Consider the following 56463-nt stretch of genomic DNA (forward strand, 5'->3'; position numbering starts at 1 on the left):
AAACGCCCGGTTACATTCCGAACCCGGAAGCTAAGCCTCACAGCGCCGATGGTACTGCAGGGGGGACCCTGTGGGAGAGTAGGACGCCGCCGAACAATTTTTGGAGGACCCTTGGTCCCAGCGTCCACGCTGGGACCAAGGGTTCTTTTGTTTTTGTCGAAGCGCGCCGGCCTGCAGGCTGCGCGAGAATGACTGCGGTACCGAAGACTAGGAGTCACCGATGTCCCCCAACTCTCCCGATGAGCGACCGGAGCGCGACCAGCGCAGCCGGGACGGTGGTGACCGGGGCGGATACCGCGGGGCTCCCCGACGCGACAACGACCGCAACGATCGCGGTGACCGTGGCGGCTTCCGTCGTGACGACAACCGTGGTGGCGGCGGTGGCGGTGGTTTCCGCGGGCGCGATGACCGTCGGGACGACCGGCGCGACGGTAACCGGGACCGCGGTGGGCGTCCCCCGTTCCGGCGTGATGACCGGCCCAGCGGCCCGCGTCGTGACGACCGTGACCGTGGTGGGTTCCGACGTGATGACCGGTCCGTCTCCGGTGCTCCGCGTCGTGACGACCGTCGTGACAACGACCGCAGTGACCGTGGCGGCTTCCGTCGCGACGACAACCGTGGCGACAGTGGTCGTCCTCCCTTCCGGCGTGATGACCGCCGTGACAATGACCGCGGTGACCGTGGTGGGTTCCGTCGTGACGACAACCGTGGCGGCGGCGGTGGCGGTGGTTTCCGCGGGCGCGACGACCGTCGGGATGACCGGCGTGATGGTGACCGTGGTGGGTTCCGGCGCGATGACCGGTCCGTATCCGGTGCTCCGCGTCGTGACGACCGTCGTGACAACGACCGCGGCGACCGTGGCGGCTTCCGTCGCGACGACCGTGGCGACAGCAGCCGTCCCCCCTTCCGCCGCGATGACCGCCGCGATGACCGGCGTGACAATGACCGCGGTGACCGTGGTGGGTTCCGTCGTGACGACAACCGTGGCGGCGGCGGTGGCGGTGGTTTCCGCGGGCGCGATGACCGTCGGGATGACCGGCGTGATGGTGACCGTGGTGGGTTCCGGCGCGATGACCGGTCCGTATCCGGTGCTCCGCGTCGCGATGACCGCCGTGACAACGACCGCGGCGACCGTGGCGGCTTCCGTCGCGACGACCGTGGCGACAGCGGCCGTCCCCCCTTCCGCCGCGATGACCGGCGTGACGACCGCCGTGACGACCGTCGCGACGGGGACCGTCCCGCTTTCCGTCGTGATGACCGCCGTGACGACCGGCGTGACAATGACCGCGGTGATCGTGGTGGGTTCCGTCGTGACGACAACCGTGGCGGCGGTGGCGGTGGCTACCGCGGGCGCGACGACCGGGGGCCGCGTGGAGACGACCGTGGGCGCGCGCCGCGTCGTGACGACCGGGGCGGGCGTCCCGGTGGGTTCCGTGGGCGTGACGACCGGCGAGATGACCGGCGCGACGACCGGCGTGACGGCGACCGCGGTGGGTACCGCGGGCGTGACGACCGTGACCGCGAGCCCATCAGGCGGCTGCCGATCCCGGACGACGTCACGGGGCACGAGATCGACAAGGACGTACAGCAGGAGCTGCAGAGCCTTCCCAAGGGACTGGCCGAGGACGTCGCCAGGAACCTGGTGATGGTCGCCAAGCTCATCGACGAGGAGCCCGAGGAGGCCTACGCGTACTCGCGGATCGCCCTGCGGCTGGCTTCCAGGGTCGCCGCCGTACGTGAGGCCGCAGGCTTCGCCGCGTACGCGACCCAGAAGTACAGCGAGGCGCTCGCCGAGTTCCGGGCCGCTCGCCGGATGACCGGCACCGTCGATCTGTGGCCCGTCATGGCGGACTGCGAGCGCGGTCTCAACCGGCCCGAGAAGGCGCTGGAGATGGCCGGTGCCCCCGAGGTGCACAAGCTCGACAAGGCGGGGCAGGTCGAGATGCGGCTCGTCGCCGCCGGGGCGCGCCGCGACATGGACCAGATCGACGCCGCCATCGTGACCCTGCAGAGCCCCGAGCTCGCGTCGAACTCCGTGCAGCCCTGGACGGCGCGGCTGCGGTACGCGTACGCCGACGCGCTGCTCGCGGCGGGCCGCGAGGACGAGGCGCGCGAGTGGTTCGCGAAGGTTGTCGAGTCCGACAAGGACGGCAGCACCGACGCCTCGGACCGGCTTGCGGAGCTGGACGGCGTCGCGTTCGTGGACGCCCTGGTGGAGGACGAGGAGCCGGACGAGGTCGCCGTTCGTGGCGAGGCCGCCGGTGACTCGGCGGTCTCGGTGGACTCCGACGACTCGGATGACGACCTCGACGACTCCGACGACGGCGACGACTCCGCGGACGTCGTGGAGCCGGTTCGTCGGGACTCCGACGAGGGCTGACCTGCTGGATCAGCGGTGTGAAGGATGAAGGGCGGGCTCCCGAGGGGGCCCGCCCTTCGCGTTTCGTGACCTCGTCGAGAAAAAGTTCGGGGGCCATGTCGAGAAACCCCGACCGGCTCCGTCCCCGTAGTGAAGGTGACCAGAATGGGTCGCACAACATCGAGGAGAAGCACGATGGCCAAGTACCTGCTGCTCAAGCACTACCGTGGCGCCCCGGCTCCGGCCAACGACGTGCCGATGGACCAGTGGACGCCGGAGGAGATCTCGGCGCACGTGCAGTACATGCGGGACTTCGCGGACCGGCTCGAGAAGAGCGGCGAGTTCGTCGACGGTCAGGCGCTGGCGCCCGAGGGGACGTTCGTGCGGTACGACGGCGAGGGGCGCCCGCCGGTCACCGACGGTCCGTTCGCCGAGACCAAGGACCTCATCGCCGGATGGATGGTGATCGACGTCGACAGCTACGAGCGCGCCGTGGAGCTGGCCGGTGAGCTGTCCGCCGCTCCCGGGGCGGGCGGGGAACCGATCCACGAGTGGCTGGAGCTGCGGCCGTTCCTGAGCGAGCCGCCGACCATCTCGGAGTGAGCCCGACAGTGAGTACGACCATGAACGAGGCCCTGCTCAGGAGCCTCACGCCGGGTGTCCTCGGCGTCCTCGTCCGCCGCGGAGCCGACTTCGCGGCGGCCGAGGACGCCGTGCAGGACGCGCTGATCGAGGCGCTCCGCGTCTGGCCTGCCGACCGGCCCGACGACCCGAAGGGCTGGCTGATCACCGTGGCCTGGCGGCGGTTCCTCGACGCGGCCCGGGCGGACACCGCCCGCCGACGGCGTGAGGACGTCGTCGAGGAGGAGCCGGCACCGGGGCCCGCGCCCGGCGTGGACGACACCCTCCAGCTCTACTTCCTGTGCGCCCACCCGTCGCTGACGCCGTCGTCCGCGGTGGCGCTCACGCTGCGCGCCGTCGGCGGGCTCACCACCCGCCAGATCGCCCAGGCCTACCTGGTGCCCGAGGCGACCATGGCGCAGCGCATCAGCCGGGCCAAGCGGACCGTGTCCGCCGTACGGTTCGACAGGCCGGGGGACGTCGCGACCGTGCTGCGCGTCCTCTACCTGGTCTTCAACGAGGGCTACTCCGGGGACGTCGACCTCGCCGCCGAGGCCGTCCGGCTGACCCGGCAGCTCGCTGCCGCGATCGACCACCCCGAGGTGGCGGGGCTCCTCGCGCTCATGCTGCTCCACCATGCCCGGCGGGCCGCACGGACCGCGCCCGACGGCAGCCTGGTGCCGCTCGCCGAGCAGGACCGGCGCCGGTGGGACACCCAGGTGATCGCCGAGGGGGTGGGGATCCTGCAGGCGGCCCTGGCCCGCGACCGGCTCGGGGAGTTCCAGGCGCAGGCCGCCGTCGCGGCGCTGCACGCCGACGCGCCCACCGCCGGGGAGACCGACTGGGTGCAGATCGTGGAGTGGTACGACGAGCTCGTGCGGTTGACCGACAGTCCGGTCGTCCGGCTCAACAGGGCGGTGGCCGTCGGGGAGGCCGACGGGCCGCGCGCGGGCCTGGCGGCGCTCTCCGTACTCGACGAGGCGCTGCCCCGGTACACCGCGGTGGCGGCCTATCTGCACGAGCGCGACGGCGATCCGGCGACGGCGGCACGGCTGTACGCAGAGGCCGCCCGGAAGGCGTCCGACCTCGCCGAGCGCGATCACCTGACGCGGCAGGCCGCCCGGCTCAACGCCCGGCGCCGGGCCTGACGCCGTCGGGCCGGATACCGCTCGGCCGGATACTGCTTGGTCTGCTGCTTCCGGTGGCGTTCAGAAGGCCAGGTCGCGCAGTACCAGGCCGGTGGCCGGTTTGGGGCCGAAGGACGTCGACTTGCGGGGCATCGTGACGCCCTGCCGGGCGAGTTCGCGCACGACCTCCTCGCGGACCGGGTGCATCAGGACCGCCGTGCCGCCGTCGCGCTCCGCCTTCTCGACCGTCGCCGCGGTGTCGTGGATGTACGCGATCTGTTCGGGGGTGTCGGGGATGCGCCACACGTGGTCGAGGAGGGTGGCGTGCAGGACCGTCGCGTCCAGGGTGCGCCAGGCCTCGGGCAGGTCGCCCGGGATCGTACGGGCGAGGAGGCCGGGCGACGGGCGGTCGATGAGGTGGAAGGCGCCGTCGCCCGCGAGGACGAAGGCGTTGCTGTCGGCGGCGGCCTCGGCCAGGGCGGCGACGGCGTTGTCGAGGGGGCCCTCGACGCTACGTATGCGGAAGGAGCCGCCGAGGGCCTGGAGGGCGGCGGCCACCGGGAGGCGGTGGAGGTAGCGGTGGATGGCGCGGACGCGCAGCGGGTAGCGGGCGGTGTCCACCAGGAGCACCAGGCCGTAGTCCCAGGCGCTCGGGGAGGGGTGTTCGGCGCGCAGGCGCAGGTTGGTCGCCCAGCGGTGGTGGCCGTCCGCGATCAGCGCCTGGTGGTGGGAGAGATCCGACTGGATCTCGGCGATCTCGGCCGGGTCCGTGACGGACCACAGGCGGTGGTGGAACCCGTCCTCCGTGGTCGTGGAGAGGAGGGGCTCGCGCCGGGCGGTGCGTTCGATGACGGCCGTCGCGCCCTTGGGGTCGTCCTCGCCGTCGCTGCGGTAGGTCAGGAGCAGCGGTTCCAGATTGGCCGAGGTGGCCCGCATGAGGGCCGCGCGGTCCTCGACGACGTGGGTCATGACGCCCTCGTGGGGCAGGACGATGCCGTCCTCGGTCTCCGAGAGGCGCAGGGCACCGATGATGCCGCGCTGCAGCATGTCGTCGTCGCGCTGTTCGTAGACGTACAGGCTGGGCTCGGTGTCGGGGGCGAGGATGCCCTCGGCGAGCCAGGTGTGGAGGGTGTCCGCGGCCTGCCGGTTGCGGGCGGCCGGGGTGGTGGCCTGCGGGAGGATCAGCCGGACGATGTTGTGCGGGTCGGCGGATTCCAGGTGGAGCAGGCCGTCCGGCCGTACGACCACGTCGTACGGGGGTGAGGTCACCGCGGCCAGACTGCCGACCCGTTCGGGGACGTAGCGCACGCCCCGGAAAGGGATCAGGTCGAGGCCGCTGTCGTCGGTGTGACCCGCTGTGTTCATTAGGGCATCGTATGTGTGTCAGTGGCATGAGCGATGATCGGGGGAGTGGGATCGAGCGAGGAGCGATGTGCAATGAGCCAGACCGCGGACCGAAGCGCGCGGCGGGACGTCAGGACGCGGCCCGCGGGCAGCGAGCGGGCGTTGAGCGAGGTCTATGACACGGCTCTGCTCGACCTGGACGGCGTGGTGTACACGGGCGGGCAGGCCATCGCGCACGCGGTCGATTCGCTCGGCACCGCACGTGAGGGCGGCATGCACCTGGCGTACGTCACGAACAACGCGCTGCGCACGCCGGACGCGGTGGCGGAGCATCTGACGGAGCTGGGCATCGCGACCGAGGGGCCCGACGTCATCACGTCGGCTCAGGCGGTGGCCCGCCTGGTGAGTGAGCAAGTGCCCCGCGGGGCGCGGGTGTTGGTGATCGGCGGCGAGGGGCTGCGGGTCGCGCTGCGCGAGCGGGGCCTGGAGCCGGTGGAATCGGCCGACGACGATCCGGTGGCGGTCGCGCAGGGGTACGGGGGGCCGGACCTGGCGTGGGGCCGGTTCGCCGAGGCCTGTTACGCGATCGCGCGCGGGCTCCCGTGGTTCGCGTCCAACACGGACCTGACGATCCCGAGCGCCCGCGGCATCGCGCCGGGCAACGGCGCGGCCGTCGAGGTCGTACGGATCGCGACGGGCGCCGAGCCGCAGGTGGCGGGCAAGCCGCTGCCGCCCATGCACCGGGAGACGATCCTGCGGACGGGTGCGGAGCGGCCCTTGGTGGTGGGCGACCGTCTCGATACGGACATCGAGGGCGCGTTCAACGGAGAGGTGGACTCGCTGCTCGTGCTGACCGGCGTCACGGACGGCGCGCAGCTGCTCGCGGCCCGGCCCGAGCACCGGCCGACGTACGTGGCCGCGGACCTGCGCGGCATGCTCACCGGCCAGCCCGAGGTCGCCCCGGCGGAGGGCGGTTTCGGCTGTGGCGGGTGGACGGCCTCGGTGCGGGACGGTGAGCTCGTGCTGGACGGCGAGGGCGAGGCCCTGGACGGGCTGCGGGCGCTCTGCGCGGCGGCCTGGACGGCGGCGGGGGACGGCACGTGCGACCTGGACGCGGAGAAGGTGCTGGCCCGGCTGGGGGTGTGAGGCGGGCGCTCGCGGTGTGAGGCGGGCGGAGGGGCGCAGGGTTCTCGGCGGGGCTGCCGCGGGGAGCGTCCCCAGTCGCCTTTCCGGCTCCTCCGTGTCCCGGACTGCCCCGGTTTTCCCGCGTTCTCGCCTCGGTGGGAGGGTAGGCTAACCTAACCGGGTGTTGGTCGACAGTCCCCCAGAAGCCCGCGCGGAGGCCGCCTCCGCGCCTCCGAAGCGCCGTGCGGTACGCGGTGCCGGATTGCTCGTATCGGCGGCCGTCCTGCTCCTCGTGTTCTTCGCGAGCATCGCGGTCGGCGCCAAATCGATGTCCATGGACCAGGTCTGGCACGGGCTGTTCCAGGACACCGGGACGTACGGGGACGTCGTCGTCGGTGAACGGCTCGCGCGCAGCCTGCTCGGGCTGCTCGCCGGAACGGCCCTCGGCCTCTCCGGGGCCGTCCTCCAGGCGCTCACCCGCAATCCGCTGGCCGACCCCGGGCTCCTCGGCATCAACCTCGGGGCCTCCGCCGCGGTCGTCAGCGCGATCAGCTTCTTCGGCGTCACCTCGCTGAGCGGCTACGTCTGGTTCGCCTTCGTCGGCGCCATGGCCGTGGGCGTGCTGCTCTACGTCCTCGGCGGCGCGCGCGGCGCGACCCCCGTACGCCTCGCCCTCGCCGGCACCGCGATCAGCGCGACGCTCTACGGCTATCTGCAGGCCGTCATGATCATGGACGGCGCCGCACTGAACAAGATGCGCTTCTGGACGGTCGGCTCGCTGGCCTCCGCCAACATGGACACCATCAAGCAGGTGCTGCCGTTCCTCGCGGTCGGCGCCGTGCTCGCCCTCTCCCTGGCCAGGCCGCTCAACGCGATGGCCATGGGCGACGACACCGCCCGAGCCCTCGGCGCCCACCTCAACCGCACGCGCGCGCTGTCCATGGCCGCGGCGACCCTGCTGTGCGGGGCCGCGACCGCGGCGTGCGGCCCGATCGTGTTCATCGGCCTGATGGTGCCGCACATCGTGCGCTCCTTCACCGGCCCTGACCTGCGCTGGATCCTGCCGTACGCGGCCCTCCTCTCGCCCGTGCTGCTGCTCGGCGCGGACGTCGTCGGGCGCGTCGTGGCGCGCCCCGCGGAGCTCCAGGTGGGCATCGTGACGGCGGTCATCGGCGCGCCGGTCTTCGTCTTTCTCGTACGTCGGCGGAAGTTGGCCCAGCTGTGAAGGCAGTACGCACCCGGGGCGGCCTCTCCCTCCGGCTCGACGTCCGTACGACCGCGGTCGTCGTCCTGCTCGCCGTCGCCGCGCTCGCCGCGAGCGTCGTCCTGATCGGCACCGGCGACTTCGACATCCCGGCCGCCGATGTCGTCCGCACCCTGCTCGGCAACGGCGACGCCGGGCAGGAGCTCATCATCACCGACCTGCGCCTGCCGCGGGTCCTGGTGGGCCTCCTGGTGGGCGCGGCCCTCGGCCTCGGCGGCGCGCTCTTCCAGTCGATCGCCCGCAATCCGCTCGGCAGCCCGGACGTGCTCGGCCTCGGGCAGGGGGCGACCGCCGGGGCGCTCACCGTGATCGTCGTGTTCCACGGCGGCGCGGCCCAGGTCGCCGGGGGCGCGCTGGCCGGCGGTCTGGTCACCGGCTTCGCCATCTACCTGCTCGCCTGGAAGCGCGGCGTGCACGGCTACCGGCTGGTCCTGGTCGGCATCGGCGTCTCCGCGTTCATCACGGCCGTCAACGGCTATCTGCTCACCAAGGCGGACTTCGTCGACGCCGCCCGCTCCGTGGTCTGGATGACCGGCTCCCTCAACGGCCGTGACTGGGAGCAGGTCTGGCCGCTGCTCGCGCTGTGCGCCGTCCTCGTACCGCTGGTGCTCGTGTACGGGCGGCCGCTGCGGATGCTGGAGATGGGCGACGACGTCGCGAGCGCGGTCGGCGTGCCGGTCGAACGCACCCGCTTCGTCCTGCTCACCGCCTCCGTGCTGCTCACCGCGGCCGCCACCGCCGCCGCGGGCCCCGTCAGCTTCGTCGCGCTCACCGCGCCGCAGCTGGCGCGCCGCCTCACGCGCTCGCCGGGACCGAACCTGATGCCCTCGATGTTCATGGGCGCCACGCTCCTGATCGTCGCGGACTGGGCTTCGCAGCGGGCCTTCGGCGCGGACCAGCTGCCCGTCGGTGTCGTCACCGGCGTGCTCGGCGGCGTCTATCTGCTGTGGCTGCTCGTCAGCCAGCGCAAGGCGGGCCGGATATGAACGAGAACCAACTCCAGGACCAGGAGCGTGCTGCTGTGAACCGGCTCGTCGCCGATGACGTCACCCTCGGCTATGACCAGCGCGTCATCGCGGAGAAGCTGTCCGTCGAGATCCCCGACAACTCCTTCACCGTGATCGTGGGCCCCAACGCCTGCGGCAAGTCCACGCTGCTGCGGGCCCTGTCCCGGATGCTCAAGCCGTCCGCGGGGCGGGTGCTGCTCGACGGGCACGTCATCCAGTCGACGCCGGCGAAGAAGGTCGCAAGGACGCTCGGCCTGCTGCCCCAGTCGTCCATCGCCCCCGACGGCATCACCGTCGGCGACCTGGTCGCCCGCGGCCGCTACCCCCACCAGGGCCTGCTGCGGCAGTGGTCGCGGGAGGACGAGCGGATCGTGAACGAGTCCATGGAGTCGACCGGGGTGCGCGAGCTCGCCGAGCGCTATGTCGACGAGCTCTCCGGCGGCCAGCGCCAGCGCGTCTGGATCGCCATGGCCCTCGCCCAGCAGACCCCGCTGCTGCTCCTCGACGAGCCGACGACCTTCCTCGACATCCAGCACCAGCTCGACGTCCTGGACCTCTGCGCCGAACTCCACGAGGAGCAGGGGCGCACGCTCGTCGCCGTCCTGCACGACCTGAACCACGCCGCCCGCTACGCCACGCACCTCATCGCCCTGCGCGACGGCGCGGTGCTCGCCGAGGGCCCGCCGTCGCAGATCGTCACGGCGGAGCTGGTGAAGGAGGCCTTCGGCATCGACTGCCGGATCATCGAGGACCCGGAGAGCGGGACCCCGCTGGTGGTCCCGGCGGCCCGCGCGGGCCGCCGGAGCCCGGTCAGAGCAGCGACCTGAGCCGCAGCAGGTCCCGGAAGCCCGCCTCCAGCCTGACCCGGCCCGCGGCCCAGGCCTTGGCGAAGCCGAGCTCGCCGTCCACCATCGCGAGCAGGTCGTCCCCGGTCATCGCGAGACGGATCTCCGCCTTGTCGCGCGGCGGGCCCGGGTGGCTGTCGAGCACCGTGATCCGGCCGTTCTCGAGGCGGCCGGTGAAGGTCACGTCGAGATCGGTGACGCGGCAGCTGAGCGAGCGGTTCAGGGCAGCGGCGCCGCGCACGTCGCCGTCGGCCGACGCGAGATTGTCGCTGAGTCTGTCGAGTGCCGTACGGCACTCCGCCATGGTCGCCATCGTGATCGACCGTACCCCAGGCCTTCGGGGTAGCGTCGTGCCATGAGCGACTCTTACGCGGTCCCCGAGGAGCACGAAGGGGAGTCGGCGGCGCCGGAGCCGCGGACCCCGGACGAGCCGTCGTACGACCCCGCCGTCCCCGCGCCCCTCGGCGTCGGACGCACCCCCACCGGCGACGCCGACGTGGACGCCGCGCTCGACCGGCTCGGCGACGCCGACCACCTCGCCACGGACGGCCACACCGAGGTGTACGAGGATGTACACCGGGGCCTGCGCGACGCGCTGACCGCGCTCGACGCGCGCCCCGGCCCGCCGGCTCCCACCGGCGCGCCGTCATCCTCGTACGACAGGAACGACAGGAGCTGAACCGAACGTGGCAGGAGTGGCACGACGCCGCCTCGACGCCGAGCTCGTCCGCAGGAAGCTCGCGCGCTCGCGCGAGCACGCGAGCCAGCTGATCGCCGCCGGCCGGGTCGCGGTCGGCAAGACCGTCGCGACGAAGGCCGCGACGCAGGTGGAGACGGCCGCCGCGATCGTGGTCTCGCAGGACGACGACGATCCCGACTACGTCTCGCGCGGCGGGCACAAACTCGCGGGCGCCCTCGCCGCCTTCGGGCCGCGGGGGCTGGTCGTCGAGGGCCGCAGGGCGCTGGACGCGGGCGCGTCCACGGGCGGCTTCACCGATGTGCTGCTGCGCGCGGGCGTCGCGCACGTCGTCGCCGTCGACGTGGGCTACGGGCAGCTCGCCTGGTCCTTGCAGAGCGACGAGCGGGTTACCGTGAAGGACCGTACGAACGTACGTGAGTTGACGTTGGAGGCGATCGACGGGATTCCCGTCGACGTGGTCGTCGGAGACCTCTCCTTCATCCCGCTGGGCCTGGTGCTGCCCGCCCTGGCGCGGTGCGCGGCGCCCGACGCGGACCTCGTCCTCATGGTCAAGCCGCAGTTCGAGGTCGGCAAGGAGCGGCTCGGCAGCGGCGGTGTGGTGCGCAGCGCCGAACTGCGCGCCGACGCGGTGCGCGGGGTGGCGCGGCAGGCGTGGGGGCTCGGCCTCGGCGTGCGCGGAGTGACCGCGAGCCCGCTGCCGGGGCCCTCCGGGAATGTCGAGTACTTTCTGTGGCTGCGCGCCGGGGCCGACGAGCTGGACCCGGCGGACGTCGACCGTGCCGTGGCGGAGGGGCCCCGTTGAACCGGATCCGAGAGACCGAGACGAGAGAGAGCCGGACGGAAGGGAGCCGGACGGGAGAGGCCCGGACGGTCTTCCTGCTCGCGCACACCGGCCGCCCCGCGGCCATCCGCAGCGCCGAACTCGTGGTCCAGGGGCTGCTGCGCAGCGGCATCGGCGTGCGGGTCCTGGACGCGGAGGCGGTGGACCTGCCGCTGCCGCCCGAGGTCCAGACGGTCAAGGAGGCCACGGCCGACTGCATCGACGACTGCGAGCTGATCGTCGTCCTCGGCGGTGACGGGACGCTGCTGCGCGGCGCCGAGTTCGCCCGCGCCTCCGGAGTGCCGATGCTCGGGGTGAACCTCGGGCGCGTGGGCTTCCTCGCGGAGGCCGAGCGGGACGACCTCGACAAGGTCGTCGACCGCGTGGTCACCAAGGCGTACGAGGTCGAGGAGCGCATGACGATCGACGTCGTCGTGCGCCGCAACGGCGACGTCGTGCACCGGGACTGGGCCATGAACGAGGCCGCCGTGCAGAAGGTGTCTCCGGAGCGGATGCTCGAGGTCGTCCTGGAGATCGACGGGCGGCCCGTCACCGGCTTCGGCTGCGACGGCATCGTCTGCGCGACACCGACGGGTTCGACGGCGTACGCGTTCTCGGCGGGCGGGCCCGTGGTGTGGCCGGAGGTGGAGGCGCTCCTCATGGTGCCGATCAGCGCGCACGCCCTCTTCGCCAAGCCGCTGGTGACGTCACCGGACTCGGTGCTCGCCGTCGAGGTCCAGCCGCACACGCCGCACGGGGTGCTGTGGTGCGACGGACGGCGGACCGTGGAACTGCCGTCGGGGGCGCGGGTGGAGGTGCGCAGGGGCGAGGTGCCGGTGCGGCTCGCCCGGCTGCACCACGCGTCGTTCACGGACCGGCTCGTCGCCAAGTTCGCGCTGCCGGTGTCGGGGTGGCGGGGCGCGCCGCAGTAGCGCTCCGCTGGGTTTGGCGGTGAGGCTCCGTGGGGGAGCTCCGGGCGGGGTGCGCGGTGCGGGTCGTGTGGGGCTTGTCGCGCGGTTCCCCGCGCCCCTTGAGGGAGCGTCCCTTGGTGGTTCGGTGCGGGGTGGGTGTGGTTTTCCGCGCGGTGCCCCGCGCCCCTTACGGGGCGGGCTACGTCGTGGTGAGTACGGGGGTCGGGCCGCGGCGCATCGTCGTGTGGACCGGGAGGCCCGTCGCGAGCAGGGTGAGCAGCAGGGTGCCCGCCGCCACCCCGGCCGGCACGGGCCACGGCAGGTACGGCAGCGCGCTGCCGAAGGCGGTCCGGAGGATCGGCGCCAGCGTGGCAAGGGCGATCGCGCCGCCGAGCAGCAGCGCGGTCCCCGCGACGACCACGGCCTCCCAGGCGGCCATGGTCCGCACCTGCGCCCGCTGACCGCCGATGACCCGCAGCAGCGCGACGTCGCGGCGGCGCTCGAACGAGATCATGGCGAGGGTGTTCGCCGCGGCGATGGCGGCGAAGCCCGCGTACAGCCCCGTGCCCACGTAGTCGAGCCAGACCTCCCCCTTGCTGCCCGCGGAGCCCGTGTGGTGCCGGGCCGTCGTGTGCATGCCGATCTTGGTGAGGCCGAAGCCCACGACGAGGACGAGGGGGACGACCGCGGCGGAGAAGCGGCGGGGCTGGGAGCGGACGTTGAGCATCGCCAGGCGTGCGCTGGGGCCGAACCGGCCCACGGCGGCGGAGACCAGCCAGGCGGCGGGGCCGATGAGGCGCGGGCCCAGCAGCCCGGCGCCCACGCAGAAGAGGATCAGGACGAGGAAGGCCCCTTCGCTCGCCTCGTCCGCGGGCTGCCGGGACAGGAGTACGGCGACCGCGCACGCTCCCGCCATGGCGAGCACGCCCAGCGGCGCCCGCAGGACCCCCAGACCGCGCCGTCCGGTCGCCGCCTCGGAGAGGGCACGGGCCGGGCGCAGGAGCGAGAACCGCAGCGCGGCGAGGAGTGCGGCGAGGGTCGTCGTCACCACGGCCACGCCGACGCAGACCGGCAGGGCGAGCCAGCTGAACCGGAAGGTGGCCTCGGCGGGCAGCAGCCCGTGGTCGACCATGCCCGCGTGCCACCAGCGGGCGCCGAAGCCGCCGAGCACGAAGCCGCCGAGCGCGGCGGGCACCGACGCGGCGAGGGCCTGGACGGCCACCGCCCGGCGGATCTGGCGGGGCCTGGCGCCGATGGAGCGGACCATCGCCAGTTCGCGGTGCTGCTGCGCGACGGCCGTCCCCATGGTCGAGACGACCACGAATATCGACATGTAGATGGAACCGATCAGGAGGACGACCGCCATGTCGCCCACGCCGTTCTCCCTGATCTGCTCGCGCGCGGCCGCGGAGAGCCCGCCGCGGATGTCGGAGCGGTCGGTGCTCGTCGTACCGAGCATCATCGTCGACGCGCTCACCACGCTCGCCGCGAAGAAAGCGGCCACCGCCGTGCCCACGAATGCCGGGCGGTGCGCGCGCAGCGCCGCCTGTGCCAGTCCTGTCGCCATGTGGATCATGGTCGTGCCGGGGCGGGGGAGGTGCCATGCGGCGGGCCGGTGGATCGTGCTGGGGTTAACCCCACCCCGCCGCCCGCGAGGAGCGTCCCGGGTCCCCTCGGAGAGTGACACCGCTTCTTCCGGCCGGTCGCCAACCTGCGCGTTCACGCACCGACACAGGGGCGACGTCGCGGGGCACCGGGGAAACCTCGTATGGTCAGGTGCGTGTTGGAGGAGATGCGGATACGGTCGCTCGGAGTCATCGACGACGCTGTCGTCGAGCTCTCGCCAGGCTTCACCGCCGTGACGGGTGAGACCGGCGCGGGCAAGACGATGGTGGTCACCAGCCTTGGCCTGCTGCTCGGCGGACGCGCGGATCCCGCCCTGGTGCGGATCGGCGCCAAGTCGGCGGTGGTGGAGGGGCGCATTGCGGTGCCCGCGGGCGCCGCCGCGGTCCTGCGCGCGGAGGAGGCCGGGGCCGAACTGGACGACGGGGCGCTGCTCATCAGCCGTACCGTCTCGGCGGAGGGGCGCTCACGCGCCCACCTCGGGGGGCGCTCCGTCCCGGTGGGGCTGCTGTCCGAACTCGCCGACGACCTGGTCGCCGTGCACGGTCAGACCGACCAGCAGGGGCTGCTCAAGCCCGCCCGGCAGCGCGCCGCCCTCGACCGGTACGCGGGCGACGCGGTCGCCGTGCCGCTCACCAAGTACACCGCCGCGTACCGCAGGCTGCGGGCCGTCACCGCCGAGGTCGAGGAGATCACCACGCGCGCCCGTGAGCGGGCGCAGGAGGCGGATCTGCTGCGCTTCGGCCTCGATGAGATCGCGGGCGTCGAGCCGCGCGCGGGCGAGGACACCGAGCTCGCCGCCGAGGCCGAGCGGCTCGGCCACGCCGAGGCCCTCGCCTCCGCCGCGACGTCCGCGCACGCCGCCCTCGCGGGCAACCCCGAGGACCCGGAGGGCATCGACGCCTCGGCCCTGGTGGCGGGCGCCTCCCGGGCCCTGGAGACCGTGCGGTCCCACGACCCCGCCCTCTCCGCCCTCGCCGACCGGCTCGGTGAGATCGGGATCCTCCTCGGCGACGTGGCGGGGGAGCTCGCCGGGTACGCCGACGACCTGGACGCCGACCCGCTGCGGCTCGCCGCGGTCGAGGAGCGCAGGGCCGCGCTGACGCAGCTCACCCGGAAGTACGGCGCGGACATCGACGCCGTCCTCGCCTGGGCGGAGGACGGCGCCGCGCGCCTCTCCGAACTGGAGGGTGACGACGACCGGTTGGGCGACCTGATCGCCGAGCGGGACGCGCTGCGCGCCGAACTCGCCGGGCTCGCCCAGTCGTTGACCGACGCGCGGCAGGAGGCGGCCTCGCGGTTCGCCGCCGCCGTCACCGAGGAGCTCGCCTCGCTGGCCATGCCCCACGCGCGCGTGTCGATCGACATCAGCAACACGGAGGTTCCGGAGGGCGCCGACGGAGTGGAGGTCGGGGGCCGCACGGTCGCGTACGGGCCCGCGGGCGTCGACGAGGTCGAACTGCTCCTCGCCCCGCACCCCGGCGCCCCGCCCCGGCCCATCGCCAAGGGCGCCTCGGGCGGTGAGCTGTCCCGCGTGATGCTCGCCGTCGAGGTGGTCTTCGCGGGCACGGACCCGGTGCCCACCTACCTCTTCGACGAGGTCGACGCGGGCGTCGGCGGCAAGGCGGCGGTCGAGATCGGGCGCCGACTCGCACGCCTCGCCAAGTCGGCGCAGGTCGTGGTCGTCACCCACCTTCCGCAGGTCGCCGCCTTCGCCGACCGCCAACTGCTCGTCGAGAAGACGAACGACGGAATGGTGACGCGGTCCGGCGTCCAGGTCCTGGAGGGCGAGGACCGGGTGCGGGAGCTGTCGCGCATGCTGGCGGGCCAGGAGGACTCGGAGACGGCCCGGGCCCACGCCGAGGAACTGCTCGCCACGGCCCGGGGGGACGGGTAGGGGCCCGTCCGTGCGACGGCTGCCCGTGCGTAGGGTGATCGGCATGGTCGCACGCACAACCGGGCGTCGGTTCGGCGCCCTGCTCACCGCCGCCGCCCTCACCCGCGCGGCCACCGCCGCGCTCCGGGCACATTCGCCCGGCGGGCCCGAGCGGTGGACGCGGACCAACTACGCGGGACGGACCGTCGAGTTGTACGCGGGTCCCGCCGCCGCCCTCGGTGCCGCGGCAGGCGTCGCCGCGCTGCCCGCCCGGCCCCGGGCGGCCGCCGCACTGGCCGTGCTCGCCGCCGGTGCCTGCGGGGTGTACGACGACATGGCGGGGCAGGGCGATCCCCGGCGCGGCTTCCGCGCGCACCTCGGCGCGCTGCGGGAGGGCGAGGTCACCAGCGGCGCCGTGAAGCTGTTCGGCATCTCGGCGGCGGGGCTCGTGGCGGGATCGCTGCTCAAGGAACGGGCTGCGGACAAGGTCCTCGCGGGCGTGGTGATCGCGGGGACCGCCCACCTCGTCAACCTCGTGGACGTCCGTCCGGGCAGGGCGGGCGCCCTCGTACTCGCGCTGGGGGCGCCGGGGCTGCTGCGCAAGGGGCCCGGCGCGGTCGTCGCCGCCGCCTCCCTGGGCGCCGCGGCCGCCGTGCTCCCCGACGACCTCGGTGAGCGCGCCATGGCCGGCGACGCGGGAGCCCACGCCCTGGGCGCGGCCCTCGGCAGCGCCATCGCCGCGGGAAACGGCCGGGTGGGTCTGGCCGCACACGCGGCGGCGCTGGTGGCCGCGGCCGTGTACGGGGAAGAGGTCAGCTCGGTCGCGGCGTACGGCGGATAGGTCCCGCCGCACGGCAGGGGCAGGGCGGGAGGCGTGCGGCGTGCGGGGCGGGGCAGGAGGCGTGCGGTGCGGGGCTCGGGGCGCTGGTCAGTACGGCGTCGTAGAGCCCCCCGCGTACAAACCCTCGCAACCCTCACCCGTGTGGGTGATCCCGCCCACGGAGTTGCCCGGCCACATACGGAAGTGACCTTTCGGCAGTGCCGGAACGGCCGTGCGGGCTGGCATCCTTGGCGCAGCATCTGCCCGAGTACCAGTCCGAGCACCGACCGACGCAGACCCAGGAGCCCCGGCCACGTGAGCCACGTGAGCAGCCACTCGCCGCACGGACAGACGCCGCTGCACACCGTCCAGGTCCTCGGCGGTGGCAGTGCGGGCAGCAGCGCGCACGTCAGATCGCTGGCCACGGGCCTCGCCGCCCGGGGCGTGCGGGTCACCGTGTGCGCTCCCGAGGAGGCCGCGCGCCTCTACGATTTCGCCGGCGCCGGTGCCCGGCACGTCGCCGTGCCCCGCAGCGGCGACCCCGCCTCCGTGGCCGCCCTCCGCGCGGCCTGCGCCGACGCCGACCTCGTCCACGCCCACGGGCTGCACGCCGCCCTGCGCGCCACCGTCGCCCTGACCGGGCGGCGGACCCCGCTCGTCGTCACCTGGCACACCCGCGCGCCCGTGGAGGGCGCCCGCGCCCGCGTACTGCGCCTCCTCGAACGGCGCGTCGCCCGGGCCGCGGCCGTCGTCCTCGCCACCTCGTCCGACCTCGTCGACCGGGCCCGCGGCAGGGGCGCGCGCGACGCCCGCCTCGCGGCCGTCGCCCTGCCCGCGCCGCGCCGACCGGACACCGCCGAGGAGCCGGACTGCCTCCTGCACAAGGCGCGGGCCGAAATCGGCGCCGTGGACCGCCCGTTGATCCTGGCCGTCGGCGCCCTGGAGCGGAACCGCGGCTACGACGTCCTCCTGGACGCCACCCGCACCTGGCGGCACCTGGACCCGCTGCCGCTCCTCGTCGTCGCGGGGGAGGGCCCCGAACGGGCCGTCCTGCAGCGGCGCATCGAGGACGAGCAGCTCCCCGCCCGGCTCGTCGGGCGCCGTGACGACGTCCCCGAACTCCTCGCGGCCACCGATGTCGCGGTGCTGCCCAGCAGCTGGGAGTCCCGCTCGGTCCTCGCCCAGGAGGCCCTGCACGCGCGCGTGCCGCTCGTGGCGACCGCGGTCGGCGGCATCCCCGAACTGGTCGGCGACGCGGCCGAGCTGGTCCCGTACGGCGATGCGGAGGCCCTCGCCACCGCCGTCGTACGCCTGCTCGCCGACCCGGTCCGCCGCGCCGAACTCACGCACAAGGGCGCGGTCCAGGCCGCCACCTGGCCGACCGAGGACGAAACGGTCACCCAAGTCCTGAGCGTCTACGACGAGTTGACGCAGCCCCTGCCGTACAGCTGACGCCTACGCGACGTGCCTGCGCGCCCGCAGCGCCAGGCTCAGGGCGAGGACCGTCTGCGGGTCGTCGAGGTCGGTGCCCAGCAACTCGCTGATGCGGGCGAGGCGGTTGTACAGGGTCTGCCGGTTGAGGTGCAGTTCGCGCGCCGTCTCCGCCTTGCGGCCCGCGTGCGCCAGGTACGTCTGCAGGGTGGGCAGCAGCGGCGGCTTCGAGCGCTGGTCGTGGGCGCGCAGCGGGCCGATCGCACGGTCCACGAAGGCCGCGAGGACACCGTCCTCGTCGTGCCGGTGCAGCCGCCAGAGCAGCAGGTCGATGTCGAGCCGCCGCGCGTCGTACCAGGGGCGATCGGAGAGGCCCTGCGCGGCCGCCGCCGTCTCCGCCGCGTGCCGCAGGCCCGACGCGGCCGCCGCCCAGCCGCCCGCGACCCCGACCACCACGACGGGCGGCTGCGCCCCGGGCCGCCGCATCCCGGCCCGTTCGACGCCGGCCCGCAGCGCGGCGGCGACGCGGTCGGCCACCGCGGTGCGCTCGGTCTCCGAGCGCAGGGCCAGGAGGAGCGGCACGCGGCCCTCGACGGGGCGCACGCCGAGGAGCGCGGGGACTCCCACCGACGCCAGCTCCTCGGCGACCGCGCGCGCGAGCACCGCCCAGCCGCCGCCGGTCGGCAGCCCGTCCGCGATCCGCATCACCACCGGCAGGAGCGGGCTGTCGGCGGGGACCGGCTTGAAGCCCAGGACCCGGGCCTGCGCGGGCGCGTCGTCGGCGGCGATCCGGCCCTCCGCGAGATCGGTGAGGAAGTCGCCCCGCCCGCGCGCCGCGAGCTCCTCCTCCTGGCGGGCCTGCATGAGCACCACCGCGAGACTGCCCGCCGCCCGCTCCGCCGCGATGCGGTGCACCGGCAGCGGCGCCGACTCCACGGCGAGCAGAACGAGGCGGGCCCGCACCGAGCCCGCGCCGGGGCCGCCGCCCGGTACGTCGACGAGGACCGCGCTCGCGGGCGGACCCTCCCGGTCGACGGGACGGCCCCGCAGCCCCTCCCACACCTGCAGCGGGTCCGCGCACTCGGTGCCCGCCCCGGCGGCGTACAGGAGCCGGCCCTCCGCCGTCTCCAGGAACACCGGGTTGCCGCTGAACTCCGCGAGGATGCCGAGGACCTGCGGGATGCCGCCCCCGCCGAGCAGCGCCTCCGTACAGCGCCGGTGCACCTCCTCGGCCTGGCGCAGCAGCGTGTAGTGGCCGTTGACGATCTCGGTGTGCACCTCTTCGGTGACCGTCACGAACGGCACCTCGCGGTGCAGCTGCACCAGCGGCAGCCCGGCGGCCCGCGCCGTCTCCACGATCGCCGCGGGGAGCCGGCTGAAGCGCGGCCCGAGCTCGACGACGAGCGCCGCGATGCCGCGCTCGGCGAGATCGCGCACGAAGGCGCGCTGGTCGGCAGGGCGCGCGCCGAGCCCGAGCCCGGTGGTGAGCAGCAGCTCGCCGCCCTTGAGCAGCGAGGCGATGTTGGGCACCTCGCCCGCGTGCACCCACCGCACGGTCCGCTGCAGCCGCTCCGCCCCCGCGACGACCTCGGGGAGCCCACTGCGCAACCCCGGAAGTTCCAGCGCGCGCTGCACGGTGATGCCGCCCTGAGTGCCCTGACTGTCCATGGCGCGGACGCTACCGGGGCGCACGTGCGGGGAACATCTCCCGTGGATCACGGTGGCCGCCGCCGCGGCCGGTGACCCGACAACTCGTCGCGCCGGCGGGGCAATTGCGCGACCCCCTGCCGGTTGTGGCGTACGTCACGCGACGGAAGGGTGCCCGCCATGCCAGAGCAACGCACCACACCCGAGGTCCACCGTCTCAAAGCGAACTCCGTCGGCGTGGTGGGCGTCGTCTTCATGGCGGTCGCCACGGCGGCCCCCATCACGGCGATGACCGGAAACCTGCCGATCGCCGTCGGCGCGGGAAACGGCACCGGAGCCCCCGCCGGCTACCTCTTCGCGACGCTCGTGCTGACCGTCTTCTCCGTCGGCTACGTCGCCATGGCCAAGCGGATCACCGCCGCCGGCGCCTTCTACGGCTACATCTCGCACGGTCTCGGCCGCGTCGCGGGCATGGCGTCGGGGATGCTCGCCGTCCTCGCGTACGTCGTCTTCGAGGCGTCGATCGTGGGCGTCTTCGCGTACTTCGCGCGGACCACCGTCCTCGACCAGCTCGGCGTCGACCTGCCGTGGGTCCTGTACGCGGCCGGGATGCTCGCCGTGACCGCCGCCCTCTCGTACTTCGACATCAACCTCACGGCGAAGGCACTCGGCGTGATGCTCGTCGCGGAGATCGCCGTGCTCTTCGCGGTGGCCACGGCCGTCCTGATCCACGGCGGCGGCCCGGACGGCATCCCCGCCGCCCCGGTCGACCCCTCGAACGCCTTCACCGGGACCTCCGCCGGGCTCGGCCTGTTCTTCGCCTTCTGGTCGTGGGTCGGCTTCGAGTCGACCGCGATGTACGGCGAGGAGTCCCGCGACCCCAAGCGCGTCATCCCCCGCGCGACGCTCGTCTCCGTCGTCGGCGTGGGGCTCTTCTACATCTACGTCTCCTGGATGACCATCGCGGGCAACGGCCTGGCAGGTTCGGTCGAGGCCGCCCGCTCCGCCGACCCGCTCGACCTCTTCTTCGACCCCGCGCACCGCTTCATCGGCGCCTGGGCGGTCGACGCCTTCCAGTGGCTGCTCATCACCGGCTCGTTCGCCTGCGGCATGGCCTTCCACCAGTGCGCGGCGCGCTATCTGTACGCGATCGGGCGCGAGGGCTTCCTGCACCCCGCCCTGGGCCGGACGCACCCCGCGCACGGCTCGCCGTACATCGCCTCGTACGCGCAGTCCGTGATCGCGGTGGCCCTCGTGGCGGCCTTCTGGCTCACCGGCCAGGACCCGTACGCCGACCTGTACACGGTGCTCGCGATCCTCGGCACGATGGCGATCCTCATCGTCCAGACCCTGTGTTCCTTCGCGGTGATCGGTTACTTCCGCCACCACCACCCCGAGGACCGGCACTGGTTCAGGACGCTGCTCGCCCCGCTGCTCGGCGGCGTCGGCATGATCGCCGTCGTCGTCCTCCTCGTCGTCAACATGGACACCGCGGCGGGGACGGCGGCCGACTCGCTGCTCTTCGAGGCCGTCCCCTGGATCGTCGGCACCGTCTTCCTCGGGGGACTCGGCCTCGGCCTGTACCTGCGGGCCAGGCACCCGGACCGGTACGAGATCATCGGCCGCATCGTCCTGGACGACGCGGCCGAACGCGCGGACGGCGACGGGCAGCAGCCCGTCGCCGTCCGGAGCTGAGGGGCGGCTAGCCTCCGTACGCCCCCGAGGCCGTCAGCCGCAGTGCCGTGTCGATCAGCGGCACGTGGCTGAACGCCTGCGGGAAGTTGCCGACCTGGCGCTGCTGCCCGGAGTCCCACTCCTCGGCGAGCAGCCCCAGGTCGTTGCGGAGCGCGAGGAGCTTCTCGAAGAGCTTGCGGGCCTCGTCGACCCGGCCGATCATCGCCAGGTCGTCGGCCATCCAGAACGAGCAGGCCAGGAACGCTCCCTCGTCGCCCTCCAGTCCGTCCACGCCCTCGTCGTCACCGGCCGTCGGGTAGCGCAGGATGAAGCCGTCCGGCGTCGCGAGCTCACGCTGGATCGCCTCGATCGTGCCGATGACCCGCTTGTCGTCGGGCGGTAGGAAGCCCATCTGCGGGATCAGCAGCAGCGAGGCGTCCAGCTCCTTGGAGCCGTAGGACTGCGTGAAGGTGTTCCGCTCCGCGTCGTAGCCCTTCTCGCACACGTCCCGGTGGATGTCGTCGCGCAGGTCGCGCCACTTCTCCAGCGGGCCGTCCGCGTCGCCGGACTCGATGAGCTTGATGGTGCGGTCCACGGCGACCCAGGCCATCACCTTGGAGTGCACGAAGTGGCGGCGCGGGCCGCGCACCTCCCAGATGCCCTCGTCCGGCTCGTCCCAGTGGTCCTCCAGGTAGCGGATGAGCTTGAGCTGGAGGAGGGCCGCGTAGTCGTTGCGGGCCAGGCCCGTCATGTGCGCCAGGTGCAGCGCCTCGGTGACCTCGCCGTACACGTCGAGCTGCAGCTGCCCGGCCGCGCCGTTGCCCGCCCGGACCGGCGTGGAGCCCTCGTATCCCGGCAGCCAGTCGAGCTCGGTCTCGCCGAGCTCGCGCTCGCCCGCGATGCCGTACATGATCTGCAGGTTCTCCGGGTCGCCCGCCACCGAGCGGAGCAGCCACTCGCGCCAGGCACGGGCCTCCTCGCGGTAGCCGGTGCGCAGCAGCGAGGAGAGCGTGATCGCCGCGTCGCGCAGCCACGTGAAGCGGTAGTCCCAGTTGCGCGAGCCCCCGATGTCCTCGGGCAGCGAGGTGGTGGGCGCCGCGACGATCCCGCCGGTCGGCGCGTACGTCAGCGCCTTGAGCGTGATCAGCGAGCGGACCACGGCCTCGCGGTAGGGGCCGTGGTACGTGCAGTGGTCGACCCACTCCCGCCAGAAGGTCTCCGTGGCGGTGAGCGCCGCCTCGGGCTCGGGCAGCGCGGGCTGGTCCTTGTGCGAGGGCTGCCACGAGATGGTGAACGCGATCCGCTCGCCCGGCGCGACCGTGAAGTCCGAGTACGTGGTCAGGTCCTTGCCGTACGTCTCGGCGGTCGTGTCGTGCCACACGGAGTCCGGCCCCGCGACGGCCACCGTGCGCCCGTCGACCTTGTGCACCCAGGGCACCACACGGCCGTAGCTGAACCGCATCCGCAGGGCCGAGCGCATCGGCACCCGCCCGCTGACGCCCTCGACAATACGTACGAGCTGCGGCGCGTCGGTGTCTCGAGGCGGCATGAAATCGATCACGCGGACGGTGCCGCGCGTCGTGTCCCACTCGGATTCGAGCACCAGGGAATCGCCGCGATAGGTGCGGCGCGTGGCAGCGGGTGGCTGCGCATCCGGGCCGTAGGCGGGCCCCAGACGCCAGAAACCGTGTTCGTCGGTGCCCAAGAGGGCGGCGAATACGGCATGGGAGTCGAAGCGGGGCAGGCACAGCCAGTCGACTGTGCCGTCCCGGCAGACCAGGGCAGCGGTCTGCATGTCTCCGATGAGTGCGTAGTCCTCGATGCGCCCGGCCACGTGCATCTCCAGTCGAACGGCCACGTTCGCCCCGCGGGGCGCTTACTTATCAGCGGTCAAGTGATCGTTGACGAGCGCTTGTTCCGGGTGCAAGGCGGGATGGTGCCGTGTGCCGGAGGGGCTCGGCAGCGAGTGTCCGAGCAGGATACGACGCACCCCGGTGATCTGCGCGCCCCTCCCGGCAACGAGCCTCCGCCGAACGGGTGAGCGGCAGGTGAGAGGCGGTGTGCCGAGCAGAAGTGGCGGACCGTGCACGTCCCGTGACCGGGAATTCGATGACCAGGACGTACGCGCCCGGTGGCGGAGCGTGGCCGGAAGCGGTCCCGGTCCGGCGCTGATACCCTGGTAGCCCGTGAGCCGGTGGTCATAGAACCCCCGAACCGCAGCGACGGCACCTCCCCGAATCCCTGGTGGGAGCGCCGGTACGCACCCTCCAGACCGCGACCACGGGAGCCCCCCTTTGGCTATGCAGCCCGCTGCTTTTCGAAACAGCACAGCCACGACGACCAAGCACATCTTCGTCACCGGGGGTGTCGCCTCTTCGCTCGGCAAGGGGTTGACGGCTTCCAGCCTCGGCGCGCTGCTCAAGGCCAGGGGTCTGCGCGTCACGATGCAGAAGCTCGACCCGTACCTGAACGTCGACCCCGGCACGATGAACCCCTTCCAGCACGGCGAGGTGTTCGTCACCAACGACGGCGCCGAGACCGACCTCGACATCGGCCACTACGAGCGCTTCCTCGACGTCGACCTCGACGGTTCGGCGAACGTGACCACCGGCCAGGTCTACTCCCAGGTGATCGCCAAGGAGCGGCGCGGCGAGTACCTCGGCGACACCGTCCAGGTCATCCCGCACATCACCAACGAGATCAAGCACCGCATCCGCCGCATGGCGACCGACGACGTCGACGTCGTCATCACCGAGGTCGGCGGCACGGTCGGCGACATCGAGTCCCTGCCGTTCCTGGAGACCGTCCGCCAGGTCCGCCACGAGGTCGGCCGCGACAACGTCTTCGTCGTGCACATCTCGCTGCTGCCCTACATCGGCCCCTCCGGTGAGCTGAAGACCAAGCCGACCCAGCACTCGGTGGCCGCCCTTCGCAACATCGGCATCCAGCCGGACGCCATCGTGCTGCGCGCCGACCGCGAGGTGCCCACCGCCATCAAGCGCAAGATCTCGCTGATGTGCGACGTCGACGAGGCCGCCGTGGTGGCCGCCATCGACGCCAAGTCGATCTACGACATCCCGAAGGTGCTGCACACCGAGGGCCTGGACGCCTACGTCGTGCGCAAGCTCGACCTGCCGTTCCGCGACGTCGACTGGACCCAGTGGGACGACCTGCTCGACCGCGTGCACAACCCGATCCACGAGGTCACCGTCGCGCTCGTCGGCAAGTACATCGACCTGCCCGACGCGTACCTCTCGATCACCGAGGCGATGCGCGCCGGCGGCTTCGCCAACAAGGCCCGCGTCAAGGTCAAGTGGGTCACCTCGGACGACTGCAAGACCCCGGCGGACGCCCAGAAGCAGCTCGCCGACTGCGACGCGATCCTGATCCCCGGCGGCTTCGGCGACCGCGGCGTCTCCGGCAAGGTCGGCGCGATCCGGTACGCCCGCGAGAACAAGGTGCCGCTGCTCGGCATCTGCCTCGGTCTGCAGTGCATCGTCATCGAGGCGGCCCGCAACCTCGCGGACATCCCCGACGCCAACTCCACGGAGTTCGACGCGGCCACCGGCCACCCGGTGATCTCCACCATGGCCGAGCAGCTCGACATCGTCGCCGGCGAGGGCGACATGGGCGGCACGATGCGCCTGGGCATGTACCCCGCCAAGCTCGCCGAGGGCTCCATCGTGCGCGAGGTGTACGAGGGCAAGGAGTACGTCGAGGAGCGCCACCGTCACCGCTACGAGGTGAACAACGCCTACCGCGCCGACCTGGAGAAGAAGGCCGGCATCCAGTTCTCCGGTACCTCCCCGGACGGCAAGCTCGTCGAGTACGTCGAGTACCCGCGTGAGGTCCACCCGTACCTGGTCGCCACCCAGGCCCACCCGGAGCTGCGGTCCCGGCCGACCCGCCCGCACCCGCTCTTCGCCGGGCTCGTGAAGGCGGCCGTCGAGCGTCAGCAGGGCCGGGCCAAGCAGGGCGGCAAGTCCGGCAAGTAACACCAGGGCGATACGGTTGCCGGGGTGCGCGCCTCTCACGAGGCGCGCGCCCCGGTTTCTGTTTGCACGTGTGGGAGGACAGGGCATGACGATCAAGGACACCGCCGAGGAGTGGCAGGTCACGGCGACGGAGACCCCGTTCGTCGGCAACAAGACCTCCGTGCGCACCGACGACGTGGTCATGCCCGACGGCTCCGTCGTCCACCGCGACTACCAGGTCCACCCCGGCTCCGTGGCCGTCCTCGCGCTCGACGGCGAGGGCCGCGTCCTGGTCATCCGCCAGTACCGCCACCCCGTCCGCCACAAGCTCTGGGAGATCCCCGCGGGCCTCCTCGACATCCCCGGCGAGAACCCGCTGCACGCCGCCCAGCGCGAGCTCTACGAAGAGGCGCACGTGAAGGCCGAGGACTGGCGGGTCCTCACCGACGTCTACACCACCCCCGGCGGCTGCGACGAGGCCGTGCGCGTCTTCCTCGCCCAGGACCTCTCCGAGGCCGAGGGCGAGCGCTTCGAGGTCTCCGAGGAGGAGTCCGACATGGAGCTCGCCCGGGTGCCCCTCGAGGAGCTCGTGCGCGGCGTGCTCGCCGGTGAGCTGCACAACAACTGCCTGGTGGTCGGCGCCCTCTCGCTGCAGGCCGTCCTGAACGGCGACGGCGTCGACGCGCTGCGCCCGGCCGAGGCGCCCTGGCCGGCCCGCCCCTTCGAGGCCTGAGAGCCCCGGAAACGGCCCGGAAACGGTCCGGCATCGTCCGGCACTGTCCGGTCCGACGATCTGCTGATCCGATCGGGCGACTTGTGCGCGCCGCGTGACCGGGTGGGGCGCAGGGCCTGAACTAGGCTCTGAAAGCGTCCCGCCCGGAGCCCCGGCGGGTTCGTGCGCAGGCGGACGGGAGCGTGGCCCGTGACGGATCAGGCAGTCGACACGGACGGTGCGACGGCGGGTGGTGCGGTGCCGGCACCCGCGAGTGCCTCCTTGCAGTCGACGAGGGCTCAGTTCGTCGGCAGACGCCGGGAGTTGAAGGAGCTGCGCGCCGACATCGACCGGGCGGGACTCGACACGCTCTCGGGCCGGAAAGCACCCCGCGCGCGCGTCCTGCTCGTCGCGGGCCGCCCCGGCTCGGGCCGCAGCTCGCTCGCCGGGGAACTCGCCCGGCAGCTCGCCGACGCGTACCCCGACGGAGTGCTGCGCGCCCACCTCACCGAGCCCGACGGCAGCCGTGTGCCCACCGAGCGCACCGCCCGCGACCTGCTCGACACCCTGGGCGTGCCCGCACCGCCCGGCGCCGCGGAGGACGACCTCGCCGAGACCCTCAGGGAGGCGCTCGCCGGCCGCAGGGCGCTGCTGCTGCTCGACGACGCGGCGGACGCCGAGCAGGTCGACGCGCTGCTTCCGGACACGCCCGACTGCCTGGTCGTCGCGGTCTCCGAGGGCCCGCTCACCGGCATCCCCGACGTACGCCCGTGCACGCTCGGCGGCCTGGACAAGGAGGCCGCCGTCGAACTCCTCGCCCGCGCCGCCGGGCCCGTCCGCATCACCGTCGACCCGGGCTCCGCGGAGTCCCTCGTCGAGGTGTGCGCGGCGCACCCTGCGGCCCTCGTCCTCGCCGGGGGCTGGCTCTCGGAGCGTCCCAAGGCCGCCGTCGCCGACCTGGCCAAGCGGGTGCGCGCACTGCCCGACGAGGGCTCGGCCCTCGCGCGTGTCTTCGCTCACACCTACGCCTCGCTGCCCTCGCCCGCCGCGCGGATACTGCGACTCCTCAGCCTCGCCCCGGCCGGCCACGTCGACCCGCACACCGCCTCCGCGCTCGCGGGCTGCTCGGTCTCCGGGGCCAAGACCACGCTGGACGACTTCGCCTCGCTCGGGCTCGTGCGCGCCGTCGCCTCCCCGCTGCCGCAGTACGAGGTGCCCGGCTGCCTGGTGCCGCTGCTCCGGGCCCGTACCGAGAGCCAGGACCGCCCGGCCGAGCTCCAGCTCGCCAGGGCCAGGATGCTGGAGCGGACCGTACGGCTGCTGCAGTCCTGCCGGGCGGTCACGGAGCCCGACGGCTCCGCCGCCCGCAAGAAGCTCGCCGGGCTGCCGCGCGCCCTGCGGTTCCCGAGCCGGCGCGCCGCCGAAGAGTGGCTGCGGATCCGGCAGCCCGCGCTGCTCGCCGCCGCCCGGCTCGCCGTGGCCGACGGGGAGCTCGACACCCTCGCGCGGCGCCTGATGGCGGCCCTGACCCGGGCCCTGGTGGCGCACCGCGGCACGGAGGCGGCGGCGCCCGAGCTGTACGGCATCCACCGCCTCGTCCTGGACGTGGCCGAGCGGCGGAACCTGCCGCGCGAGCAGGCCGCGGCGCTGCTCAACCTCGCGGACCTGGACGCGCAGACGGGCCGGACGCGGGACGCGCTGGCCCGCTACCGGGCGGCGCTGGACGCGGGGCGGGCGGCGGGCGATCCGTACGCCATCGGCCGCGCGATGGAATCCGTAGGCGGGGCCTATCAGGAGCTGGGGGACTGGCCGCGGGCCTCGGACTGGTTCGGCCGGGCCCTCGCCCACCGGCTGGCCCGCGGCGAGCGCGCGGACGCCGCCCGTCTGCACGGCCGGATCGGCACGGTGCACACCTACGCGGGGCGCTACGGCGAGGCGCTGCGCAACTGGAGTTCGGCGGTGACGGGGCACCGCAAGAACGGCGATGTCCCGGCCCAGGCGCGGGCGTTGAGCGAGATGGCCCGCGTGCAGGAGTACGCGGGGCGGCCCGAGGAGTCGCTGCGCACCTGCCAGGAGGCCGTCGAGTGGGCGCGGCACGCCGAGGACGTGCGGCTGCAGGCGGCGCTGCAGCTGCGGCTCGCCGACACCCTGGAGCGGCTCGGCGACCCGGCGGCCGCCCGGCTGCACCGCGGCGCGGCCGAGCGCATGCTGGGAGGAGAGCTCCCGCAGGTCGCGAGGCTTGAAAGGAACGGTGGAGCGTAGCCTTCCGCCTACGAAATCCGTAGTGCATCTGCAGAAGATTGAAGTATTGGAAGGCTAGACAGCGAGAAATCCTTCATTAGACTGGCTCCGCCGCGTACCTCCGCGGTGTCTCCCGTTGCGCCCCCACGTGCACCGGTATGCGTTGCATTGCCCGAGAAATCCCCTGAGCCAAGGACCGTGATCGACGATGAAGGTCGGCATCCCCCGCGAGGTCAAGAACAACGAGTTCCGGGTGGCCATCACCCCCGCCGGTGTGCACGAGCTGGTGCGCCACGGCCACCAGGTCGTCATCGAGCGGAACGCCGGCGTCGGCTCCTCGATCACGGACGCCGAGTACGTCTCGGCGGGCGCGCAGATCCTGGACACCGCCGACGAGGTCTGGGCCACCGCGGACCTGCTCCTGAAGGTCAAGGAGCCCATCGCTGAGGAGTACCACCGCCTCCGCAAGGACCAGACCCTCTTCACCTACCTGCACCTGGCCGCCTCCAAGGAGTGCACGGACGCGCTCCTGGACTCCGGCACGACCGCCATCGCGTACGAGACGGTGGAGACCGCGGGCCGCGCGCTCCCGCTGCTCGCCCCGATGTCCGAGGTCGCGGGCCGTCTCGCCCCGCAGGTCGGCGCCTACCACCTGATGGCCGCCAACGGCGGCCGCGGCGTGCTGCCGGGCGGCGTCCCGGGCGTGGCCGCCGGCAAGGCCGTGGTCATCGGCGGCGGCGTCTCCGGCTGGAACGCCATGCAGATCGCCATCGGCATGGGCTTCCACGTGACCCTGCTCGACAAGGACATCAACAAGCTCAAGGAGGCGGACAAGATCTTCGGTACGAAGATCCAGACCGTCGTCTCCAACGCCTTCGAGCTGGAGAAGGCCTGCCTCGAGGCCGACCTGGTCATCGGTGCCGTCCTCATCCCGGGTGCCAAGGCCCCGAAGCTGGTCACCAACGAGCTCGTCTCCCGCATGAAGCCGGGAAGTGTCCTTGTCGACATCGCGATCGACCAGGGCGGCTGCTTCGAGGACTCGCACGCGACCACCCACGCCGAGCCGACCTTCCCGGTCCACAACTCGGTCTTCTACTGCGTCGCCAACATGCCGGGCGCGGTGCCGAACACCTCCACGTACGCGCTGACCAACGCGACGATGCCGTACATCGTCGAGCTGGCGAACCGCGGCTGGGCCGAGGCCCTGCGCCGCGACCCGGCGCTCGCCCTGGGTCTCAACACCCATGACGGCAAGGTCGTTTACAAGGAGGTCGCCGAGGCCCACGGCCTGGAGCACGTCGAGCTCGAGTCGCTCCTCGGCTGACCCGGGTGACCGGCTCCGGTCGGTCCCACGACGCTTTCGTCAACGAAAGTCGTCAATCTCACGCCAGCGGCCGGACCTTGAGAGGGGTCCGGCCGTATGCGTATCAGTGTGGACACGCTCAACTAGCCGTGAACGTAACCCTTTAACCGTTTCGCCCACCCCCGAAACGTAGCGATGAAGAGCCGTACGCCCTTGACACAAGGGTGTTCCGTTGCCGACACATCGGGCCGGGTCCGGCGGATTGTGTTGCTGTGGAGCGGTGACACGCCATAGAGTCGCCAACCGTCGGCATGGTGCCACGCTGACCTATCGAGAAATTTCCTGGTCACCAAGGAGGTAAGACGACTTGTGAATGAGTCGACATTTGCTCCCGGGGGTGGTCAACCAGGAACGTCTGTGCGGGACCAGGGTCCCGTAGGGCTCGAGGCCGTCGGCTCGGTCGCTGTCCGCACCTTCGAAGCCCGGCAGGGCCCCCAGCCGACACAGTCAGCACCCCAGAGCATGGATGGCCATCACGTGAACGCCATGGCCGGCGACCGGAGTGGCGATAACACCCACACCCACCTCGCCGACTACGAGGAACTGCCCCAGGGGCACTTCTACGACCCCGACGCCGAGTACGAGCCCGATCCGGAGTACGCGGCCACGCTCGCGCCGGACGCCGCCCGTCAGCGCCGCGAGCGCATCGGCCCCACGGGACGCCCGCTGCCGTACTTCCCGATCCCGGGCCCGCTGACCGATCACGGTCCCGCGAAGATCATCGCGATGTGCAACCAGAAGGGCGGCGTCGGCAAGACGACGTCGACCATCAACCTGGGCGCGGCCCTCGCGGAGTACGGACGCCGGGTCCTGCTCGTCGACTTCGACCCGCAGGGCGCCCTCTCCGTGGGCCTCGGGGTGAACCCGATGGAGCTGGACCTGACGGTCTACAACCTCCTCATGGAGCGCGGCATGTCCGCGGACGAGGTGCTCCTGAAGACGGCGGTCCCGAACATGGACCTGCTGCCGTCCAACATCGACCTGTCGGCTGCCGAGGTGCAGTTGGTGAGCGAGGTCGCGCGCGAGTCCACGCTGCAGCGGGCGTTGAAGCCGCTCATGCAGGACTACGACTACATCGTGATCGACTGCCAGCCCTCGCTCGGCCTGCTCACCGTGAACGCCCTGACGGCGGCTCACAAGGTGATCGTGCCGCTCGAGTGCGAGTTCTTCGCGCTGCGCGGTGTGGCCCTGCTGACGGAGACCATCGAGAAGGTCCAGGAGCGGCTCAACCCCGACCTGGAGCTCGACGGCATCCTCGCGACCATGTACGACTCCCGGACGGTGCACAGCCGTGAGGTGCTCGCGCGCGTGGTCGAGGCCTTCGACGACCACGTCTACCACACGGTCATCGGACGCACGGTCCGCTTCCCGGAGACCACGGTCGCCGGCGAGCCGATCACGACGTACGCCTCCAACTCGGTCGGCGCGGCCGCCTATCGCCAGCTCGCCAGGGAGGTGCTCGCCCGGTGTCACGCCGAGTGAGTCTGCCCGGGGCCGACGAACTGTTCCGTACGACCGGGGGGATGGCGCTGCAGTCGTCGTCGCCGCGGCGCCCGGCCAACGGCGAGGCGCGGGTGCCCGCTCCGGCGGGCGAGAGCGACGAGACGGCCGCGGCGGCCGAGGAGACGGCGGCACAGGGCGACGGCGGTGAACCCGCCGAACACACGGCCGCGGACGCGGAGTCCGGGGCCGAGTCACGCAGCCGCGCGGCTGCCGCCGAGGGCGAGAAGGGCGCAGGACGCCGTTCGGCGTCCGCGCAGGAGGGTGCGGCTCCGCAGGGCGGCGGCAAGTCCGGCGGCTCGTCCACCGCGCAGGCGCGGCGCCGGGCGCGCGCGGCCAACCGCCGGCCCAGCGGGCGCGAGCGGCACGACGAGAAGATCACCGTGTACGTCTCCGCCGAGGAGCTGATGGACCTCGAGCACGCGCGCCTGGTGCTGCGCGGTGAGCACGGCCTCGCGGTCGACCGCGGGCGCATCGTGCGCGAGGCGGTCGCCGTCGTCCTCGCCGACCTGGAGTCGCGCGGGGACGCGAGCATTCTCGTACGACGGCTTCGCGGGCGGTAGGGGTAGCGTTCCCGCCTGATGGCCACGAACGACTCCGTACCGCCCCCGTCCGCCCGGCGCCGCGCCCTGGGGCGTGGGCCAGGGGCGGCGCCCGCGGAGGCAGCTCCCGTCGTGACGGCGCCCGACGAGACGGCGCCCGCGGAGCAGGAGCGGGACGCTCCCGACGACGGACGGTTCAAGGTCCGCCTCGCGAACTTCGAGGGACCCTTCGACCTGCTGCTCCAGCTGATCTCCCGGCACAAGCTGGACGTCACCGAGGTGGCGCTGTCCAAGGTGACCGACGAGTTCATGGCCCACATCCGGGCCATGGGGACCGACTGGGACCTGGACCAGACGACCGAGTTCCTCGTCGTCGCCGCCACCCTGCTCGACCTGAAGGCGGCGCGGCTGCTGCCCGCCGCGGAGGTCGAGGACGAGGCCGATCTGGCGCTGCTCGAAGCGCGGGACCTGCTCTTCGCCCGGCTGCTGCAGTACCGCGCGTACAAACAGATCGCGGACATCTTCAGCGGGCGGCTCGACGACGAGGCGCGGCGCTACCCGCGGACCGTGGGCCTGGAGCCGCACCACGCCGAGCTGCTGCCCGAGGTGGTGATCAGCATCGGGGCGGAGGGCTTCGCCAAGCTCGCCGTGAAGGCGATGCAGCCGCGCGCGAAGCCGCAGGTGTACGTCGAGCACATCCACGCCCCGCTGGTCTCCGTGCAGGAGCAGGCCGGCCTGGTGATCGCGTGGCTGCGGGAACGGGGCGAGGCCAGCTTCCAGGAGCTCGTGGCGGACGCGGGGGACACCCTCACGGTGGTCGCCCGCTTCCTGGCCCTGCTGGAGCTCTACCGCGAGAAGGCCGTCACCCTGGACCAGGCCGACCCCCTCGGCGAGCTGCTGGTCAGGTGGGCGGGCGGCGACGACGACGCGGAGCCGACCGTGACCGACGAGTTCGACCGGGCCCCCGAGCCGATGGAGGAGAAGGCGTGAGCGCGCAGAGCCCCGTGGGCGAGCTTGCCGGAGCCGTGGCCGAGCTGGAGCTGCGGCCCGCCCTGGAGGCCGTCCTGATGGTCGTCGACGAGCCGGCCACCGAGGAACACCTGGCGAAGATTCTTCAGCGCGGCAGGCGTGAGGTGGCCGTCGCGCTGCGTGAGCTCGCCGACGAGTACACCGTGCAGAAGCGCGGCTTCGAGCTGCGTCTCGTGGCCGGTGGCTGGCGGTTCTACACACGGCCCGCGTACGCGGCCGCCGTGGAGCGCTTCGTCCTGGACGGGCAGCAGGCGCGGCTCACCCAGGCGGCTCTGGAGACCCTCGCGGTCGTCGCGTACCGTCAGCCGGTCAGCCGTTCCCGGGTCTCCGCGGTGCGCGGGGTGAACTGTGACGGCGTGATGCGCACCCTCCTCCAGAGGGGTCTGGTGGAGGAGGCGGGCGCGGAACCCGAAACAGGTGCGATCCTGTACAGGACGACGAACTACTTTCTGGAGCGGATGGGCCTGCGCGGCCTGGACGAGCTCCCCGAGCTCGCGCCCTTCCTCCCCGAGGCGGACGCGATCGAGGGTGACACGCTGGAAGGTGTCCCGTCGTTCGACCCGGACGCACCCGATGCGCCGGGGTACGAGTACACCCAGGACTCAGCCGACTAGACGGAACTTTTGATGCGAAGCAGCAGCGGCAGGAACAGCAGCGGAAACAACGGCGGGAGCCGTGGTGGCAACAGCGGCGGCCGCGGCGGGAACGGCGGCGGCCGCGGCAACCCCCGCGGGGCCGGCGGCAACCGCGATGACAAGCAGGGCGGCAGCGGCCGCCCGAAGAAGCCGCGTCCGGAGGAGCGGCGCTACGACGTAGGGTCCGGCGGCACCCAGGAGGGTCCGAAGTCGGGCCGTGGCGCCTCGGCGCGCGGCGGCGCCAAGGGCGGCCCCAAGCAGGGCCAGGGCACCGGACGGGGGCGGTGGGCCCCGGCCACCTCCCGTGAGTACGACGCGCGGGCCGAGGAGCGCAACCGGGAGCGGTACGCGGGCAAGCCGAAGGCGAGCCTGCCCAAGACCTTCCCGGGCGCCGAGCAGGAGGGCGAGCGCCTGCAGAAGATCCTCGCCCGTGCGGGCTACGGCTCGCGCCGTGCCTGTGAGGAGCTGGTCGACGAGGCCCGCGTCGAGGTCAACGGCGAGATCGTCCTGGAGCAGGGCCTGCGCGTCGACCCGGAGAAGGACGAGATCAAGGTCGACGGCCTGACGGTCGCCACCCAGTCGTACCAGTTCTTCTCGCTGAACAAGCCCGCCGGTGTCGTCTCCACCATGGAGGACACCGAGGGGCGCCAGTGCCTGGGCGACTACGTGACCAACCGCGAGACGCGGCTGTTCCACGTCGGGCGCCTGGACACGGAGACCGAGGGCGTCATCCTGCTCACCAACCACGGTGAGCTGGCCCACCGCCTCACGCACCCGAAGTACGGCGTGAAGAAGGTCTACCTCGCGCACATCGTGGGTCCGATCCCGCGCGACCTGGGCAAGCGGCTCAAGGACGGCATCGAGCTCGAGGACGGGTACGCGCGCGCGGACCACTTCCGCGTCGTCGAGCAGACCGGCAAGAACTACCTGGTCGAGGTCACCCTCCACGAGGGCCGCAAGCACATCGTGCGGCGCATGCTCGCCGAGGCGGGCTTCCCCGTCGACAAGCTGGTGCGGGTCGCCTTCGGACCGATCACCCTGGGCGACCAGAAGTCCGGCTGGCTGCGGCGCCTGTCGAACACGGAGGTCGGGATGCTGATGCAGGAAGTCGACCTGTAGGCCGACGGGAATCCCTTGCCCGAACCACCCCCCTCTCTTTATAGTCCTCTTGACTATAAAGAGAGGGGGGTGGTCGTGCATGCAGGGTTACGACAAGCACGCCTTCGAACCGTTCGCCGTCACCGTGGACCTGGCGGTGTTCACCGTCCGGGAGGGCGCGCTGCACGTGCTGCTCGTCGAGCGCGGCCAGGAGCCGTACGCCGGGCGCTGGGCGCTGCCCGGCGGATTCGTGCTCCCCGACGAGTCGGCCGAGGACGCCGCGGGCCGGGAGCTCGCCGAGGAGACGGGCATCGCGGACACCGGGCGGCTGCACCTGGAGCAGGTGCGCACCTACAGCGACCCGGGCCGCGACCCGCGCATGCGGGTCGTCTCCGTCGCCTTCGCGGCGCTCGTCCCCGACCCGCCGCAGGTCCGCGGGGGAGGCGACGCGGCCCGCGCGGCCTGGCTGCCGTACACCCCGGTGACGTACCGGCCGCTCGCCTTCGACCACGACCGGATCCTCGCCGACGCCCACGACCGGGTCGGCGCCAAGCTGGAGTACACCGGTCTCGCCACCGCGTTCTGCCCGCCAGAATTCACGCTCGGCGAGCTGCGGCAGGTCTACGAGGCGGTGTGGGGCGCCGAGCTCGACCCCGCGAACTTCCGGCGCAAGGTGGTCGGCACAGCGGGCCTGGTCGAGGCGGTCCCCGGCGCCGCGCGGCTGACCGGCGGCCGCGGGAAGCCCGCCGCCCTCTTCCGGGCCGGCACCGCCACCTCCCTCCACCCGCCCCTGCTCCGCCCCGCCCCGGAAGGACAGCCCTCGTGAACGCCCCCGTGCAGCGCGCCGCCACCGGCTCCCTGATGGGCCTCGCCCTCGGCGACGCGCTCGGCTTCCCGACCGAGTTCAACGACGTGCCCTCGATCCTCGCCAAGTGCGGGCCCTGGCGCGAGGCGGAGCTGCCGACACCCGCGATCGTCACCGACGACACACAGATGACGCTCGCGCTCGCCCGCGGCCTGCGCACCGCCATGGAACGGGGGAGCCTCGGGCCCAAGCGGATGGAGCGGCCGGTGCGCGAGGAGTTCGTGGACTGGTACCGGTCGCCGGAGAACAACCGCGCGCCCGGAAACACCTGCCTGAAGGCCTGCTACCTCCTCAAGACCGGCAAGCCGTGGGAGGAGGCGAGCCAGGTGCACTCCAAGGGCTGCGGCGCCAACATGCGCGTCGCGCCCCTCGGGCTCGTGCCCGGCCTGAGCGACGAACAGCGGGCGGGCGCCGCCCAGTTGCAGTCCGCGCTCACCCACGGCCACCCGACGGCGCTCGCCGCCTCCGACCTCACCGCGCACACCGTGCGGCTGCTCGCCGAGGGCGCCGAGCCGACGGGGCTCGTCGGACTCCTTCGCTCCTACGCGTACGAGAACCGGGAGACCTACCACGCCCGCTGGCTGGGGGAGTTGTGGACGAGGGGTGAGGCCCCGACCCCGCGCGCGTTCATCGCCCGCGGCTGGGACGAGTGCCTGGCCGTCCTCGAACGCCTCGATGCCGCGCTGCGGCACGCCAACCCCGAGACCGACCCCTGCCTGGCCACCGGCGAGGGCTGGATCGCCGAAGAGGCGCTCGCCACCGCGCTGCTGTGCTTCCTGCAGTTCGTCGACGAGCCGGTCACCGCCCTGCGCAGGGCCGCCTGCACGTCGGGGGACTCCGACTCGATCGCCTGCCTGGCGGGGGCGTTCGCGGGGGCCCGCCTCGGCGCGGACGCCTGGCCCGCCGAGTGGGTCGCGCGGATCGAGTACCGGGCCGAACTCCTGGAGTTCGGGGCGCTCTGGGACGCTTGAGGCCACGTCCGAGTCGCGGGACGGGAAGCCGTACAGGTGCGCGCCCGAGATGGTCTGCACGCCGTCCTCGACGCGGCGCAGGCCGATTCAGCGCTGCCCGGTACCCACTCGGCGTACGACGCCCTGAACGACCTCGTGGTCCGCGTGCGGCTCCAGGGGCTCGAGGGGGCGCAGGGCTGACGCCCGGCGCGTACGGAACAGGAAGTCCTCGATCCGCTCCCGGTCCGGCCCTGCCGGGAGCGGGCTGTGCGCCGCCGCCTCCTCGGCCTCGGCGGCCAGCCGGTTCATCCGGCCCTCCACCTCGGTCCAGGAGACCTCGCCGCGCTTGACCGCGAGGAGGGGCTCGCGGTGGTCGCCGACGTCGATCGTCAGCTCGCCGGTGCGCAGCAGGTCACGGCAGGCGATGAGGAGCCGCAGCAGGTGCATGGCGTGCTTCCACCGCGGGGCGCCGTGCGTGCGGACGTCCGCCTCCAGCTTCCTGCGCTGGCCCAGCGCGTAGCGGGCGAAGGTGCCGTGGGCTTCGCGGGAGAGGAACGCGTCGCGCAGGGAGAGCAGCTCGCGGCCGGTGTCCGTGACGTGCTCCACGAGCGGCGAGTGCAGGCACTCCAGGACGTTCGGATTGGCGCGCAGGGCGAGCTCGCAGAAGCGCTCCAGCTCCCAGCCGAACTGTTCGTCGGCCGGCCCGTCCAGATGCGTCGGAGGCTTCTCGAACCGCCAGAACAGCGGGGTGGGCACCAGGAAGACGCCCCTGCGGTCGGTGTCGCTGTCCTCCGTGGCGAGGCCGAAGGCGCGCGAGCCCATCACGCAGGAGTAGATCGTGTGGTCGCGTACGAGGGCGAGGTCCCGGGGGTGCATGGGGGCGAGCGTACGGGCCGAGGCGCCGGGCCCGTGCTCACGGGCGGCCCGGGAGAGGCGTCCGTCTCGGCAGCCGGGCGCCGCGCGCTCCCATGCCGGGCGCTGACTACCCTTGCCGTACAGCAGTCGTACGCCTCCTCGCCCACCTCGACACCGACCGGCCCCACTCCGGGAGCACGCCCGTGCCCCCCCGGAAGCGCGGCCGCCCTCCGCAAGGACATCGCCCAGTGAGAACCGCCCTCGTCATCGGCACCGGCCTGATCGGCACCTCCGCCGCCCTGGCCCTCGCCTCCCGCGGCGTCGTCGTGCACCTCGCCGATCACGACCCGGCGCAGGCCCGCACCGCCGCCGCGCTCGGCGCCGGCACCGACGAGGCCCCCGAGGGCCCCGTCGACCTCTGTGTCGTCGCCGTGCCGCCCTCGTACGTCGCCGCCACCCTGGCCGACGTCATGCGGCGCGGAGCCGCCCGCGGCTACCTGGACGTGGCGAGCGTCAAGGGCGGCCCACGCCGGGAGCTGGAGGAGCTCGGCCTCGACCTGACCCCGTACATCGGCACGCACCCCATGTCGGGGCGCGAGCGCAGCGGCCCGCTGGCCGCCACCGCCGACCTCTTCGAGGGGCGGCCCTGGGTGCTGACCCCGACCCGGGACACCGACACCGAGGTGCTCAACCTCGCGCTGGAGCTGGTCGCGCTCTGCCGCGGCGTGCCCGTCGTCATGGAGGCCGAGGCCCACGACCGCGCGGTCGCCCTCGTCTCGCACATGCCGCACCTGGTCTCCAGCATGGTCGCGGCGCGCCTGGAGCACGCGGAGGAGACGGCGGTACGGCTGTGCGGCCAGGGCATCCGCGACGTCACACGGATCGCCGGGTCCGACCCGAGGATGTGGATCGACATCCTCTCCGCCAACCCCGGGCCCGTCGCCGACCTGCTCTCGGCGCTCGCCGCCGACCTGGAGGAGACCGTGACGGCGCTGCGCGCCCTGCAGTCGGTCGACGAGGCGAAGCGCTCCGAGGGCGCGGCCGGGGTCGAGGGCATGCTCCGGCGCGGCAACGCGGGCCGGACCCGGGTGCCCGGCAAGCACGGGGCGGCCCCGGCGGCGTACGAGATCGTCGCGGTGCTCATCGACGACAAGGCGGGCCAGCTGGCGCGGATCTTCGCCGACGCGGACCTGGCGGGCGTCAACATCGAGGACGTGCGCATCGAGCACGCGACCGGGCAGCAGGCGGGCCTGGTGCAGCTCATGGTCGAGCCGTCGGCCGCGCCCGTCCTCAGCGCGTCGCTGCGGGAGCGGGGCTGGTCGATCCGGCGGTAGGTCCTGCGGCGGCCGTCCCGGGACGGCCGCCGCAGGGGCTGTCGGGACAGGCTGTGCGAGCCAGTAACCTTGTGCGGGGCGCCATCGCGCTCCGCTTCCCTGGCCCGCGTACAGCGAAAGGTGCCCGCACCCCGTGGACTCCGCAGCAACCGCCGCCCCGGCCGCCGTGATCGTCGCCATCGACGGACCCTCCGGCACGGGCAAGTCGAGCACCTCGAAGGCCGTCGCCGCCCAGCTCGGCCTCAGCTACCTGGACACCGGGGCCCAGTACCGGGCGATCACCTGGTGGATGGTGCACAACGGCATCGACCTCACCGACCCGACCGCCATCGCGGCCGTCGCGGGCAAGCCCGAGATCGTCTCCGGCACCGACCCGGCCGCCCCGACCATCACGGTCGACGGCACGGACGTCGCGGGACCGATCCGCACCGGCGACGTCACCTCCAAGGTCAGCGCCGTCAGCGCCGTCCCCGAGGTGCGCACGCGCATCACCGAGCTGCAGCGTTCCATCGCCGCGTCGGCCGAGAAGGGCATCGTCGTCGAGGGCCGTGACATCGGTACGACCGTGCTGCCCGAGGCCGACCTGAAGATCTTCCTCACCGCCTCGCCCGAGGCCCGCGCCGCCCGCCGCTCCGGCGAGCTCAAGGGCACCGACGTCAAGGCGACCCAGGAAGCCCTGATCAAGCGGGACGCGGCCGACTCCAGCCGCAAGACGTCCCCGCTGGCCAAGGCCGACGACGCCGTCGAGGTCGACACCACCGAGCTCACGCTCCAGCAGGTCATCGAATGCGTGGTCACCCTCGTCGAGGAGAAGCGGGCCGCGAAGTGAGCGAGCGGGGTGCCGAGGTCGGCCGCCGCATCGGCGTCGGCCTCATGTACGGCCTGTGGAAGCCCCGGGTGCTCGGCTCCTGGCGGGTGCCCGCCACCGGGCCCGTGATCCTGGCCGTCAACCACTCGCACAACGTCGACGGTCCCATGGTCATGGGCGTCGCGCCCCGGCCCACGCACTTCCTGATCAAGAAGGAAGCGTTCGTCGGCCCGCTCGGCCCCTTCCTCGACGCCATCGGCCAGGTGAAGGTCGACCGCTCGGGCACCGACCGGACGGCCATCACCGGGGCCCTGGACGTGCTGAAGCAGGGCGGCGTCCTCGGGATCTTCCCCGAGGGCACCCGGGGAGACGGCGACTTCGCGTCGCTGCGGGCCGGGCTCGCGTACTTCGCGGTGCGCTCCGGCGCCCCGATCGTCCCGGTGGCGGTGCTGGGAAGCACCGAGCGCAACGGACGGTTGATAAAGCAGCTGCCTCCGCTGCGCAGCCGGGTCGACGTCGTCTTCGGCGACCCGTTCGACGCGGGCGACGGCAGCGGACGGCGTACGCGCAAGGCGCTGGACGAGGCGACCGTGCGCATTCAGGAGCGACTCACCGCCCACCTGGAAAACGCCAGGCGCCTGACCGGGCGCTGAGCGAGACTTATCAAGTAGTGCCCCGACCGATACGAGAGGCCGGCGCACCGATCACCACGATGAACGACGAGGTACGGACTTCATGAACGACCAGATCCAGCCCGAGGGCGACGGCTTTGCCGAGCACGACCACGGGGCGCTCGGCGACGCCGAGTACGCACAGTTCATGGAGCTCGCCGCCGAAGAGGGCTTCGACATCGAGGACGTGGAGGGCGCCATCGAGGAGGCGGGCCACGGCCCGCTGCCCGTCCTCGCCGTCATCGGCCGCCCCAATGTCGGCAAGTCGACCCTGGTGAACCGCATCATCGGCCGCCGCGAGGCCGTCGTGGAGGACCGTCCAGGGGTGACCCGCGACCGCGTCACCTATGAGGCCGAGTGGTCGGGCCGCCGTTTCAAGCTCGTCGACACCGGCGGCTGGGAGCAGGACGTGCTCGGCATCGACGCGTCCGTCGCCGCCCAGGCGGAGTACGCGATCGAGGCCGCGGACGCCGTGGTCTTCGTCGTGGACGCCACCGTCGGCGCCACCGACACCGACGAGGCCGTCGTGCGCCTGCTGCGCAAGGCCGGCAAGCCCGTCGTGCTCTGCGCCAACAAGGTCGACGGCCCCTCCGGCGAGGCCGACGCCACCGCCCTGTGGTCCCTGGGCCTCGGCGAGCCGCACCCCATCTCCGCGCTGCACGGCCGCGGCACCGGCGACATGCTGGACGCGGTCCTCGAGGCGCTGCCCGACGCGCCCGAGCAGACCTTCGGCGCGGCCATCGGCGGCCCCCGCCGCATCGCGCTCATCGGCCGTCCGAACGTGGGCAAGTCCTCGCTGCTCAACAAGGTGGCGAACGAGGACCGCGTGGTCGTCAACGAACTGGCGGGCACCACCCGTGACCCGGTCGACGAGCTCATCGAGCTGGGCGGCGTCACCTGGAAGTTCGTCGACACGGCGGGCATCCGCAAGCGCGTCCACCTCCAGCAGGGCGCCGACTACTACGCCTCGCTGCGCACCGCCGCCGCCGTGGAGAAGGCGGAGGTCGCGGTGATCCTCATCGACGCCTCCGAGTCCATCTCGGTGCAGGACCAGCGCATCGTGACGATGGCCGTCGAGGCCGGCCGCGCGATCGTGGTGGCGTACAACAAGTGGGACACCCTCGACGAGGAGCGCCGCTACTACCTGGAGCGGGAGATCGAGACCGAGCTCGCCCAGGTCGCCTGGGCGCCGCGCGTCAACGTCTCGGCGGCCACCGGGCGCCACATGGAGAAGCTCGTCCCGGCGATCGAGACGGCCCTGGAGGGCTGGGAGACGCGCGTGCCGACCGGCCGTCTGAACGCGTTCCTCGGCGAGATCGTCGCCTCGCACCCGCACCCGGTCCGCGGCGGCAAGCAGCCCCGCATCCTCTTCGGCACGCAGGCGGGCACCAAGCCGCCGCGGTTCGTCTTCTTCGCCTCGGGCTTCATCGAGGCGGGCTACCGCCGCTTCCTGGAGCGCCGCCTGCGCGAGGAGTTCGGCTTCGAGGGCACGCCGATCCACGTGTCGGTGCGCGTGCGTGAGAAGCGCGGCCGCAAGAAGTAGCAGGCAGCAACAGCACGTACGCATGCCCGGCCCCCGTCGTGGGGGCCGGGCATGCGGCTGTCCGGGGGCGCGGGCTCAGGCTCTCAGTGCTCGCGGCGCGGGCCCGGGGGCAGGGCGGCGGGGAACTGGTGGTGGCCCGTCGCGTAGTGCTCGTGCTGGCCGTAGCGGGCCACCTGGAACTGGCCGTAGGAGCCGTAGCGCTGGTCGTGCCGCCCGTCGGCCCGGTGCTGGTAGCCGTACGGTCCCGTACCGAAGCCGGTGAACCCCAGGTCCTCCTCGCCGGACCGGTCGCCCGGCAGGGCCCTGAAGGCCCTGAGGTACTCCGAGTACAGCGTGTCGTAGATGGGTGTGGCCGAGTGGCTGCTCGTCGTCTCCTGCGCCGTGCGCATGGAGGGGATGGGGCTCTGGTACGCCGGGCGGGGGCGGGAGGGCTCGTATGTGTGCACGTCAGTGCCAACGAAACCGTCGCGCTGCGGATGCGGGGGCCGGGCCGCTTTCCCGGTCCGGCAGGAGTGTGACCGGCGCGTCCGTGCTCCGGGCGCGGCCCCCGGCACCCGGCCGCTCAGGTTCCGGCGAGCGGCATCGAGGCCGCGACGAGCCGTCCGTGGGTCGCCGCCTTGTCCAGGGCGCCCCGCAGCATGTCCTCGCGCGGCTGGCGGCCGATGGAGCCGACGGGCGCCGCGAAGAGCAGCACGGTCTGCGTCTTGTTGGCCGCGGTCCGCCAGTCCTCGGTGACCTGGAGCGGGTGGTGCGCCTGCCACCAGGCGACGGGGGAGCCGCCGCCGGTGCCGGGCTGCAGGATGGCGTGCAGCTGGCCCATGGCGAGCAGCACCGACCAGCCCGCCAGCGGGGGCGGTACGGAGTCGAGCGAGGCGACCGGCATGAAGCCCTGCTCGATCAGGAGCGGCAGGAAGTCGTCCCCGCCGCCCGGCGCGGCACCGGGGCGGGCGATGGCGCCGGTCGGCTCGACGACCAGTGCCGGGCGCAGCTCGCCCTCGATCAGGACGAGGCCGCTGGTCACGCCGAGCACGGCCTGGTTGGACGCGGCGTCGGCCGGGACCCCGCCCTCGTCTCCGGTGATCGACCGCACCGCGCCCTGCAGCTGCTCCTCGGAGACCGTGACGATCTGGGAGGGCAGGCAGGTGGCGTGGGCGAAGGCGAGTACGGCCGTCTCGTCGCCGACGAAGAGGACCGTGCTGGTGCGCTCCTGTTCGGCGTCGCCCGGGGTGCGGCAGGACGTGCAGTCGTAGCTGCCCGGGGTGTTGTCTCCGGCGAGCAGCCGGTCGGCTTCTTCGTCGCCGATCTCGGCGCGTACGTCGTCGCTGACGTCGAGCATGCGCGGCACGGGTGGCTCCTCGGGATCGTCATCTGGGGTGCATGGGGAGGATGTGGCGAGCCGGGCCGCGCCCGGCTCATAAGGAGACAACGGTGGATCAGTGGCGCAGGTCACGCGCGAAGGGGAACGGAATCGAACCATCCGCAGCGGAGGGTCAACGGAGCCGCGGAATCCGTTACTCCGCGCCAACAGATGCTGGGGGCACGGAAGTTGAGGCGGTGGGCTGAGTCACACCTCGGCGAGTGGCCCGCCCGGTAAATGCCGATATCGGCTGATGAGGTGGGTGTCCGGAATTTGCCGATACCCCCGGTAACGCACAACTGGCCTGGCGCGACAAGGGCTTGGTTGATGGCGGACGGGAGGGCTCCTAGATTCCACCGCCGTGTGCAGCGAGCACCGCTCGGGTACGCCGCCGGTCGCATCAGCCAGCTCGGACACCGACACCGGCGCGCGGGACCGACCGGGACCCCGGGCGCCGGACGCGCGAAGGGGCTCGGACGGCCAGGGGGAGCCCGGGTCCTTCGAGAGGGATCTTCATGTCCGCACGTCCCAGGAACACGCGCACCAAGGCAGTGATCTCAGGGGCCGCACTCCTGGCCCCGCTGGGCCTGCTTGCCGCGACCGGCCCGGCCGGTGCGGCGGACAGCGGAGTGTGGGACCGCATCGCACGGTGCGAGAGCGGCGGAAACTGGCAGACCAACACGGGCAACGGCTACTACGGCGGGCTGCAGTTCTCCGCCGGTACGTGGCGTGCGTACGGCGGCGGGGCCTATGCGCCGACCGCCGACAGGGCGTCGAAGGCGCAGCAGATCGCCGTCGCCGCCCGGGTCCAGCGCGCCCAGGGGTGGGGCGCGTGGCCCTCCTGCTCGGCACGGGCGGGTGCCTACGGCGGCGCGCCGTCGGCCGCGGCGCCGGTGCCGAAGGCGGCCGAACCGGTGCCCGGGGCGGTCGGGCAGCGGCCCGGAAAGGCCGTCCGCTCCGACCGGGGCACCTCGCGCGCCGCGCACGGCACCTACACCGTCCGGCAGGGCGACACCCTCAGCCGCATCGCGGCCCGGCACGGAACCAGCTGGCAGCGGGTGTACGCGGCCAACCAGCAGGTCATCGGCGGCAACCCGGACGTGATCGTTCCGGGCCAGCGGCTCACAGTCTGACCTGCTGATAGTCCGACCGGGTGGGGTCGGCTCCGCGGCGGCGCGGCACGTCAGGGGCCCGCCGCGGAGCTGCCTAGCGTGACCCGATGCATCCGAAGCTGACCAAGCGTGTCCGGACCGTGTCCCTGGTCGTCGGCGCGGCCCTGGCCGCGATGGCGCTGCCGCCGGCCGCCGCGTCCGCGGCCCCGCCACCGAAATCCGGGGCCGCCGCGGCGGAGGACTGCTCCGTGGCCAAGGGGCCGTGGCACTGCCTCGCCGAGTGCGAGAGCAACGGCCGGTGGGACACCAACACCGGCAACGGCTTCTACGGCGGGCTGCAGTTCTACCAGCCGACCTGGGAGGAGTACGGCGGGCTCAAGTACGCGCCGCGCGCCGATCTCGCCACCAGGGAGGAGCAGATCAAGGTCGCCGAGAAGGTGCTCGAGGCGCAGGGCTGGAACGCCTGGCCCGCCTGCTCCAAGAAGGTGCGGATCGAGCGGTTCGACCGCCGCGTCCACCGGGTGAGGGCGGGCGAGACGCTGAGCTCGATCGCGCGCCGCTACCACGTGAAGGGAGGCTGGCAGGCCCTGTACAAGGCCAACCGGGGCAGGCTCGGAAACCATCCCGACCGGCTCGGCGTGGGCGACCTGCTCGTCATTCCGGGGAGCAAGGTGGCCGCGAAGGGCTGAGCTCTCCCGGCTCCCCGCTGAACACCACCGCGCCCCGGCGCAGTTCGTGCACGACCGCCGTACGCGCCGCGCCCGCGTCGCGCAGGGCGGGCGGCAGTCTCTGCTCGGCCAGGACCACGCAGGCCGTCAAGGCGTCCAGGAGCGCGTACGTCCGGGCCGCGACGGCGGGTGACATGCCTTGCGTCGGCTCGTCCACGAGGACCACCCCGGCGCCCGACAGCAGGGCCCGGGAGAGGGCCAGCATGCGCTGTTCGCCCCCCGAGAGGGTGCCCGCGCGGCGGGACAGCAGCGGGCGCAGCTCGGGGTAGGCGTCCAGGGCCCGGCCGGGGTGGCCCGCCGGGTGCGCGAGGCGGAGGTTCTCCGCGACGGTGAGGGAGGCGAACACCGCCCGGCGGTCCGGTACGAAGCACAGCCCGTCGGCGGCCCGTTCGTGCGCCGCCCGGCGCGTGATGTCCCGGCCGTCGCGCAGGACCGCGCCCGAGGACAGGGCGACCGTACCGGCCAGGGCGCGCAGGACGGTGGTGCGGCCGGCGCCGTTGCGCCCCAGGAGGACGGTGAGGGCGTCGGCGGGGGCGGCGAGGGTGACGCCGTGCAGGGCCTCCAGCGGGCCGTAGTGGACGCGGACGTCGCGCAGCTCGATGCCGTGCATTCAGCGCGCCTCGGCCAGGACCTGGCCCGCGGGACCCGTGGTGACGATGCGGCCCGCCGCCATCACGTGCACGGTGTCGGCGAGCCCCGCCACCAGGTCGAGGTCGTGCTCGACCACCAGGAGCGCCATGCCGTCGGCCGCGAGGGCCCGCAACAGGGTGGCCAGGGCCCGCACTTCGGCGGCGTCCAGGCCCGCGGCCGGCTCGTCCAGGAGGAGGGTGTGGGGGTTGCCCGCGAGGGCCCTGGCCAGTTCCGTGCGCCGGAGGGTGCCGGTGGGGAGGCCGGCGGCGGGGTGCGCGCGCAGGTCGGTGAGGTCAAGGAGGCGCAGCGCCCGTGCTGTCGCGCCGGGGGTGCCGCGCGGCGTCTGTTCCGCGCCCACCCGGACGTTCTCCGTGATCGTCAGCGACGGGAACACCGCGAGCTGCTGGAAGGTGCGGGCCGTTCCGGTACGGGTACGGGCGTGCGCGGGGAGCCGGGTGATGTCGCGGGAGCCGAGGGTGACGCGGCCCGCGGCGGGGCGCAGGGTGCCGGCCAGGCAGTGGAAGAGGGTGCTCTTGCCCGCGCCGTTGGGGCCCACCACGGCGGTGACGCGACCCGGCGGGACGCTGAGGGTGACGTCGTCGAGGGCGGTGAAACCGTCGTAGGTGACGGTGAGGTGGTGGGCGGTCAGGGCGGGGCGGTCCGGGGGGCGGCGGGTGCGGCGGGGCTGTGGGGGTGCGGGGGTGTCTTCGCGTTTGAGGGTCGGCTCGGGGGCGTCTTCGCGTGCGTGGGGTGGTTCGGCGGCGGCCCGCCTCCGGTGCGGGACCCGGTCGGCGGTCGCGGGCCGGACGGTCCGACGGGCCCCTTCGCCGAGCGGGGTCAGGCGCGGCGTCCGGCGCAGCCGCCGGGTGACCGCGCCCAGCGCCTCGTACGGGCCGCCGGGAAAACGGCCGATCAGGACCGCGAGGAGGCCGATCACGGCCGCCGCCACACCGCCGCGCGTGCCCGCGTCCAGGCCGACGAGCAGGGCCGCCGCGGCCATCGCCCCGAGCAGGCTGTCCGAGCCCATGACCACCACCGCCGCGAACCAGAGGAGCCCGCGCACGGGGTCGTACGCCCCGGCGTCGAACGCGCGCTGCCCCAGGGCGAGCATGCCGCCGCCCAGCGCCGCGAGCGCCGCCCCCGTGACGAACGCGGTGAGCTTGAGGGCCGGGACCGCCACCCCGGCGGCCGCCGCGCCCGCCTCGTGGTCCCGCAGCGCCGCGAGCGCCCGGCCCGTACGGCCCCGGCGCAACGCGGTGACCAGGAGCAGCGCCCCGGCGAGCAGGACGAGTTCGAGCGCGTAGTACGCGCGGTCGTCGGCGAAGCCCGCAGGACGGCCGAGCGTCAGGCCCGACGTCGCGTACGGCTGGGTGAAGACGAAGCGGCTGACGCCCACGCCGACCGCGAACGTCGCGAGGGCCAGCGCCAGGCCGTGCCGGCTGATCGCGGGCCGGCCGGTGAGCAGCCCGAGCGGCGCGACCAGGAGGACCGCCGCCGCCAGGGCCGGGACGTACGGCAGTTCGGGAAGGCCGGGAAAGCGGCCCGCCGCGAGCAGGGCCGTGAAGAGGGCGCCCAGACCCGCGTACGCCGCCTGGCCCAGGGAGATCTGGCCGCCTCTGCCGGTGACGACCACGAGCGAGAGGAGGATCACCGCGAGCGCGGGGACCTGGATCGCGGTCGTCAGGTCCGAGCCCGCGAAGCCGAGCGGGAGCAGGAAGAGGACCCCCGCGACCGTCCACGCGCCCGGCGGCGTCGGTATGCGGGCCGTCGCCGTCCGGGGCAGCGCGTCGCGGGTGCCGATGCCCGGCAGGACCAACGCCGCGACCAGCAGGGCGATCACGAAGAGGTTCGCGCCGGCCGTCTGCAGCAGCTGCTCGGACCGGCCCCCGGGGTGCAGGCGGGTCAGCTGGCTCTGTGCCACGCCCAGGCCGAGCGCGACCGTCACGGCGACGGGCAGGCTGCGCATGCCGGCCGCCACGGCGACGGCCACCACTTCCATGACGAGGAGCGGCATCCCGTACGGGTCGAGACGTACGTAGGGAGCGAGTAGGACGCCGGTGAGGCCCGCCGTGCAGGAGCCGAAGGCCCAGCCCGCCGCGGCCACCCGGTCCGCGTCGATGCCGGAGAGGACGGCGAGGCCGCGGTTGTCGACGACCGCGCGCAGCTCGCCGCCGAAGCGGGTCCAGCGGGTCGCCGCTCCCACCGCGGCGGCGAGGAGGACGGCGGTGCCCAACTGCGCCCAGGGGTCGGGGGAGAGGAGGACGGGTGCGTCCGGGCGGGCGCCCGTCCCCCACACGAGGGCCGCCCCGCCGACCAGCAGGACGAAGACGCCGATCGAGGCGACCAGGGTCTGCGCCGGATCGCTGCCGAGCACCGCCAGCGGGCGGAAGACCGCGCGGTCCAGGAGCAGACCGATGCCCGGCGCGACGAGGAGCAGCGTGCACGCCGCGGCCAGGGGGAGCGGCCAGTGCCACTCGGCGGTGAGCTGGCGCAGGACGTAGGCGCAGACCATCGCGATCGCGCCGTGCGCGAAGTTGAGGACGCCGCTCGCGCGGTACGTGACGATCAGGCCGATGCCGGTGAGGGCGGCGGCGCTGCCGACCGAGAGCCCGGCCAGGGTGAGGTCGTAGCTCAGGGACGCCACCGGTCAGGGCTCCGGGGCCGGTTCGGGGGTGCTCGGCGGGCCGTCCGGCTCCGGGGGGCGCGGGGGTTCGCAGATCGGGCAGGGGGCCGGGGCGCCCGCCGCCGGGGCCGCGGCGTCGGCGGGGGCCGCCGTCGGCTTTCCGGCGACCAGGGGGCAGTCCGCGCGGTGCCAGAGCGTTCCGCCGGGGACCATGAGGAGTGTGTCGCTGGTCGCCACCGGGGCCGTGGACCGCTCTTCGGAGGCCGCGGGTTCCGCCGTCACCAGGAGGCCGTACAGCTCCTCGACGCGGGCCGCCGCCAGGGCGCTCCTGGCATGCGCGAGCAGCACCGCGCCCGCGACGATCAGCGCGGCGCCCGGCACCGTGCAGGAGGCCAGGTAGGGCAACTGCCGTTCGGCGAACCGCTCCCCGGAGACGCCGTACCAGCCGGCCACGCAGAGCACCGCGCCGGCGGCGAGCGCCGCGTACGCCGCCCACGCCTCGGGACGAGCTGTCCGATCCGCCCGCATCGAGGCCCCCTGGGACACGTCGTCGGTCACATCAGTCACGTCGGTGGGCTGTCCATGTCAGCCGATGGCTTGCACTATGCCCTCTGGAAGCTGACCCTGAAAGCTCCGGGCCGTGCCGGTCCGGACCGACACCCGGTGGTGAGCCAGATGGTTCTCGGGAGCAGCCGCAGGCGAGGGACGTACCCCGGGCGGGGCGGGGCGCGTGGCGCGGCCCTCGCGGCCGCCGCGGTCCTGCTGATCGTCCCGGCCGCCGTGGCCTGCGGCGACGACAGCGGAGGCGGGGACGGATCCGCGCCCCCCGAGCCGTCCGTGGAGAAGTCGTCCGTGGAGAAGTCGGGGAGTCCGGCGGGCACCAGCGCGTCCGCGCCCGCCGATCCGGCGGCCGCGGAGAAGGAAGTCCGCGCGAACTGGGAGAAGTTCTTCGACCCCGAGGTCCCCCTGGAGGAGAAGGAGAGCGTCCTGGAGAACGGCGCCGGGATGCGGAAGGTCCTGGAGAGCTTCGGCGGCGACAAGCGCGGCGAGCAGGTCGCGGCGGAGGTCGGCAAGGTCGAGTTCGGCTCGGCCACCGAGGCGGAGGTGACGTACGCGCTGACGCTGAAGGGGGCCACCGCGCTGCCCGACGCCTCCGGCACGGCCGTCGACGAGGACGGCACCTGGAAGGTGTCCGTCAAGACCCTCTGCGCGCTGGTGAAGCTGAGCGGGAATGCGTCGCCCGGTCCTGGCTGTTGAGGCGCTCCTGGCCGTCGCACTCCTGGTGGCGGGCACGGCCTGCGGGAGCCGGCTGCCCGAGAGCGACTTCGAGGGGCGCGGCACGGCGCCCGCCCCCGCCGGGGGAGCGCCGGTCAGGGTCGGCATCATCACCAGCGCGACCAGCCCGGTCGGCGGCGCCGCGTTCACCGGGCCGCGGGACGGCGCCGAGGCCTACTTCGACCGGCTGAACGCGCGCGGCGGCCTCGCGGGCCGCAAGGTCGAGGTGCTCACCTGCGACGACGGCGGCAGCGGCGTCGGCAACAACGACTGCGTGCACAAGCTGGTCGAGGAGCAGCGGGTCGTCGCCCTGGTGGCCACCACCTCCCTGGACTACGCGGGCGCGGCGCGGGTCTCCCGCGCGGGCGTGCCCGACGTCGGGGGACAGCCCATCGGCTCCGCGTACGAGACGTATCCGCACCTGTACGGGATCTACGGCAGCCTCGCGCCGCGGCACGGGCGGCCGGGGTGGGGCGGCAAGCTGTACGGCGGGACCGAGGTCTACCGCTACTTCAAGCGGGAGCAGGGAGCGCGGACCGCCGCCGTCGTCTCCTACAACCAGTCCGCGTCCGCCGCGTACGCCCGGCTCGTCACCCGGGGCCTGAAGGCCGAGGGCTACAAGGTGGTCACCGAACAGCTCGACTTCGCGCTGCCCAACTTCCGCGCGGCGGCGGCCGACCTGAAGGAGCAGGGCGCCGACCTCGTCTTCGACGCGATGGACACGCACGGCAACGCCCGGTTGTGCGAGGCGATGGACGACGTCGGGGCGAAGGTCACCGCCAAGGTCACCAACGTGCAGAACTGGACCTCGACCGTCGGTGACGACTACGAGGACGCGCCCCGCTGCCGCAACGCCCTCTGGGCGACCGGGTCGAGCAGGAACTACGAGGACACCGGGCACCCGGCGGTGCGCGAGTTCCGGGCCGCCATGAAGGGCAAGGAGCTCGCCCAGTGGCAGCTGGAGGGCTGGGCCGCCGCGATGTGGTTCACCGACGCGGCGCGGTCCTGCGCGAGCGGGGGCGGCGGTGGCATCACGCGCGCGTGCGTGGACCGCTTCATGGACGGTAATAAGTCGTACTCCGCGCGGGGCCTGCTGGTGCCGGTCTCCTTCGAGCGCCGTTCGGAGCCACCCACGTCGCGTCGGACGTGCATGTCGGTGGCCCGCTGGCAAGATGACCACGGCTGGGTCACCCAAGGCGGCGAAATGACCACGAACTGCTTTGACGTCCCCCAGCTCTCCTACCAGCCTTGATGCGCCGCTTCGCAAAAAGGTTCCCATTCCTGGCTTCCGATCACGCATCTGTTCGGGAACAGGATGGTGAGGAAACCCAACCCTTGGCCAGGAATCCCCGTCTAACCCTGCGGTAGGCGGACGAGGGGGACTGTCCGCATGGAAGCGCGGAATACGGGGACGCATGCACATCTCTTTCCTGATTCACAACGCGTACGGAATCGGAGGGACGATCCGGACGACGTACAACTTGGCGAACACGCTGGCCCAGCAGCATGACGTCGAGGTCGTCTCCGTCTTCCGGCACCGCGACGAGCCGATCTTCGCGCCTGACCAGCGCGTGCGGCTGAGCCACCTCGTCGACCTGCGCAAGGACACGGCGGGGTACGAAGGCGACGACCCCGAGCACCTGCGTCCCGCCCGGACGTTCCCCAGTGCCGAGGGCCGTTACAAGCAGTACAGCGCGCTGACCGACCGGCGCATCGCCGCGCACCTCTCCTCCCTCGACGCGGACGTCGTCGTCGGCACGCGGCCCGGCATCAACGTGCACATCGCCCGCCAGACCGCGCGCGGTCCGCTGCGGGTGGGCCAGGAGCACCTCACGCTCGACAGCCACTCCAAGGAGCTGCGCCGCCAGCTGCGCAGCGTGTACCCGCGCCTCGACGTCCTGACCACGACGACCGAGGCCGACGCACGCTCGTACACCCGCAAGATGCGGCTGCCCGGCGTGCACGTCCAGGCGGTGCCGAACCCCGTGCCCGCGCCCGGCATCGAGCCGGCCGACGGCTCCCACAAGTGGGTCGTCGCGGCCGGCAGGCTCGCCCCCGTCAAGCGGTACGACCTGCTGATCAGGGCCTTCGACAAGGTGCGGCGCGAGCGCCCCGACTGGCGGCTGCGGATCTACGGCGGCGGCAAGCAGAAGGAGAAGCTGCGCGCCCTGATCGACGAGCTCGGTCTGTACAACCACGTCTTCCTGATGGGCCCCGCCCATCCCATCGAGCCCGAGTGGGCCAAGGGCTCCATCGCCGCCGTCACCTCCAGCCTGGAGTCCTTCGGCATGACGATCGTCGAGGCGATGCGCTGCGGACTTCCGGTGGTCGCCACCGACTGCCCGCACGGCCCCGGCGAGATCATCGACAACGGCGTCGACGGGCGCCTCGTCGAGACCGGCAACGCCGACGCCATCGCCGGCGGACTGCTCGAACTGATCAACAACGACTCGCTCCGGCAGCGGATGGCGGGCGCGGCGCTCCAGGACTCCGAGCGCTTCGACCCGCAGCACATCGCCGAGCGCTACGACGCGATGTTCTCCGGGATGATCACCCGCGGAGGCTCGCTGGGGGGCCGGATGCGCGGCACCCTGCACCGCACCCGCGGCGCGCTGCTCGGGGGCGCGTACGCGGTACGGGATCTCGGCCGGGTACAGACGAAGGGATCGACCGCATGACGGCCTTGGCCACCTCGCAGGCGGCATCGCACGCCGGGGACGGGGAGGAGGCGCCCGGGGCACCGCGCGCCGACTGCATCGCCGACTCCGCCGGGGGACTGACCTTCGACGTCACGGACCCCGGTGAGCTCGGCACGGACGCGGTGCACCTGCTGCTGCGCCGCCGCGACGCCGACTCCGCCGAGGACTACGTGCGCCTGCCGCTCTCCCCGTCGGCGGACGGCAGGCTGCGCGCCGCGCTGCCCAGCAGCGTCGAACTCGCCGAGGGCCGCTGGAACGCGTACGCGCAGGTCGCGGGCGGCGAGCCGCGCCGCCTCATGCCGGGCGTGAACGACCTGCGCTCGCTGGTGGACCGCGCGCCCAGCGGCAGCCGGGGCCATGTCGCGGTGCGCATCCCGTACGCGACGAAGCAGGGCAACCTCTCGGTGCGCAGCTGGCTGCGCGCGCCGCACGCCGAGGCCGGTGAGGTCGAGATCTCCGCCGACGGGATGGCCGTGCGCGGCCGGGTGTACGGCACCGAGCTCTCCGCGCAGGCATACGCGGAGGCCGTCCGGCGGGAGGAGACGAGCCGCGTGTACCGGGCCGAAGTCGCCGTCGACGGGCCGGAGTTCACGGTCACGCTGCCCTACGGCCCGCTCGCCGGTGGTGGCACGGGCCCCTGGGACCTGTGGCTGCTCCCGGCCGGCGAGGGCGGCCCTCGGGTGCGCCTGGCCCGGCTCCTCGACGACGTCGCGGACAAGAAGGCGATCTTCACGTACCCGGTGGTGGTCGTCGACTCGGCGGAGCACGGCAAGGTCGAGGCGGGCCCGTACTACACCAACGACAACGACCTGGCCGTGCGCATCCGCGCCACGGAAGGCGCGGCGGGGGCCGGGGCGGGCGGCTGACCGTCGAGGACCGTGGCTGTCCTCGATCAGGGGCACAATCACGTCCATGTTGGAGACCTCGGCACGACTGCTCCGCCTGCTCTCCCTGCTGCAGGCCCACCGCGACTGGTCCGGCGCGGACCTCGCCGACCGGCTCGGCGTGACCCCGCGCACGGTCCGGCGCGACGTGGACCGGCTGCGTGAGCTCGGCTACCCGGTCAACGCCAGCCCCGGCACCGGCGGCGGGTACCAGCTCGGCGCGGGCGCCGAGCTGCCGCCGCTGCTCCTGGACGACGACGAGGCGGTGGCGGTCGCCGTCGGCCTGCGCACCGCGGCGGGACAGGGCATCGAGGGCATCGGCGAGACGTCGGTCCGCGCCCTGTCCAAGCTCGAACAGGTGCTGCCGGACCGGCTGCGCCGCCGCGTTGGCGCGCTGAACGCGTTCACCGTGCCGATGCTGCGCGCACCGCAGCGGCAGGGCGTCGACCCGACCGTCCTCACCCAACTCGCCGACCTGTGCCGGGACGCGGAGCGGCTGCGCTTCGACTACCGCGACCACGGCGGCAGTGCGACCCGCAGGACCGTCGAGCCGTACCGCCTGGTGTGCACCGAGCGCCGCTGGTACCTGGTGGCCTGGGACCTCGACCGCGACGACTGGCGCACGTTCCGCGCGGACCGCATCGAGCCGAGGCCGCCGCACGGGCCGCGCTTCACGCCGCGTCCCCCGCCGGCCGACGACCTCGCCGCGTACGTCGCGAGGGGCATCTCCACCCGCGCGTACGCCGCGCGGGCCGTGGTCCGCCTGCTCGTCCCGCTGGCCGAGGCCGCCCAGCGGCTCAGCCCCGCCGACGGCACCCTGGAGCCCGAGACCGAGGAGACCTGCCTGCTGCGCACGGGGGCGGCGAGCCTGGACGTGATGGTCTTCCACGTGCTCTTCCTGGGCATCGAGTTCGAGATCGTCGAGCCCGCCGAACTCGCCGACCGGGTCAGGTCGTCGAGGGACCTCCTGAGCCGGGCCCTGGACCGGGGTGTTCCGTCTGCGGATCCTGGCGCGCCCGGTCGGCCCCCCGTGCCGCGTACGCCGCGTACTCGGGATGGTGCAGATCGAACGCCGGGGACTCCGAACGGATCCGGGGCAGGGTGACGAAGTTGTGCCGCGGGGGTGGGCAGGACGTCGCCCACTCCAGGGAACGGCCGAAGCCCCAGGGGTCGTCGACCTCGACCTTCGCGCCGTACTTGGCCGTCTTCCAGAGGTTGTAGAGGAACGGCAGGGTGGACATGCCGAGCAGGAACGCGCCGATGGACGAGATGGTGTTGAGCAGCGTGAAGCCGTCCGCCGCCAGATAGTCCGCGTACCGCCGCGGCATGCCCTCGGCGCCCAGCCAGTGCTGGACCAGGAACGTCGTGTGGAAGCCCACGAAGAGCGTCCAGAAGTGGATCTTCCCGAGCCGCTCGTCGAGCATCTTGCCGGTCAGCTTCGGCCACCAGAAGTAGAAGCCGCCGAAGGTCGCGAAGACGACGGTGCCGAACACGACGTAGTGGAAGTGCGCGACGACGAAGTACGAGTCGGTGACGTGGAAGTCGAGCGGCGGCGAGGCCAGGATGACCCCGGTCAGGCCGCCGAAGAGGAAGCTCACCAGGAAGCCGACCGACCAGAGCATGGGCGTCTCGAAGGAGAGCGAGCCCTTGAGCATCGTGCCCGTCCAGTTGAAGAACTTCACGCCCGTCGGGACGGCGATGAGGAAGGACACGAAGGAGAAGAAGGGCAGCAGGACCGCGCCGGTGGCGAACATGTGGTGCGCCCACACGACCACGGACAGGCCGGTGATGGCCATCGTCGCGCCGATCAGCGGCAGATAGCCGAAGATCGGCTTCCGGCTGAAGACCGGGATGATCTCCGAGATGATGCCGAAGAACGGCAGCGCGATGATGTAGACCTCCGGGTGCCCGAAGAACCAGAAGAGGTGCTGCCACAGCAGCGCACCGCCGTTCTCCGGGGCGAAGACGAGCGAGTGGAAGCGCCGGTCCGCCTCCAGGACGAGCAGCGCGGCGGCGAGCACGGGGAACGCGATGAGCACCAGGATCGACGTGAACAGTACGTTCCAGGTGAAGACGGGCATCCGGAACATCGTCATGCCCGGCGCGCGCATCCCGATGATGGTGGTCAGGAAGTTGACCGAGCCGAGGATCGTGCCGAAGCCGGAGAGCGCGAGCCCCATGATCCACAGGTCCGCGCCGATGCCGGGCGACCGCTCCATGCTGTTGAGCGGGGCGTAGGCGAACCAGCCGAACCCGGCGGGCCCGCTCGGCACCATCAGCGAGCCGATCACCATCAGGCCGCCGAAGAGGAACAGCCAGTACGAGAGCATGTTGAGCCGCGGGAAGGCGACGTCGGGCGAGCCGATCTGCAGCGGCATGATCTCGTTGGCGAACCCGGCGAACGTGGGCGTCGCGAAGAGCAGCAGCATGATCGTGCCGTGCATGGTGAAGGCCTGGTTGAACTCCTCGTTGGTCATCAGCTGCAGCCCCGGGCGGGCCAGTTCGGCCCGCATCAGCAGGGCGAGGACGCCGGCGAGCAGGAAGAAGACGAACGAGGTGATCAGGTAGAGGTGACCGATCTTCTTGTGGTCCGTGGTGGTCAGCCAGTCCACGATGATCCGGCCGGGACGCCGGTCCCGCACCGGTTGTTCGGTCGCGCTCGCCGTCTGGGTCCCCATCGACCGCCCCTTCGCCATCGCGTGCCGGGCCTGCCCGAAGCCTGTTGGAGCTCACGCCATGATGCTCGTGTCGCCCTCTCTCCGACAGGGGGCGTACGCGCCGACTCCAGGCGCCCCGCGTGGCGGCGGACCGGCCGGAAGACCAGCCGGAAGACCAGCCGGAATCGAGAATTCCCCCATGCCTCGTCACATCCCGGACGGGGGCCGGGATTCGGGAAAGCGGGGGGTCCGTAAAGGGCCCGTGATGTTATTCGGCGTGGAATTGTCCGCAGGCCTCGAAGACCGCCTGCGAGTGACTTGAAGACACCCGCGAATTACACCGGTACAAGGACGGAACCGCCCGTTCGTGTGACGGAGTTCGACCGAAACGCACGTGGTGATCCTGTGACAAAAGCGTGACCGGAGAGGTATCGGTGACGCATGGTGCCCGCCCCCGGGCTTCCCCGCCGGTGCCGCGCCGCCTAACGTGGCGCGCATGGCACCTATTCCGACCCCTCCCACCGAGCCCCAGGACACGCCGGACGGCTACGTGGGCCTGCCGGCCGACGACGCCGAGCGGCGGGCGCGCGAGCGCGGCTGGTCCACCGTCAGGTCGCTGGCGCCGGGCACGGTCATCACCATGGAGTACCTCGCGGGGCGGCTCAACTTCGAGGTCGAGCAAGGCGTCGTGGCGCGCTGCTGGAAGGGCTGACACGGCGCGGGCCGCACCCGCCACGACAGGGCGAAGGCCCCGGCTCCTGAACGGAACCGGGGCCTTCGCGATGCGGGGGATGGGCTGTGCGTACCGGCCCCCGCCGTCTGCGGCGCGTGCGCGGCGGTCAGCCGCCCGCCACCGGGCGGGGCGTCGTGGTGCCGCGTGAGGCGCGGTCGGTGTGCGGCGGGCGGCGGCTGCCCGCCGGGGTGACCGGTGTCCGCTCGGAGCGGGCGGTGTGCGGGCCCGGCGCCAGGTAGGCCGGGGGCCGTGCGGAGCGGGCGGCGCCGACGGGCTCGCGCGCGGGCACCTCGTCGTCGGGCGCCGCGCGCTGCGGGACCATCGCGGGGACGCCGACCGGCGTGGGCTCGGGGCCGGGCACGGTGATGACACCGGTGCGGCGGGCGCGCCAGGCCTCGCGGAGGCTGAAGATCGCGGCCTCGACCCGGGTGATCAGGGTCTCGCACCAGGG

The 56463-nt window shown here is 73.0% G+C and carries 50 protein-coding genes, 1 rRNA gene and 1 pseudogene (1 of these 52 only partly in view); 38 read left to right on the top strand and 14 right to left on the bottom strand.

The window, feature by feature from the left end; translation table 11 throughout:
- Nucleotides 1-95, top strand: a 5S ribosomal RNA gene (gene rrf / locus ACZ69I_RS36575); the annotation flags it as partial.
- Between the two features lie 119 nt (nt 96-214).
- On the opposite strand, the gene ACZ69I_RS36580 is transcribed toward rrf, so the two are convergent.
- Nucleotides 215-1567, bottom strand: a complete 1353-nt coding sequence (locus ACZ69I_RS36580) for a hypothetical protein (RefSeq protein WP_470836871.1) — start codon at nt 1565-1567, stop codon at nt 215-217.
- Here ACZ69I_RS36580 and ACZ69I_RS36585 point away from each other — a divergent pair.
- From ACZ69I_RS36585 to ACZ69I_RS36595, 3 genes are all read left to right on the top strand, one after another.
- Nucleotides 1538-2380 (top strand): tetratricopeptide repeat protein, encoded by an 843-nt coding sequence (locus tag ACZ69I_RS36585; RefSeq protein WP_470836862.1) that lies wholly within the window; start codon nt 1538-1540, stop codon nt 2378-2380. The two genes, ACZ69I_RS36580 and ACZ69I_RS36585, sit on opposite strands and share 30 nt — an antisense overlap.
- A gap of 174 nt (nt 2381-2554) precedes the next feature.
- Complete coding sequence (locus ACZ69I_RS36590; protein WP_467682931.1) at nt 2555-2962, top strand: YciI family protein; 408 nt, start codon at nt 2555-2557, stop codon at nt 2960-2962.
- Nucleotides 2963-2982: 20 nt separating this feature from the next.
- Complete coding sequence (locus ACZ69I_RS36595) at nt 2983-4128, top strand: RNA polymerase sigma factor (protein ID WP_470836863.1); 1146 nt, start codon at nt 2983-2985, stop codon at nt 4126-4128.
- A gap of 60 nt (nt 4129-4188) precedes the next feature.
- Here ACZ69I_RS36595 and ACZ69I_RS36600 read toward each other — a convergent pair whose 3' ends face one another.
- Complete coding sequence (locus ACZ69I_RS36600; protein ID WP_470836818.1) at nt 4189-5472, bottom strand: DUF1015 domain-containing protein; 1284 nt, start codon at nt 5470-5472, stop codon at nt 4189-4191.
- Between the two features lie 72 nt (nt 5473-5544).
- Here ACZ69I_RS36600 and ACZ69I_RS36605 point away from each other — a divergent pair, with 72 nt between their 5' ends.
- From ACZ69I_RS36605 to ACZ69I_RS36620, 4 genes are all read left to right on the top strand, one after another.
- Complete coding sequence (locus ACZ69I_RS36605; protein ID WP_470836819.1) at nt 5545-6597, top strand: HAD hydrolase-like protein; 1053 nt, start codon at nt 5545-5547, stop codon at nt 6595-6597.
- A 160-nt stretch (nt 6598-6757) separates the two neighbouring features.
- Nucleotides 6758-7801, top strand: coding sequence for a FecCD family ABC transporter permease (locus ACZ69I_RS36610; protein WP_470836820.1), 1044 nt, complete (start codon nt 6758-6760; stop codon nt 7799-7801).
- On the top strand, nt 7798-8826 hold the full coding sequence (locus tag ACZ69I_RS36615) for a FecCD family ABC transporter permease (protein ID WP_470836821.1): 1029 nt from the start codon (nt 7798-7800) through the stop codon (nt 8824-8826). Before ACZ69I_RS36610 ends, ACZ69I_RS36615 begins: the two co-directional genes overlap by 4 nt.
- Nucleotides 8823-9674 (top strand): ABC transporter ATP-binding protein, encoded by an 852-nt coding sequence (locus ACZ69I_RS36620; RefSeq protein ID WP_467682937.1) that lies wholly within the window; start codon nt 8823-8825, stop codon nt 9672-9674. Before ACZ69I_RS36615 ends, ACZ69I_RS36620 begins: the two co-directional genes overlap by 4 nt.
- Here ACZ69I_RS36620 and ACZ69I_RS36625 read toward each other — a convergent pair.
- On the bottom strand, nt 9658-10005 hold the full coding sequence (locus tag ACZ69I_RS36625; RefSeq protein ID WP_467682938.1) for an alkyl sulfatase C-terminal domain-containing protein: 348 nt from the start codon (nt 10003-10005) through the stop codon (nt 9658-9660). The genes ACZ69I_RS36620 and ACZ69I_RS36625 overlap by 17 nt on opposite strands.
- A 42-nt stretch (nt 10006-10047) precedes the next feature.
- Here ACZ69I_RS36625 and ACZ69I_RS36630 point away from each other — a divergent pair, with 42 nt between their 5' ends.
- Genes ACZ69I_RS36630 through ACZ69I_RS36640 form a run of 3 tightly spaced genes read left to right on the top strand, consistent with a single transcriptional unit; the run spans nt 10048 to nt 12144 of the window.
- Nucleotides 10048-10371 carry a hypothetical protein gene (locus tag ACZ69I_RS36630; protein ID WP_470836822.1) on the top strand — a complete coding sequence of 108 codons (324 nt, stop codon included), beginning with the start codon at nt 10048-10050 and terminating at the stop codon, nt 10369-10371.
- 7 nt (nt 10372-10378) lie between these two features.
- A complete protein-coding gene (locus ACZ69I_RS36635) occupies nt 10379-11194 on the top strand; it encodes a TlyA family RNA methyltransferase (protein WP_467682941.1) in 816 nt (271 codons plus the stop codon).
- Nucleotides 11195-11199: 5 nt separating this feature from the next.
- On the top strand, nt 11200-12144 hold the full coding sequence (locus ACZ69I_RS36640; protein ID WP_470836865.1) for an NAD kinase: 945 nt from the start codon (nt 11200-11202) through the stop codon (nt 12142-12144).
- A gap of 178 nt (nt 12145-12322) precedes the next feature.
- On the opposite strand, the gene ACZ69I_RS36645 is transcribed toward ACZ69I_RS36640, so the two are convergent.
- Entirely contained in the window at nt 12323-13690 is a 1368-nt protein-coding gene (locus tag ACZ69I_RS36645) for an FtsX-like permease family protein (RefSeq protein ID WP_470836823.1), read from the bottom strand.
- 201 nt (nt 13691-13891) lie between these two features.
- Between ACZ69I_RS36645 and recN the strand changes: the two genes are divergently transcribed.
- From recN to ACZ69I_RS36660, 3 genes are all read left to right on the top strand, one after another.
- Nucleotides 13892-15643, top strand: coding sequence for a DNA repair protein RecN (gene recN / locus ACZ69I_RS36650; RefSeq protein ID WP_467682944.1), 1752 nt, complete (start codon nt 13892-13894; stop codon nt 15641-15643).
- Between the two features lie 43 nt (nt 15644-15686).
- A complete protein-coding gene (locus tag ACZ69I_RS36655; RefSeq protein WP_470836825.1) occupies nt 15687-16463 on the top strand; it encodes a hypothetical protein in 777 nt (258 codons plus the stop codon).
- Nucleotides 16464-16757: 294 nt separating this feature from the next.
- Nucleotides 16758-17894 (top strand): glycosyltransferase family 4 protein, encoded by a 1137-nt coding sequence (locus ACZ69I_RS36660; RefSeq protein ID WP_470836826.1) that lies wholly within the window; start codon nt 16758-16760, stop codon nt 17892-17894.
- Between the two features lie 3 nt (nt 17895-17897).
- On the opposite strand, the gene ACZ69I_RS36665 is transcribed toward ACZ69I_RS36660, so the two are convergent.
- Nucleotides 17898-19541, bottom strand: a complete 1644-nt coding sequence (locus ACZ69I_RS36665; protein ID WP_467682947.1) for a PucR family transcriptional regulator — start codon at nt 19539-19541, stop codon at nt 17898-17900.
- A 159-nt stretch (nt 19542-19700) separates the two neighbouring features.
- On the opposite strand from ACZ69I_RS36665, the gene ACZ69I_RS36670 reads away from it, so the two are divergent.
- Nucleotides 19701-21215: an APC family permease gene (locus ACZ69I_RS36670; protein WP_470836827.1), complete on the top strand. Its 1515-nt coding sequence runs from the start codon at nt 19701-19703 to the stop codon at nt 21213-21215.
- A gap of 7 nt (nt 21216-21222) precedes the next feature.
- Here ACZ69I_RS36670 and ACZ69I_RS36675 read toward each other — a convergent pair whose 3' ends face one another.
- A complete protein-coding gene (locus ACZ69I_RS36675) occupies nt 21223-23034 on the bottom strand; it encodes a glycoside hydrolase family 15 protein (RefSeq protein ID WP_470836867.1) in 1812 nt (603 codons plus the stop codon).
- Between the two features lie 460 nt (nt 23035-23494).
- Here ACZ69I_RS36675 and ACZ69I_RS36680 point away from each other — a divergent pair, with 460 nt between their 5' ends.
- The 11 genes from ACZ69I_RS36680 (at nt 23495) to ACZ69I_RS36730 (ending at nt 36124) form a co-directional block, all read left to right on the top strand.
- A complete protein-coding gene (locus ACZ69I_RS36680; protein ID WP_467680805.1) occupies nt 23495-25189 on the top strand; it encodes a CTP synthase in 1695 nt (564 codons plus the stop codon).
- An 85-nt stretch (nt 25190-25274) separates the two neighbouring features.
- Nucleotides 25275-25901: an NUDIX hydrolase gene (locus ACZ69I_RS36685; RefSeq protein ID WP_361728357.1), complete on the top strand. Its 627-nt coding sequence runs from the start codon at nt 25275-25277 to the stop codon at nt 25899-25901.
- 189 nt (nt 25902-26090) lie between these two features.
- The gene (locus ACZ69I_RS36690) at nt 26091-28142 is read left to right on the top strand and encodes a tetratricopeptide repeat protein (RefSeq protein WP_470836828.1); all 2052 of its coding nucleotides are present in this window, start codon (nt 26091-26093) and stop codon (nt 28140-28142) included.
- Nucleotides 28143-28329: 187 nt separating this feature from the next.
- Nucleotides 28330-29445 (top strand): alanine dehydrogenase, encoded by a 1116-nt coding sequence (gene ald, locus ACZ69I_RS36695; RefSeq protein ID WP_470836829.1) that lies wholly within the window; start codon nt 28330-28332, stop codon nt 29443-29445.
- A 348-nt stretch (nt 29446-29793) separates the two neighbouring features.
- On the top strand, nt 29794-30966 hold the full coding sequence (locus tag ACZ69I_RS36700) for a ParA family protein (protein WP_467680485.1): 1173 nt from the start codon (nt 29794-29796) through the stop codon (nt 30964-30966).
- Nucleotides 30951-31547, top strand: coding sequence for a hypothetical protein (locus ACZ69I_RS36705; protein ID WP_470836831.1), 597 nt, complete (start codon nt 30951-30953; stop codon nt 31545-31547). Before ACZ69I_RS36700 ends, ACZ69I_RS36705 begins: the two co-directional genes overlap by 16 nt.
- A gap of 18 nt (nt 31548-31565) precedes the next feature.
- Nucleotides 31566-32516 (top strand): segregation and condensation protein A, encoded by a 951-nt coding sequence (locus ACZ69I_RS36710; RefSeq protein WP_470836832.1) that lies wholly within the window; start codon nt 31566-31568, stop codon nt 32514-32516.
- Nucleotides 32513-33169 carry an SMC-Scp complex subunit ScpB gene (scpB, locus tag ACZ69I_RS36715; RefSeq protein ID WP_467680491.1) on the top strand — a complete coding sequence of 219 codons (657 nt, stop codon included), beginning with the start codon at nt 32513-32515 and terminating at the stop codon, nt 33167-33169. The genes ACZ69I_RS36710 and scpB overlap by 4 nt, the downstream gene beginning before the upstream one ends.
- A 12-nt stretch (nt 33170-33181) precedes the next feature.
- Complete coding sequence (locus tag ACZ69I_RS36720) at nt 33182-34309, top strand: pseudouridine synthase (RefSeq protein WP_470836833.1); 1128 nt, start codon at nt 33182-33184, stop codon at nt 34307-34309.
- A gap of 79 nt (nt 34310-34388) precedes the next feature.
- Nucleotides 34389-35114 carry an NUDIX hydrolase gene (locus ACZ69I_RS36725; protein ID WP_470836834.1) on the top strand — a complete coding sequence of 242 codons (726 nt, stop codon included), beginning with the start codon at nt 34389-34391 and terminating at the stop codon, nt 35112-35114.
- Nucleotides 35115-35149: 35 nt separating this feature from the next.
- Complete coding sequence (locus ACZ69I_RS36730) at nt 35150-36124, top strand: ADP-ribosylglycohydrolase family protein (RefSeq protein ID WP_470836868.1); 975 nt, start codon at nt 35150-35152, stop codon at nt 36122-36124.
- A gap of 87 nt (nt 36125-36211) precedes the next feature.
- Here the strand turns inward: ACZ69I_RS36730 and ACZ69I_RS36735 are convergent, their stop codons facing one another.
- A complete protein-coding gene (locus tag ACZ69I_RS36735; protein ID WP_470836835.1) occupies nt 36212-36979 on the bottom strand; it encodes a nucleotidyltransferase domain-containing protein in 768 nt (255 codons plus the stop codon).
- Nucleotides 36980-37206: 227 nt separating this feature from the next.
- Here ACZ69I_RS36735 and ACZ69I_RS36740 point away from each other — a divergent pair, with 227 nt between their 5' ends.
- From ACZ69I_RS36740 to der, 4 genes are all read left to right on the top strand, one after another.
- The gene (locus ACZ69I_RS36740; protein ID WP_467680499.1) at nt 37207-38292 is read left to right on the top strand and encodes a prephenate dehydrogenase; all 1086 of its coding nucleotides are present in this window, start codon (nt 37207-37209) and stop codon (nt 38290-38292) included.
- A gap of 133 nt (nt 38293-38425) precedes the next feature.
- Complete coding sequence (gene cmk, locus ACZ69I_RS36745) at nt 38426-39121, top strand: (d)CMP kinase (RefSeq protein ID WP_467680501.1); 696 nt, start codon at nt 38426-38428, stop codon at nt 39119-39121.
- Complete coding sequence (locus tag ACZ69I_RS36750; protein ID WP_467680503.1) at nt 39079-39753, top strand: lysophospholipid acyltransferase family protein; 675 nt, start codon at nt 39079-39081, stop codon at nt 39751-39753. The genes cmk and ACZ69I_RS36750 overlap by 43 nt, the downstream gene beginning before the upstream one ends.
- A gap of 82 nt (nt 39754-39835) precedes the next feature.
- Entirely contained in the window at nt 39836-41314 is a 1479-nt protein-coding gene (gene der, locus ACZ69I_RS36755) for a ribosome biogenesis GTPase Der (RefSeq protein WP_389716928.1), read from the top strand.
- Between the two features lie 83 nt (nt 41315-41397).
- On the opposite strand, the gene ACZ69I_RS36760 is transcribed toward der, so the two are convergent.
- Both ACZ69I_RS36760 and ACZ69I_RS36765 read right to left on the bottom strand, forming a co-directional pair.
- On the bottom strand, nt 41398-41703 hold the full coding sequence (locus ACZ69I_RS36760; protein ID WP_467680506.1) for a hypothetical protein: 306 nt from the start codon (nt 41701-41703) through the stop codon (nt 41398-41400).
- 173 nt (nt 41704-41876) lie between these two features.
- On the bottom strand, nt 41877-42659 hold the full coding sequence (locus tag ACZ69I_RS36765) for a hypothetical protein (RefSeq protein ID WP_467680508.1): 783 nt from the start codon (nt 42657-42659) through the stop codon (nt 41877-41879).
- A 527-nt stretch (nt 42660-43186) separates the two neighbouring features.
- Between ACZ69I_RS36765 and ACZ69I_RS36770 the strand changes: the two genes are divergently transcribed.
- Together ACZ69I_RS36770 and ACZ69I_RS36775 are read left to right on the top strand one after the other, a co-directional pair.
- Complete coding sequence (locus ACZ69I_RS36770; RefSeq protein ID WP_470836837.1) at nt 43187-43804, top strand: LysM peptidoglycan-binding domain-containing protein; 618 nt, start codon at nt 43187-43189, stop codon at nt 43802-43804.
- 86 nt (nt 43805-43890) lie between these two features.
- Nucleotides 43891-44472 (top strand): transglycosylase family protein, encoded by a 582-nt coding sequence (locus ACZ69I_RS36775; RefSeq protein WP_467680512.1) that lies wholly within the window; start codon nt 43891-43893, stop codon nt 44470-44472.
- Here the strand turns inward: ACZ69I_RS36775 and ACZ69I_RS36780 are convergent.
- Genes ACZ69I_RS36780 through ACZ69I_RS36790 form a run of 3 tightly spaced genes read right to left on the bottom strand, consistent with a single transcriptional unit; the run spans nt 44438 to nt 48292 of the window.
- The gene (locus tag ACZ69I_RS36780) at nt 44438-45121 is read right to left on the bottom strand and encodes an ATP-binding cassette domain-containing protein (RefSeq protein WP_470836838.1); all 684 of its coding nucleotides are present in this window, start codon (nt 45119-45121) and stop codon (nt 44438-44440) included. The two genes, ACZ69I_RS36775 and ACZ69I_RS36780, sit on opposite strands and share 35 nt — an antisense overlap.
- The gene (locus tag ACZ69I_RS36785; RefSeq protein ID WP_470836839.1) at nt 45122-47785 is read right to left on the bottom strand and encodes an ABC transporter permease subunit; all 2664 of its coding nucleotides are present in this window, start codon (nt 47783-47785) and stop codon (nt 45122-45124) included.
- 3 nt (nt 47786-47788) lie between these two features.
- Nucleotides 47789-48292 carry a hypothetical protein gene (locus ACZ69I_RS36790; protein WP_470836869.1) on the bottom strand — a complete coding sequence of 168 codons (504 nt, stop codon included), beginning with the start codon at nt 48290-48292 and terminating at the stop codon, nt 47789-47791.
- Nucleotides 48293-48439: 147 nt separating this feature from the next.
- On the opposite strand from ACZ69I_RS36790, the gene ACZ69I_RS36795 reads away from it, so the two are divergent.
- From ACZ69I_RS36795 to ACZ69I_RS36815, 5 genes are all read left to right on the top strand, one after another.
- Nucleotides 48440-49021 carry an MTB12 C-terminal domain-containing protein gene (locus tag ACZ69I_RS36795; RefSeq protein WP_470836841.1) on the top strand — a complete coding sequence of 194 codons (582 nt, stop codon included), beginning with the start codon at nt 48440-48442 and terminating at the stop codon, nt 49019-49021.
- Nucleotides 48996-50291 (top strand): ABC transporter substrate-binding protein, encoded by a 1296-nt coding sequence (locus ACZ69I_RS36800; RefSeq protein WP_470836842.1) that lies wholly within the window; start codon nt 48996-48998, stop codon nt 50289-50291. Before ACZ69I_RS36795 ends, ACZ69I_RS36800 begins: the two co-directional genes overlap by 26 nt.
- A 163-nt stretch (nt 50292-50454) precedes the next feature.
- Nucleotides 50455-51717 (top strand): glycosyltransferase family 4 protein, encoded by a 1263-nt coding sequence (locus ACZ69I_RS36805; protein ID WP_467680522.1) that lies wholly within the window; start codon nt 50455-50457, stop codon nt 51715-51717.
- Nucleotides 51714-52604, top strand: coding sequence for a hypothetical protein (locus ACZ69I_RS36810; RefSeq protein ID WP_470836844.1), 891 nt, complete (start codon nt 51714-51716; stop codon nt 52602-52604). Before ACZ69I_RS36805 ends, ACZ69I_RS36810 begins: the two co-directional genes overlap by 4 nt.
- Nucleotides 52605-52650: 46 nt before the next feature.
- Nucleotides 52651-53727, top strand: coding sequence for a helix-turn-helix transcriptional regulator (locus ACZ69I_RS36815; RefSeq protein ID WP_470836845.1), 1077 nt, complete (start codon nt 52651-52653; stop codon nt 53725-53727).
- Between the two features lies 1 nt (nt 53728).
- Here the strand turns inward: ACZ69I_RS36815 and ctaD are convergent.
- A pseudogene (gene ctaD / locus ACZ69I_RS36820) lies at nt 53729-55318 on the bottom strand (aa3-type cytochrome oxidase subunit I); the annotation flags it as partial.
- 457 nt (nt 55319-55775) lie between these two features.
- Between ctaD and ACZ69I_RS36825 the strand changes: the two are divergent.
- Complete coding sequence (locus ACZ69I_RS36825) at nt 55776-55991, top strand: I78 family peptidase inhibitor (protein WP_467680528.1); 216 nt, start codon at nt 55776-55778, stop codon at nt 55989-55991.
- A 127-nt stretch (nt 55992-56118) separates the two neighbouring features.
- Here ACZ69I_RS36825 and ACZ69I_RS36830 read toward each other — a convergent pair whose 3' ends face one another.
- A protein-coding gene (locus tag ACZ69I_RS36830) for a phosphatase PAP2 family protein (RefSeq protein WP_467680530.1) crosses the window boundary here: on the bottom strand, nt 56119-56463 show its 3' portion. Its footprint extends 684 nt past the window's final position; 345 of the gene's 1029 nt are visible here — the last part of the coding sequence; the start codon falls outside the window, past its right edge; it ends in the stop codon at nt 56119-56121.

The organism is Streptomyces sp. NPDC036815 (assembly GCF_055609205.1).

Excerpts from the sequence above, each read along its gene's own strand:
- ACZ69I_RS36680 (WP_467680805.1), top strand. The coding sequence starts at position 23,495 with ATGCAGCCCGCTGCTTTTCGAAACAGCACAGCCACGACGACCAAGCAC.
- ACZ69I_RS36815 (WP_470836845.1), top strand. The coding sequence starts at position 52,651 with ATGTTGGAGACCTCGGCACGACTGCTCCGCCTGCTCTCCCTGCTGCAG.
- ACZ69I_RS36590 (WP_467682931.1), top strand. The coding sequence starts at position 2,555 with ATGGCCAAGTACCTGCTGCTCAAGCACTACCGTGGCGCCCCGGCTCCG.
- ACZ69I_RS36710 (WP_470836832.1), top strand. The coding sequence starts at position 31,566 with ATGGCCACGAACGACTCCGTACCGCCCCCGTCCGCCCGGCGCCGCGCC.
- ACZ69I_RS36800 (WP_470836842.1), top strand. The coding sequence starts at position 48,996 with ATGCGTCGCCCGGTCCTGGCTGTTGAGGCGCTCCTGGCCGTCGCACTC.
- ACZ69I_RS36630 (WP_470836822.1), top strand. The coding sequence starts at position 10,048 with ATGAGCGACTCTTACGCGGTCCCCGAGGAGCACGAAGGGGAGTCGGCG.
- ACZ69I_RS36780 (WP_470836838.1), bottom strand. The coding sequence starts at position 45,121 with ATGCACGGCATCGAGCTGCGCGACGTCCGCGTCCACTACGGCCCGCTG.
- ACZ69I_RS36760 (WP_467680506.1), bottom strand. The coding sequence starts at position 41,703 with ATGCGCACGGCGCAGGAGACGACGAGCAGCCACTCGGCCACACCCATC.
- ACZ69I_RS36595 (WP_470836863.1), top strand. The coding sequence starts at position 2,983 with ATGAACGAGGCCCTGCTCAGGAGCCTCACGCCGGGTGTCCTCGGCGTC.
- ACZ69I_RS36725 (WP_470836834.1), top strand. The coding sequence starts at position 34,389 with ATGCAGGGTTACGACAAGCACGCCTTCGAACCGTTCGCCGTCACCGTG.
- ACZ69I_RS36750 (WP_467680503.1), top strand. The coding sequence starts at position 39,079 with ATGCGTGGTCACCCTCGTCGAGGAGAAGCGGGCCGCGAAGTGAGCGAG.
- ACZ69I_RS36675 (WP_470836867.1), bottom strand. The coding sequence starts at position 23,034 with ATGCACGTGGCCGGGCGCATCGAGGACTACGCACTCATCGGAGACATG.
- ACZ69I_RS36770 (WP_470836837.1), top strand. The coding sequence starts at position 43,187 with ATGTCCGCACGTCCCAGGAACACGCGCACCAAGGCAGTGATCTCAGGG.
- ACZ69I_RS36620 (WP_467682937.1), top strand. The coding sequence starts at position 8,823 with ATGAACGAGAACCAACTCCAGGACCAGGAGCGTGCTGCTGTGAACCGG.
- der (WP_389716928.1), top strand. The coding sequence starts at position 39,836 with ATGAACGACCAGATCCAGCCCGAGGGCGACGGCTTTGCCGAGCACGAC.
- ACZ69I_RS36720 (WP_470836833.1), top strand. The coding sequence starts at position 33,182 with ATGCGAAGCAGCAGCGGCAGGAACAGCAGCGGAAACAACGGCGGGAGC.
- ACZ69I_RS36735 (WP_470836835.1), bottom strand. The coding sequence starts at position 36,979 with ATGCACCCCCGGGACCTCGCCCTCGTACGCGACCACACGATCTACTCC.
- ACZ69I_RS36775 (WP_467680512.1), top strand. The coding sequence starts at position 43,891 with ATGCATCCGAAGCTGACCAAGCGTGTCCGGACCGTGTCCCTGGTCGTC.
- ACZ69I_RS36795 (WP_470836841.1), top strand. The coding sequence starts at position 48,440 with ATGGTTCTCGGGAGCAGCCGCAGGCGAGGGACGTACCCCGGGCGGGGC.
- ACZ69I_RS36605 (WP_470836819.1), top strand. The coding sequence starts at position 5,545 with ATGAGCCAGACCGCGGACCGAAGCGCGCGGCGGGACGTCAGGACGCGG.
- ACZ69I_RS36730 (WP_470836868.1), top strand. The coding sequence starts at position 35,150 with ATGGGCCTCGCCCTCGGCGACGCGCTCGGCTTCCCGACCGAGTTCAAC.
- ACZ69I_RS36685 (WP_361728357.1), top strand. The coding sequence starts at position 25,275 with ATGACGATCAAGGACACCGCCGAGGAGTGGCAGGTCACGGCGACGGAG.
- ACZ69I_RS36655 (WP_470836825.1), top strand. The coding sequence starts at position 15,687 with ATGGTCGCACGCACAACCGGGCGTCGGTTCGGCGCCCTGCTCACCGCC.
- ACZ69I_RS36625 (WP_467682938.1), bottom strand. The coding sequence starts at position 10,005 with ATGGCGACCATGGCGGAGTGCCGTACGGCACTCGACAGACTCAGCGAC.
- ACZ69I_RS36670 (WP_470836827.1), top strand. The coding sequence starts at position 19,701 with ATGCCAGAGCAACGCACCACACCCGAGGTCCACCGTCTCAAAGCGAAC.
- ACZ69I_RS36810 (WP_470836844.1), top strand. The coding sequence starts at position 51,714 with ATGACGGCCTTGGCCACCTCGCAGGCGGCATCGCACGCCGGGGACGGG.
- recN (WP_467682944.1), top strand. The coding sequence starts at position 13,892 with ATGGTCAGGTGCGTGTTGGAGGAGATGCGGATACGGTCGCTCGGAGTC.
- ACZ69I_RS36665 (WP_467682947.1), bottom strand. The coding sequence starts at position 19,541 with ATGGACAGTCAGGGCACTCAGGGCGGCATCACCGTGCAGCGCGCGCTG.
- ACZ69I_RS36790 (WP_470836869.1), bottom strand. The coding sequence starts at position 48,292 with ATGCGGGCGGATCGGACAGCTCGTCCCGAGGCGTGGGCGGCGTACGCG.
- ACZ69I_RS36805 (WP_467680522.1), top strand. The coding sequence starts at position 50,455 with ATGCACATCTCTTTCCTGATTCACAACGCGTACGGAATCGGAGGGACG.
- ACZ69I_RS36645 (WP_470836823.1), bottom strand. The coding sequence starts at position 13,690 with ATGGCGACAGGACTGGCACAGGCGGCGCTGCGCGCGCACCGCCCGGCA.
- ald (WP_470836829.1), top strand. The coding sequence starts at position 28,330 with ATGAAGGTCGGCATCCCCCGCGAGGTCAAGAACAACGAGTTCCGGGTG.
- ACZ69I_RS36600 (WP_470836818.1), bottom strand. The coding sequence starts at position 5,472 with ATGAACACAGCGGGTCACACCGACGACAGCGGCCTCGACCTGATCCCT.
- ACZ69I_RS36825 (WP_467680528.1), top strand. The coding sequence starts at position 55,776 with ATGGCACCTATTCCGACCCCTCCCACCGAGCCCCAGGACACGCCGGAC.